Consider the following 57,091-nt stretch of genomic DNA (forward strand, 5'->3'; position numbering starts at 1 on the left):
TGGGGCTCCCCCGGGCCGGGGGGGCCCGCGGGGGGGGGGCCCCCGGGGCGGGGGGGGGTGTGGGGGGGGGGGGGGGGGGCCCGCCCCGGGGGGGGGGGGGGGGGGGGGGGGGGTGCCGGCCCCCCCCCCCGCCGTGGCAGGAGTGTCCGCGGGTGTCAGGCGCCGCGGACCTCCGCGATCGTGACCGGCCGGTGCTCGTGCAGGGACAGCGTGCAGGCGTCGGCGATCCAGCCGGCCTCCAGGGCGTCCTCGATCGTGCACGGGGAGGGCCGGGTGCCGGCCACGACCTCGGTGAACGCGGTGAGCTCGGCGCGGTAGGCCGCCGTGAACCGGTCCATGAAGAAGTCGTGCGGGGTGCCCGCGGGGAAGGTCACGCCCGGCTCCACCGAGCGCAGCGGGAGCTTGTCCTCCAGGCCGACGGCGATGGAGTCGGCGAAGCCGTGCAGCTCCATGCGGACGTCGTAACCCCGGGCGTTGTGCCGCGAGTTGGAGACCACCGCGATGGTGCCGTCGTCCAGGGTGAGGATCGCGCCGGTGGTGTCGGCGTCGCCCGCCTCCTTGATGTACTCGGCGCCCCGGTTGCCGCCGACCGCGTACACCTCGGTGACCTCACGGCCGGTCACCCAGCGGATGATGTCGAAGTCGTGCACGGAACAGTCCCGGAAGATCCCGCCGGACGCGGCGATGTACGCGGCCGGCGGCGGGGCCGGGTCCAGGGTGGTGGAGCGCACGGTGTGCAGCTTGCCGAGCTCGCCCGCCCGGACGGCGGCCCGGGCGGCGACGAAGCCCGCGTCGAAGCGGCGGTTGTAGCCGATCTGGATCGGCACGCCGCTGTCCTGGACGGCCTTGAGGACCTCGACGCCCTCGGCCATCGTCTTCGCGACCGGCTTCTCGCAGAAGACCGGGACACCGGCCTCGACACCGGCCAGGATCAGGGCCGGGTGCGCGTCGGTGGCGGCGGCCACGACGATGCCGTCCACACCGGCGGCCAGCAGCGCCTCGGGCGAGTCCACGACATCGGCACCGAACTTCTCCGCGGCGGCCTTGGCGGCGTCCGCGAACGGGTCGGTGAAGACGAGCGACTCGACGACGTCGAGCCCGGAGAGAGTCTCGGCATGAAAAGCACCGATACGGCCGAGACCGAGGATTCCGATACGCATTGAGGGTTACTCCTTGATGTTGATATGTGCGGCGCCACCAGGTGCCCCCAGGGGCGCGGGGCTGTGTCAATATGCGGCTGCCGCCTAGTGGGCGCGACCAGCCCCGACGAACCCGCAGACGACCACGGCCTGTCGGCCCTCAGCTCTCCCGCCGTACCGCCGCGTGCCGCAACCCGTCCCGCAGCACCCGCGGCGCCCACCCCTCCCGCAGCGCCCGCCGCACGAGGTCCGCCTGCGAGGGCGGGGCGATGCCGTCGACCGGCGGATCGCTGTCGAGGTTGGTCGGGAACGGGTAACCCTCGGCGCTCGCGGCGATGACGTGCTCCAGCCACGCCTCGCCCGCCCCCTCCGACCGGCGCCGGCGCAGCACCGGGTAGACCGCGTTGGCCACCGCCTCCCGGTCCACGGTCTCCATGGCCCGCCCGAACGCGGACGACACCTGGAGCAGGTTGGCCATCCGGCGCACGTCGAGGGTCCGGTTGGCGCCGGCCGCGTGGAACACCGCCGGGTTGAAGAACACCGCGTCGCCCTTCGCGAGCGGCAGCTGTACATGGCGGGCCTTGAAGTACTCCTGGAACTCCGGCCGCCGCCACGCCAGGTAGCCGGGCTCGTAGGTCTGCGAGTACGGCAGGTACATCGTCGGGCCCGACTCCACCGGCATGTCGCAGTGCGCGACCGCGCCCTGCAGGGTGAGCACGGGGGACAGACGGTGCACATGGGCCGGGTAGGCCCCGGCCTGCTCGTCGGAGAGGAAACCCAGGTGGTAGTCGCGGTGCGCGGTCTGCGCCGCGCCGCCCGGGTTCACCACGTTGACCTGCGAGGTGATCTGGTAGCCGGGGCCCAGCCAGGCCCGGGACACCAGGGCCAGGACGTCGTTGGCGTAGTAGTCGGCGAACGCCTCGGGGTCGTACAGGGCCGCTTTCTCCAGGGCGTTCCACACCCGCTCGTTGGCCCCGGGCGTCGCGAAGTGGTCGCCGGCCCCCGCGCCCGACTCGTGCTGCTCCGAGATGAGCGCCTCGAACACCGCGGTCGCCCGGTCGACCACGCTCGGATCGGGGAACGCACCCCTGAAGACGACGACGCCGGGACCGTCGGTCAGGGCGCGGACGAGTTCGGTCCGCACCTCGTGGGCCGCGCCGGCGGTGCGCAGCCGCTCGCTGTCGTAGACGAGGACGCCGTCCTCGACGGCCGAGGCGTGCGGGTAGACGGCAGGGTCCGTGGTCCGCTCGACCAGGGCACGGAAGGTGTCCAGGTCGCAGTCCTGCTGCGAGAGCCAGGGGCGGCCCTGTTCGGCGGCGAGGGACATCGGTGTCCTGCTTTCGGTCACGGCCGCGGTCACGGCCACGGCGGGGCTCTGCCATTCTTGTCAGCACAAACCCCTCGAACAACCAGCAGCGACCCGTCAAAAACCCCTCAAGGAGGCAGCCCGTGGGCCACCCCTTCCCCATCCGTGAGATCGCCCGTCAGGCAGGGCTCAGCGAGGCCACCGTGGACCGGGTGCTGAACGGCAGGGGCGGCGTCCGGGAGAGCACCGCCCGCGAGGTGGAGCGGGCCATCGCCGATCTGGACCGGCAGCGCACCCAGGTTCGGCTGGTCGGCCGTACCTTCATGGTCGACATCGTGATGCAGGCCCCCGAGCGGTTCACCACGGCCGTGCGCGGCGCGCTGGAGGCCGAGCTGCCCGCACTGCACCCGGCGGTGGTGCGCTCCCGGTTCCACTTCCGGGAGACCGGGCCGGTGGAGGAGCTGGTGCGGACGCTGGACCGGATAGCCCGCCGCGGCTCGCAGGGCGTGATCCTCAAGGCGCCGGACGTCCCCGAGATCACCGCCGCCGTCGGGCGCCTCAGGTCGGCGGAGATCCCGGTCGTCACCCTCGTCACCGACCTGCCCGCCAGCGGCCGGCTGGCCTACGTCGGCAGCGACAACCGGGCCGCCGGCGCCACCGCCGCCTACCTGATGGGCCAGTGGCTCGGCGACCGGCCCGGCAACGTCCTCACGAGCCTCAGCAGTGGCTTCTTCCGCAACGAGGAGGAGCGCGAGATGGGCTTCCGCAGCGCCATGCGGGCCCGGCACCCCGAACGCACCCTGGTGGAGATCGCCGAGGGACAGGGGCTCGACGCCACCCAGTACGACCTGGTCCGCGCCGCCCTGCAACGCGACCCGGAGATCCGAGCCGTCTACTCGATCGGCGGCGGCAACATCGCCACCCTGCGTGCCTTCGCCGACCTGGATCGCGAATGCGCCGTGTTCATCGCCCACGACCTCGACCACGACAACACCCGGCTGCTGCGCGAGCACCGCCTGTCCGCCGTCCTCCACCACGACCTGCGCCAGGACATGCGTGAGGCCTGCCACCTGGTGATGCGCGCCCAGGGCGCGCTGCCCCCGGCGGGTCCGACCCTGCCGTCGGCGATCCAGGTGGTCACGCCCTACAACATGCCCGCGGCCACGACCCGCTGAGCGTGCTCGCAGGCCGGACCGGCTGGGCGTGCTCGCAGGCCACGACCCGCTGAGCGGGCTCGCAGGCCGGACCGGCCGGGTGGGCTCGCAAGCCGGACCCGCCGGGTGGGCTCGCAGGCCGACCGGCTGAGCGGGCTCACAGATTGATCGCGTATGCCTTGCGCAGCATCTCGTGCACCGTCCACGTCGTACGGTCGCCCGCGCGTAGTACGGCCATGTCCCCCGGGCCCACGGTGAACGTCGCCCCGCCTTCGACCTTGATCGTCGCCGAGCCGCTGACCACCACGAACAGCTCGTCCGCCTCGGTGTCGGTGACCACGCCCGGGGTGATCTGCCAGATTCCGCGGATCTGCTTCCCGTCGGCCGACTCCCAGAGCACCTTCCCGGCGACCTCGGGCCTGCCGGAGACGATCTGCGCCGGGTCGAGCGGGTCGGGTTCGAGTTCGGCGTCGGGGATGTGCAGGGCGAAGCTGTGCGTCGTCATACGGCGACCCTAGCGAGCCCACCGCCGTCCCGGCCGTGGACAGGGTGTGCGGCATCCGGCCTGGTGGGGGGACACTTCGTCGGGTCGTGCCCGGTGGCGGCCGGGCCCGGCACGGGTGATCGTGGAGGACATGCCCGACTCCCCGGCCGCCGTTGCGGAGCCGCGCGCGCACGACACCCGCGAGGCCGTCCTGTTCGGCGGGGTCTACGGCGCCGTGCTGGCCTGCTCGATGGTGGCCGCGCTCACCCAGTACGGCCACACCTCCGAGGCCAGCCGCCGCTACGACGCCCTCTGGCTCCTGGTCACCGCCTGCGCCTCCGCCCTGGCGCACGGCTACGCCCACTACATCGCAGAGCGGGCCCCGCACCGGCGCTGGGACGCGCTGCACACGCTGGCCGACGAGTGGCCGCTGGTCACGGCCGTGCTGCCCACGGTCTTCCTGCTCGCGGGCGCAGGCTGGGGCTGGTGGCCGCCCAAGGGCGTCGAGTACCCGGCGTTCGTTCTGAACATCGTCATCCTCTTCGGCCTCGGCCTCGTCACCGCCCGCTGGGCGGCGCGGAGCTGGCCCGCCGCCGTGCTGATCGGCGCGGTGGACGCGCTGCTCGGGGTGATCGTGGTGGTGGCCAACGCGCTCATCAAGTAGGCACGGTGAGCAGGTGCGGTGCGTGGCTGCGGTTCATTGAACGGTGAACGGTTTACGATCACCCGAGGGCACTGTTCCTCCGGGCAAGGAGCCGGCATGACCACCGATGACGCAGTCACCAGCAAGGCCGTCGACAGTCTGCGGGGCACCGACGACCCCCGGCTGCGCGAGTTGCTCACCGCGCTGATCCGCCATCTGCACGCCTTCACGCGCGAGACCCGGCTGACCCGGCACGAGTGGGAGGCGGCGATCGCGTTCCTCACCGAGACCGGGCAGACCTGCACGGACACCCGGCAGGAGTTCATCCTGCTCTCCGACGTGCTGGGCCTTTCGATGCTGGTCGAGACGGTCAACGGACACAGCGACCCCGGCAGCACCGAGTCGACCGTCCTCGGCCCCTTCCACATGACCGAGTCCCCGGTCCGGGAACTCGGCGCCGACATCGACCTGGTGGGAGCCGGCGAACCGTGCGTGGTCAGCGGTGTCGTCCGCTCCGCCGACGGCACCCCGCTGCCCGGCGCGGTCCTGGACGTGTGGCAGGCCGACCCGAACGGCTTCTACGACGTGCAGCAGCCCGGCGTCCAGCCGCCCGGCAACGGCCGCGGCCTGTTCACCGCCGACGACGAGGGCCGCTTCCGGTTCCGGACCTGTGTGCCCAGCGCCTACCCGATCCCGACCGACGGCCCGGTGGGCGCCCTGCTGAAGGCCACCGGACGGCACCCCTACCGCCCGGCCCACATCCACTTCATCGTCTCGGCGGCGGGGCACGCGCCGGTCACCACGCACATCTTCGTCGCCGGCGGGGAGTATCTGGACTCCGACGCGGTGTTCGCCGTCAAGGAGAGCCTGGTCGAGGACTTCACCCCGACCGACGACCCCGCCCTGGCCGGCGAGTACGGCGTGCCGAACCCGTTCCGGCACGCCCGCTTCGACCTGGTCCTGGAGCGCTCGTGACCCCCTTGGACTTCGTGCACGAGACCCGTCCCTCCCGGGTGGTCTTCCGCCCCGGCGCCGCGCTCACCGCACCCGCCGGGGAGGCCCGGCACCTCGGGCTGCGGCGACTTCTCGTGCTCAGCGGCGAGCGGGGCGCGGAGACGGCGCGGGCGGTCGCCGACTCGCTCGGGGACGCCTGCGCAGGCCTGCACACCGGGGCCCGGATGCACGTCCCCGTGGAGGTCGCCGACCGGGGTGTCGAGGCGGCCCGGGCCGCGGGCGCCGACGGCTGCGTGGCCGTCGGCGGCGGCTCGGCCATCGGCCTCGGCAAGGCCGTCGCGCTGCGCACCGGACTCCCGCTGATCGCCGTTCCCTCGACCTACGCCGGCTCCGAGATGACCCCGGTCTGGGGTCTGACCGAGCACGGCGTCAAACGCACCGGCCGCGACCCCGTCGTACTGCCCCGCAGCGTCGTCTACGACCCCGAGCTCACCCTCTCCCTGCCCGTCCCGCTCTCGGTGACCAGCGGGATCAACGCCCTCGCCCACGCCGTCGAGGCGCTGTACGCCCCCGACGGCTCGCCGCTGGTCGCGCTGATGGCCGAGGAGGGCGTACGGGCGCTGGCGGGCGCGCTGCCGGAGATCGCCGCGGCCCCGGACGGCGTACCGGCCCGCTCCCGCGCCCTGTACGGCGCCTGGCTGTGCGGATCCTGCCTCGGAGCCACCACCATGGGCCTGCACCACAAGCTGTGCCATGTCCTCGGCGGCACCTTCGGCCTCCCGCACGCCGAGACCCACACCGTCGTCCTGCCGTACGCCCTCGCGTTCAATGCGCCCGCCGCCCCGGAGGCGGCGGCCGCCGTCGCCCGGGCCCTAGGCGCGGACGACGCCCCGACCGCCCTCCAGGAACTCGCGGCCCGCCTGGGCGCACCCCGCTCCCTGGCCGGACTCGGCCTGAAGGAAGCGGACTTGGCGGTCGCCGCCGCCCAGGTCGCCGGGCAGCCGTACGCCAACCCGAGGCCGGTCACGACCGACGACGCCCTGACCGTGCTCCGCGCGGCGTACGAGGGCGGCCCGGCCCGGGCGTGACGGCCGCCTGGCGGCACCACCGCCGCGGCGCCGGCGCGGTGGACCCTTCGGGCCGGACCGCAGGGCGCCGGCCCTGCCGCCCGTGCTGCCGGTCCGGCCGGTTCAGACGAAGTCGGCGAGCCCGCCGAGGAAGCGGTCCACGTCCTCGGCGGAGTTGTAGGGGGCCAGGCCCGCGCGCAGGGCGGGGTCTTGGAGCTTGAGCGCCGTGAAGGGTTCGTAGGCGTAGAACGACCCGGCCGGTGCCACCACGGCCCGCGCGGCCAGATGCGCCTGGGCCTCGCGGGCGTCGCGGCCCTCCACGGACAGCAGGAGCGTCGGGGTGCGGTCGGCCGCCTTCGAGTGCACGGTGATGGCGTCGCCCAGGGACTCCAGGCCTTCCTCCAGCCGTGCGCGCAGGGTCAGTTCGTGCTTGTGCACCGACTCCAGGGAACGAGTGAGGCGCTCCCTTCGCGAGGCCCCGGAGCCCGGGTCCAGGTCGGCGAGGAAGTCGACGGCGGCGGTGACGCCCGCCAGGATCTCGTACGGCAGGGTGCCGAACTCGAAACGCTCCGGCACGGCGTCGGGGGACGGCAGAAGCTTGTCCGGGCGCAGGGTTTCGAGGAATCCGGGTGCCGCGGCGAGCACCCCGCAGTGCGGTCCGAGGAACTTGTACGGCGAGCAGACGAACATGTCGGCGCCGAGGGCGGGCACGTCCACGAGGTGGTGCGCGGCGTAGTGCACGCCGTCCACGTACACCAGGGCGCCGACTTCATGGGCGCGGTCGGCGATCCGGCGCACCGGCGGCTCGGTGCCCAGCACGTTCGACGCCGCCGTGACCGCTACCAGCCGGGTCCGGGACGTCAGGGCCCGCTCGTAGGAGTCGAGGTCGAGCTCCGTGGTCTCCGGGACGATCTCGATCCAGCGGACCGTCACTCCGGCGCGCTCGGCGGCCTGGACCCAGGGCCGGACGTTGGCGTCGTGGTCGAGGCGGCTGAGGACGATCTCGTCACCCGCGCTCCAGGTCCTGGCCAGGTGGCGGGAGAAGTCGTACGTGAGGTGCGTGGCGCTGCGGCCGTGGACGACACCGCTCGCGGGCACGTTCAGCAGATCGGCGCAGGCGGCCCGGAAGTCCGCGACGGCGCGTTCGGCGTTGAGCTCCGACGGGCTGACGGTGCCCCGGTTGGACAGGGGACCGGTCAGTGTCGCGGCGACGGCGTCGGCCACGGGGCGGGGAGTCTGCGTTCCGCCCGGACCGTCGAAGAAGGCGAGCCCGGTGGCGAGGGAGGGGAAGTGGGCCCGCAGGGCGGTGAGGTCGATGGCCATCGTCTCTGCTTTCTGTCGGGCGGAGTGCCTGGCGTCGCGGTGCCTCTACTCTGGCCTCGGCCCCGGGACACGTAAAGCGATGGATCACGAAGAGAAAGTTCATGAACCGTGAAGGCTCAGCCGGATCTGAAGCTCCTGGCCACCTTCCTGGCCGTCGTACGCCGCGGCTCGATGGCCGAGGCCGCGGCCGAGCTCGGCTACGTCCCCTCGGCGGTGTCCCAGCACATCGGCGCGCTCGAACGCGACATGGGCGTCGAACTGATCACCCGCCGCCCCGGCAGCCGGCTGATCCTCACCGCGGCCGGCCGTTCCCTGGCCCGGGCGGCCGAGACGCTCTTCGACGCGACCGCGCGCTTCCAGGACGCCGCCCACGGCATCGCGAACCGTGAGATCGCGGAACTACGCGTCGGGACCTACCCCAGCGCCATGACGTACCTGCTCCCTCAGGTCCTGTCCACGCTCGGGGCGCGCCGGCCCGGCCCCCGGATCCGGCTGGTCGTCGTGGAGACGGACGAGGGGGTGCCGAGGGTGAAGTCGGGGGACCTCGACCTGCTCGTCGCCTACCGCTACCTGCCCGAGGATCCGCCGGCTCCCTCCGAGGCGTTGACGATCACGCTCCTGGGACGCGAACCGCTGCTCCTGGTCACGGGCGCCGAGCAGGGGCGCCGCCGCCCGGTGGAGCTGGCCGAGTGCCTGGAACGGGAATGGGTCTCGGGCCACACCCACAACCCCGACCGGCGTCTGCTGCACCGCTGGGCCGGCGAGCTCGGGATCGCTCCGCACGTGGCGTTGGAGACCGAGGACCTGCACAGCATGCTCGCCATGATCCGGGCGGGCCTCGCGGTCGGCCTGATCCCGGCCACGCTCCTCGGAGCGGGAGACGACGCCGGAGTCGAGAGGGTCGCTCTGCCGTCTGGGGCCGCTCCGCTGCACCGGGAGATCCTCGCCGTCGGCAGACCCGGTGCCCGCTCCCCGCTCATCGACGAGCTGGTCACCCTCCTGGCCGGTGCCGTGGCCGGCGCGCGGCCGGCACCGGCGACCTGATCCGGCCGGACGCGCTCGCCGACCGCCGGTCAGCCGCGGCTGCTCGTGGACATCGGCGGAGCGGACGCGTCGGCCTGCCGCAGTTCGGCGAGGAGCACGTTCTGCCCGTCGAGGAGCTCGGTGAGGATGCGGCGGGCCGCTCGCAGGAGTTCGGCGACGTCCCCGCCGGCCAGTGCGTAGCGGACGGTGGAGCCCTCCCGGGTGGACACCACGATGCCGGAGCGGCGCAGGACGGCCAGTTGCTGGGAGAGGCTGGACGGTTCGATCTCGATGTCGGCGAGCAGATCCCGGACCGGGACGGGCCCGTGCTGGAGCAGTTCCAGGACCCTGATCCGTACGGGGTGCCCGAGCATGCGGAAGAAGTCCGCCTTGGCCTGGTAGAGGGGGACTTGCATGACCGCTCGCTCTCTGCCGGGACGGGTGGGGTGGGCCGCCGAGGTGCGGCGGCGCCTTGCGACACCGCCGCACCGGCCCTGTACGGCCGATCCTTGTCGCCCGGGGCCGTGCGCAGGCATGAATTGGGATCATGCTGATGTGGTCACTTGAAGAAGTTTTCACATCATGGGCGCACGAAGTCCCGGAACCTGGACCGTCGCTAGACCTCGAGTTCCTCCTCGACCCGCTTCAGCTGGTGACGGGCCATGGCGAGGTTCGAGCGCCCCTTGTCGAGCACCAGATACAGGAACAGGCCGTTCCCGCTGCGCCCGGTGATCAGCCGGATGAGGTGATACTGCTTCTCCAGTGTGATCAGGATGTCCTCGATCCGGCTCTTGAGGCCCAGCTCGCCCATCGTGCGCACCTTGGCCCGGATGACATCCGTGTTCCCGGCCGCCGCGACCGTCAGATCGAGGTCCTTGCCCCCGCCCAGGGTCCCCAGGGCCATGCCGCTGGTGTAGTCGACGACCGCGGCTCCCAGCGCCCCCTCCACCCCGGCCATCATTTCCTTCAGCGACACTTCCACGCTCGCCATACTGGCGCCTCCCCTTCGAATGTCGACGGCGGCGGACCGGCGGTCGCCGACCCGCCCGATGTACGGACCGTAGGTGGGCGGAAGTGCCACCGGGACGGCGTCTCCGGGTCTGGCGAATGCTGGCCGATCGGCTGCGCCCCCAGTCCGTTTGGGCGACGGAAACTGGTGGGATGCAGCACGAAGTTGACACCGCGCCCTCCGGGGCCATGGGCGCGAGACGTGCGGCACCGCTGTCGACGAGCTCCGCGAGCAGAGTGGTGAAGATCGGTTCCCCTGTGCCGTCGACCGTCCGCTCCGCCACCGCCGCCCCGTGCTCACCCGACGAGAATGCGCCGAACAGGCCTTGAATGCGGCCTAGTTGGCGAGCCGGGACGCCCCGGGGTGCCGTCGGCGCCGGCAGTCCGGAGAGTTCGCGTCATCGCAGGTCACCAGGCGCGTCCTCCGTCACCGGGCTACCCGGGGTCGGTTGCCTGTCTGTTGCCCCGGCGTCAAATCATGGGCACAAATTCCACACAACCCTCTCTTCAGGCGGGCGCAGATGGTCTAGATTGACCGTGCTTCGCATGGTGGGACACGGGGCCACAAATGATGATCTATGGGTCAGGCGATACGGACGGCCAGTAGCGGCGTCTGTGCCGCCGGGCGTGGGGATGATCAACTCCTGGGGTCCGAGAGGGACTTCGGGTGCGGGGAGCACCCGGGGTTCCGACAGGCTCCCGTGCACCTCGGAGCCTGGCAGGGGCATGCAAGGCCGCTACCGGAAGGGCGGGTCGTACAAGCAGCGCCGAAGTAGCCGGGATGTCGTACGCGGAGGGCGGGGGCCGTCCGCGGAAGGAACAGCGCGGCGCGGGGAGCCGGGGGGCCTCCCGGGGGCGGAAGCGTGCGGGGGGCGGGGGCCTCCGGGGGGAGGAAGCGTGTCAGGGCACCATGTCGAACCACTGGGGACCGGGGGGTTTCTGTGCGACAGGGGGGACTAGTCGGCCCTTTTCCGCCGGCGCGCGGGCGTCTGGCGAACGGGTCGGTCAACAGGCCGGCGATCGAGTGGGAGCAGCGGTACCGGCGTACCGTGATCATCAGCGACACCGTGGCCACCGCCTTCGTGGTGGCGGGGATCGGCGAGTTCTTCGGGGCCCGGGACGCGGCCAACTGGCACGAGAAGTGGGGGATCCTCGCTTTCGGCACCGAGCTGCTGGTGCTGTCGGCGCTCGTGGTGGGCCGGTCGTGGGCTCCGGCCGTGCTCGGTCAGGGCGCCGAGGAATTCCGCCGGCTGGGACGCTCGCTGTTCGCGGCGACCGTCGTCCTGGCGCTCGGCGGGATCGCCCTCACCTCACGCAACATCAAACTCTGGATCTTCGTGGCGATCCCCGCGATCGGGCTCGTCACCATGACCGCGCGGTATCTGCTCCGCCTCGACCTGCACAGACGGCGCAAGGACGGGCGGTGCCTGAGACCGGTGCTCGCCGCCGGCAGCCCGGCCACCGTGGGCGACCTGATCACCCGGACCCGCAAGTACCCGCACATCGGCTGGCGGGTCGAGGCGGTGTGCACGACGGACGGTCGCGGGACCGACGGTGACGAACTGGACGGCGTACCGGTCGTCGGCGGACTGGCGGACGTCGCCAAGCACGTCCGTCACGACGGCTACCGGGTCGTCGCGGTCACACCGGACCCGCACTGGACACCGGACCGGTTGCAGCGGCTGGCCTGGAACCTCGAGGGCAGCGATGCCGAGATGGTCGTGGCCCCGGTGCTGATGGAGGTGGCCGGTCCCCGGCTGCACGTCGACGCGGTGCTCGGGATCCCGCTGCTGCGGGTCAGCCTGCCGACCTTCACCGGGGGCCGCCGGGCGATCAAGGAAGTCGTCGACCGGGTGGGAGCGGCGGTCCTGCTGCTGCTGTTCGCGCCGCTGATGGTGTCCGTCGCGCTGCTCGTGCTGGTGAACAGCCGGGGCGGGGCATTCTACAGCCAGCGCAGGGTCGGCAAGGACGGCCGGGAGTTCACGATTCTCAAGTTCCGCACCATGGTCGCCGGGGCCGACCGGGCACGTGCCGACCTCGCCGACCGCAACGAGGGCGCGGGGCTGCTGTTCAAGCTCCGCCGGGATCCGCGGGTGACCCGGGTGGGAGCGGTGCTGCGCCGGTACTCGATCGACGAACTCCCTCAGCTCTTCAACGTGCTGAGCGGATCGATGTCGCTCGTCGGCCCGCGGCCTCCGTTGCCGGAGGAGTGCGCCGCGTACGACCCGGACATTCGCCGGCGGCTCCTGGTCAAGCCCGGTCTCACCGGCCTGTGGCAGATCAGCGGACGCAGCGATCTGCCGTGGGAGGAGGCGGTCCGCCTCGACCTGCGGTACGTGGAGGACTGGTCGCTCGCCCTCGACACAGTGATCTTGTGGAAGACGATGCGTGCGGTGCTCCACGGGCAGGGGGCCTACTGATGCGCGGGGGGCGCCGTCCGGCCGACGTGCGGACCGCAGGCCACCAGGGCCTGCCTGGGGGGAGGGACGAGTCATGAGAGTCAGCGTTTTCGGGCTCGGCTACGTGGGCTGCGTATCAGCCGCGTGCCTGGCCAGCATGGGCCACGAGGTCATCGGGGTGGACGTGAACCAGGTGAAGGTCGACCTGGTCAACGACGGCAAGGCCCCGGTCGTGGAGGAACGTATCGGCGAGCTCCTCGCCGAGGTCGTGCGGACCGGAGCCCTGCGCGCCACCGGCGACGTCCGCGAGGCGATCACGGGCAGCGAGGTGTCGCTGGTCTGCGTGGGCACGCCGTCGGAGCCCAACGGCAGCCTGTGCACCACGTACCTGGAGCGGGTCACCGAGCAGATCGGCACCGCGCTGGCCGAGGGGGCCGAGAAGGGGGGCCGGCATACCGTCGTCTTCCGCAGCACCATGCTCCCCGGCACCTGTCTGAACCTGCTGGTACCGATCCTGGAGAAGAACGTCGGCGGCACGGCCGGGGTGGACTTCGGGGTCGCGGTCAACCCGGAGTTCCTGCGCGAGGGCACGAGCGTGCGGGACTTCTTCGACCCGCCCAAGACCGTGATCGGCGAGCTCGACCCGGCAAGCGGTGACACGGTGGCGGCGCTGTACGACGGCCTGCCCGGCGAGGTGTTCCGGGTGCCGGTCCCGACGGCCGAGGCGATCAAGTACGCGGACAACGCGTTCCACGGCCTCAAGATCGGCTTCGCGAACGAGCTGGGGGCGGTCTGCCAGGCGCTCGGCGTGGACTCGCACCAGGTGATGGACGTGTTCCTGGCCGACCGCAAGCTGAACATCAGCCCCGCCTACCTGCGGCCCGGCTTCGCCTTCGGCGGCTCCTGCCTGCCCAAGGACCTGCGCAGCCTGGTCCACGCGGCCCAGCGGGCCGACGTCTCGGTACCCATCCTCGCCCACGTGCTGGCCTCCAACTCCGACCATCTGCAGCGCGCGGTGGACCTGGTCGAGCGCACCGGCAGGCGCCGCGTGGGGATGTTCGGGCTGTCCTTCAAACCCGGCACCGACGACCTCCGCGAAAGCCCCCTCGTCGAGCTGGCGGAACGTCTCTTCGGCAAGGGGTACGACATCAAGATCTACGACGCCAACGTGAGCCTCTCCCGGCTCATCGGCGCGAACCGCGAGTACATCGAGACCCGGCTGCCGCACCTCGCGCAGCTCCTCGCGGACTCCGTCGAGGAAGTGCTCGACCACGCCGAGGTGTGTCTGGTCGGGACCAGGGAGCCCGCCGTGCTGGCGGCGCTGCCCCACGGCGAAGGACCCGTGATCGTCGACCTCGTCCGCCTTCCCGACGCCGAGACGCGCCGGGCCGAACCGGGGTACATGGGCCTTGCTTGGTAACCCGACCGGCGCCGCCGGGACCGACCGGCGCGCGCTGATCCTGGTGGAGAACCTGTCGGTGCCGTTCGACCGGCGGGTGTGGCAGGAGTGCACGACACTGCGCGACGCCGGCTGGACGGTGCACGTCATCTGTCCGCAGGGGACCAAGCGCGACACGGAGCCGGAGGCGGTGATCGACGGGGTGCGGATCCACCGCTACCCGTTGCGCGCGGCCACCGGAGGACCGGCCGGCTACCTGAAGGAGTACGGATCGGCGCTCTGGCACACCGCCCGGCTGGCCCGCAAGGTCGGCCCGGTCGACGTGGTCCACGCCTGCAACCCGCCCGACCTGCTGTTCCTGCCGGCCCTGTGGCTCAAGCGGCGCGGCGCACGGTTCGTCTTCGACCAGCACGACCTGGTACCCGAGCTGTACCTCTCCCGGTTCGACCGCGGCAAGGACCTGCTCTACCGCGCCGTGTGCGCACTGGAGCGGCGGACCTACCGGGCCGCGGACATCGTCCTCGCCACGAACGAGAGCTACCGCGACGTCGCGGTGCGCCGTGGCGGCCGGCGGCCCGAGGACGTCTTCGTGGTGCGCAGCGCGCCCGCGATCGAGCGGTTCCAACCGGTGCCGCCCGAGCCGGAGCTGAAGCGCGGCAAACCGCATCTGCTCTGCTACCTCGGTGTCATGGGCCCTCAGGACGGCGTCGACTACGCCCTGCGGGCCCTCGCGAAGCTCCGCGACGACCTCGGCCGGACCGACTGGCACGCGGTGTTCGTCGGCTCCGGCGACGCCTTCGACGCGATGGTGGAGCTGTCCCGGCGGCTCGGGCTCGGTGACCGGGTGCAGTTCACCGGGCGCATTCCGGACGCCGACCTGGTGCGCTACCTGTCCACCGCGGACGTCTGCCTCTCCCCGGACCCGCGCAATCCGCTCAACGACGTGTCGACCATGAACAAGGTCCTCGAGTACATGGCGATGGGCCGGCCGATCGTCTCGTTCGACCTGAAGGAAGCGCGCGTCTCCGCCGGCGAGGCCGCCGTCTACGCGCCCGCCAACGACGAGGCCGAGTTCGCCCGGCTCGTCGCGCAGCTCCTCGACGACCCGGACCGGCGGGCCCGGATGGGCAAGATCGGCCAGGAGCGGGTCGGCGGGCCGCTCTCCTGGCGCAACTCGCAGGCGTCGCTGCTTGCTGCCTACGCCGCCGCCTGCCGTGACCACACCCCGGTGTCGGCGGTCGAACAGGTTCGAACAGGGAAGAGGCAGCGCAGTTGAGCGAGGAATCGATACGTCTGGTCACCATCGGGCGGATATTCCGCCGGCGCTGGCGGTTCCTCGCCGTCCTCGCCGTCGTGGGCGCGCTCGTCGGCTACGGCGCCTCGGTGGTGTTTCCGCCGCGGTACACGACGTCGGCGTCGGTCCTGCTGCCCGGCCAGTGGGAAGAGCGCGCGCTGCTGACCCAGGTGGACATAGCGACCAGCTCGACCGTGGTCGACCGCGCGGCCGCCGCACTGAACTGGCGGGACGTCAGCGCCGCCGAGCTGCGGGACCGGGTGACCGCCTCGGCCGCCGACGGGAACATCATCAAGATCTCGGGTACGGCCGACACTCCCCGGCGCGCGCAGCAGCTCTCCGACCAAGTGGCCGCGCAGTTCGTCAAGTTCGCCGCCCGGGTCGCGGGTGGCGGCACCGACTCCGCGGCGGCCACGGAGGCCGAGGCGCTGCGGAAGCAGGTCGACGAGACCAACCGCCGCATCACCGAGCTGGCCGACGCGGCCGATCCGGGGCAGACCGTCGAAGGCGTGCAGGCCCGGACGGAGCTCGAGAAGCTGAGCACCTCGCTGGAGGAGGCCATGACGAAGCTGGACGAGGCCGACCCGGCGACCAACAAGGCCGGCATGGTCGTCATGGGCCCGGCGGCCCGGCCGACCGGCGAGGCGCCGCCGACGCGGTTGCAGTTCATCGGCGCGGGTGCGCTGCTGTTCTTCCTGCTCGCGGTCGTCGGCCACCTCGCCGCCGCACGGATGAACCGCCGGCTGCGCACCGAACCGGAGATCACCGCGGCGCTGGGCTCGGCGCTGCTGGGCACCGTCGAGGTGCCCGGTGACCGGCGCGTCGCGCACCGGCCGGAGGGCGGTGGCCCACGGGTCTTGATCCGCCGCCTCCTCGGCGTCGACACCCGGTGGGACCTGCCGACCCCGCCGAGGTCCGACGACGAGGCCGCTCGACGGATCCGCTACCGGCGGGTCTGCGCCCGTCTCCGGGACCAACTGCCCGCGCCCCGGCGGCTGCTGGTGGTCGTACCGGACGGCGACGAGATCGCCCGCCGGGCCGCCGGGCAGCTCGTCGCCGAGGCCAAGGGCGATCCGCAGCTGCGGGTGGTGGAGGTCTCGGTGGACCGGCCGGTCGTGCCGGACCGCGACACCGAGGCCGGTGCCCTCGTCGTCCTCAGCGCGGGCAGCTGGACCGCGGAGGAACTCGCCGGGATCGCCGAGGCATGTGCGGACGGCCGGCACGAGGTCCTCGGCATCGTCGTCGCCGACCCGGTCCGCGCCCGTCAGACACGGTCCGCCGGCCACCACCCGCCGGACGACGCCACTCTCGCACTCGCGGTTCGCGGCCCGGCCACAGGAGGTTCAGCGTGACGACCAGCACGACCGCGGAGTCGTCGGCCGCCGCTCCGCTTCTCGATCTCCAGGCCCTGGTGGTGTCGGTGCGCAGGCGCCGCCGCCTCTGGTACGCCACGGCGCTCCTCGGCCTGCTGGGGGGCTCCGGGCTGGCGGTCGCGATGCCGCCGGCGCCGACCGCGGTGACCGAAGTGCTGGTCGCGCACGAAGCGGACCAGCCGAACGACACCGGAACGCTGATCCGCACCGACGTCCAGCTGCTCCAGACCACGCAGATCGCCGACAAGGCCCTGCGGTCCCTCAAGTCCGCGGAGAAACCCGAGGACTTCCTCCAGGACTACAAGGGCGCCGGCCTGACCAACAACCTGCTGCAGATCACCGTGACCGGCGACACCGACGCCCAGGCGGTGGCCCGCGCCAAGGCGCTGGCCGACGCGTTCGTCGCGGACCACGTGCAGCGGATGCAGCGGACCGCGCAGGCCGAGGCCCAGGCCCTGCTCGACCAGCGCGACCGCATGCGGGACGAACTCGCCCAGGTCAACAAGGAGATCGGAAACCAGCAGGCGGACAGCGACCCGAAGGCGTCGGCGACCCTCGAATCGCTCTTCGCCCGCCGCGCCGAACTCAACTCGCGCATCGCCGACTTCGACGAGCGCGCCGCGGACGCGCGGACCGGCGCACCCCAGGTCGTCGCCGGCACACAGATCGTGGACGCCCCGCGCGCGCTGCGGCACTCCCTGCCCAAGGCCGTAGCCACCGACTCGGCGATCGGCCTCGTCCTCGGGCTCTTCCTCGGGCTCGCGGGGGCCGCGGTCGGCACGGTGGTGGCGGACCGCCCCGTGCTGCGCCGGGACATCGCGGCGAACCTGGGCGCCTCGGTCATCGCGGAGCTGCCCCGCCGGCCGGGCAGGCCGTGGCAGCGCCGACGGACCCGGCTGACCCGCGAACGGCTCGCCGCGTCCCTGGCCCGCACCGTGCGCGGCTCCGCGGAACCGGTGTCGCTGCTGGAACTGGGCTGTGCCCGCGGCGCGAGCGTGATCGCCCTGGACCTCGCCAGGGCCCTGACGGCGGAGGGGCCGGTCACCGTCGTCGACGCGCTGCCCCGCCAGCAGCTGGCGGGCCGCCGGCAGCAGAAGCCGGGCGACCCGACCGTGGTCGGTGCCGAGCATGCCGCGACCGTGCCGCCCCAGGAGCGCCGGATCGGCGTCGGCTCGGTGGCGCCCGGCACGGCCTGGACCGACCTCCAGTACCTGGGCACCCAGACCGTGCTCGTGGTGCGGGCCGGGCACGGCAGCGCCGCCTGGCTGCACACCGTGGCCCGGCAGCTCGCGGACCAGCGCATCCCGGTGATCGGGGTGGTCCTGATCGACCCCGATCCACGGGACCGCACCGACGGCACCCTGTGGGACGGGCTGCAGACCGCGCTGCGCGGCCGGAGCGAGCGGCCGGCCACGCAGGCGGGGACGGGCCGACGGCGGACCGAGCGGCAGCCGGTGTGGGCCGTCCGGGGCCCGGACAACGACCAGGAGGCGCGGTAACACATGTGCGGCATCGCAGGCACCTACCGATGGCCGGACGGAAAGATCGTGACCGACCGGCTCACCGACACCCTCGCCCACCGCGGTCCGGACGGATCGGGCCGGTACAGCCACCCCGTGGGCGACGGCGAAGTGCACCTCGGGCACCGCAGGCTGGCCATCATCGACCTGTCCGACACCGGCGCCCAGCCGATGGTCTCGGACGGCCTCGTCCTGACGTACAACGGCGAGCTGTACAACGCGCCCGAGCTGCGTGCCGAACTGGCGGCCACCGGGGTGCGCTTCCGCGGCACCTCCGACACCGAGGTGCTCCTGGAGGCCTGGCGGCGCTGGGGCACCGACTGCCTGCCCCGGCTGCGCGGCATGTTCGCCTTCGGGATCTTCGACGAGCGGACCGGCGACCTGGTGCTCGCCCGCGACCAGCTCGGCATCAAGCCGCTGTTCCTGCTCCGGCGCGGCGGCGGCCTGGTGTTCGCCTCCGAGCTCAAGGCGCTCGCCGTCGCGACCGGCCGGTCGCTGCAGGTGGACCCTGCGGCGCTGGTCGCCTCGCTGCTCTACTACTGGGTGCCGGACTCCCGGTGCGCGTTCCGCGAGGCGGAGAAGCTGGAACCGGGGAGCTGGCTGAGGTGCCGGCCCGACGGCCGGGTGGAGCGGGGCCGGTTCTGGAACCTGAAGGACGTCGCCGCCGAGGGCCGGGAGCGGGCCCTGGCCGGCGAGCAGCCGGACCTGGCCGCCGTCGTCGAGGAGTCGACCCGGCGCCACCTGCTCTCCGACGTACCCGTGGCGACCTTCCTCTCCGGCGGCCTCGACTCCAGCTGGCTGACCGCGCTGGCGGCCCGCCACCGACCCGGGATCTCCGCCTACACGATCGGGTTCCGCGCCGAGGACGCCAGGTTCGAGGCGATGCCGGACGACCTGCGCTACGCCCGTCAGGTGGCCGGGAAGTTCGGCGTCGACCTGCACGAGATCGAGATCGCGCCGAACGTGCTCGACCTGCTGCCGCAGATGACGTACCACCTGGACGAGCCGATCGGCGACCCCGCCGCGATCAACACGTACCTGATCTGCATGGCCGCGCGCGAGGCCGGGGTGAAGGTGATGCTCTCCGGGATGGGCGCGGACGAGCTGTTCGCCGGCTACCGCAAGCACCTGGCCAACCTGATCGCGCTGCGCTACCAGCGCGTCCCGCGGCCTCTGCGGCGCGGGGTGTCCGGGGCCGTGGACCGGCTGCCGGTCGCGACGAGCCGCCGGGGGTACCGGTCGGTGCGCTTCGCCAAGCGGTTCCTCTCCTTCGCCGACCTGCCCGAGGAGACCGCCTTCCGGCGCAGCTACACCATGTACGACCAGGACGAGTTGCTCGCCCTTCTCGATCCCGACCTGGCCGGCACGGTCCAGGACGTGCTGACCGAGCACGCGGACGTCTACCAGGACAACGACCTGGACGACTTCGTCAACCGGATGTGCCTCGCCGACGCCCGGATGTTCCTGCCGGGCCTGAACCTCACGTACACGGACCGCTCCAGCATGGCCGCCTCGACCGAGGTACGCGTGCCGTACGTGGACGTCGAGGTGGTCAAGGCCGCGTTCGCGGTGCCCGGCGACCGCAAGATCGTCGGACGGCAGGGCAAGGCCGTCCTCAAGGAGGCGGCCACCTCGATCCTGCCCCGGGAGATCGTGTACCGGCCCAAGGGCCTGTTCAGCGCCCCGCTGCGGGCCTGGATGAGCCGGGACCTGGCACCGCTGGTGCGTGAGGTGGTCGACGACGGCGAGCTCGTTCGCTCCGGGTTCCTGCGCCGCGAGGCGCTGCAGCGCCTCGTCGCCGAGGACGCCGCCGGACAGCGGGACTACTCCAAGCATCTGTGGCACGTACTGACCCTCGAGTACTGGTATCGCGACGCGACCTCCGGGTCCGGCCAGAGCACTCGGTTGACGGCTTAGGAATCAGGGGACTTCGGTGAAGCAAGTTGTGCAGAACTACAAGAGCGGCGAGCTGGCGGTGCTCGACGTTCCGGTTCCGGGGTGCAAGCCGGGCGGTGTGCTGGTCCGCAGCGCCTACTCGCTGATCTCCACCGGCACCGAGCTCATGAAGGTGTCCGAGGCCGGCATGTCGATGCTGGGCAAGGCCCGCTCCCGGCCGGACCAGGTGGCCAAGGTCATGCAGAGCGTGGCCACCAACGGGGTGCCCGCCACCTACCGCAAGGTGATGGGCAAGCTGGACTCCTACACGCCGCTGGGCTACTCGCTGTGCGGGGTGGTCGAGCAGGTCGGCGACGGCATCGACGACGTGAAGGTCGGCGACCTCGTGGCCTGCGCCGGCAACGAGCACGCGCTGCACGCCGAGTTGAACTGGGTGCCGAAGAACCTCTACACCCCGGTGCCGGACGGCCTCGCACCGCGTCACGCCGCCTTCGGTACCGTCGGGTCGATCGCGATGCAGGGCGTCCGCCAGGGCGAGCCGCAGCTCGGCGAGGTGGCCCTGGTCATCGGCCTCGGCCTGATCGGGCAGCTGGTGGTCCAGCTCCTGGCCGCCGCCGGAGTCCGCGTCGTCGGCGCCGACCCCGACCCGGCGCGCTGCGAACTCGCCGCGCGCCTCGGCGCCGTGGCCTGCGGCGACCCCGCGTCCGCGGCCGTGGAGACCGCCGTCGCCGAACTCACCGGCGGACACGGCGTGGACCAGGTGTTCCTGGCCGCAGGCGGCGGCAGCAACCAGCCCGTCGAGCTGGCCGCCCGGCTCTGCCGGGACCGCGGCCGGGTCGTCGACATCGGCAAGTGCCGCCTGGACCTGCCGTGGAACGCGTACTACGAGAAGGAACTCGACGTCCGGTTCTCGCGTTCGTACGGCCCCGGGCGCTACGACCCGGAGTACGAGCTGGAGGGCCGCGACTACCCGATCGGCTACGTGCGCTGGACCGAGCGCCGCAACCTCGCGTGCTTCCTCGACCTCGTCGCCCGCGGCAGCGTCGACGTGGAGCCTCTGATCTCGCACGTCGCCGACTTCGACGACGCGGTCGAGACGTACCGGCGGCTCAAGGACGGCGAACTGAAGGCCGTGGCCGTGCTGTTCCGGTACCCCGAACAGGCGGAGGCAGGAGAGGCCGAGGCCCCGTCGGTGGCCGTGCCCGCCGTGCGCCGCAGTGGGGGAGCGGCCGCACCCGCCCGGGCCGCCACGTCACCGGTACGCCTCGCGTTCGTCGGCGCGGGGAACTACGCCACGTCGATGCTGCTGCCGCACCTGGCCCAGCGCGACGGCGTCGAGCTGTCGACCGTCGTCACCACGACGGCGCTCTCCGCGGCCAACGCGCAGCGCAAGTTCGGCTTCGCCGAGGCGACCACCGACCTCGACGCCGTGCTCGGCGACAAGTCGATCGACGCGGTGTTCGTGGTCACCCGGCACAGCTCGCACGCCGAACTGACCCGGCAGGCGCTCCTCGCGGGCAAGACGGTGTTCGTGGAGAAGCCCCTGGCCCTCACCGAGGACGAACTGGCCGGCGTGCTCGCGGCGGTGGAGGAGTCCGGCAACGACCGGCTGCAGGTGGGCTTCAACCGCCGGTTCGCGCCGCTGCTGACCGAGGCCAAGCAGCGGTTCGGCGCCCGGACCGGACCGGCGAGCCTGCGCTATCTGGTCAACGCGGGCCAGTTGCAGCACGGCAGCTGGTACCTCCGCCAGGGCACCGAGGGCTCGCGGTTCGAGGGCGAGGGCGGGCACTTCGTGGACACGGCGAGCTGGCTGCTCGACGCCGACCCGGTCTCGGTGTACGCGGTCGCTCCCTCCGGCAACGAGGACCTGCAGGTCGTACTGCGCTACCCGGACGGATCCACCGCCACCATCAGCTACGTCACCACCGGAGCGCCCGGCTTCCCCAAGGAGACGGTGGACCTCCTCGCCGACGGCAAGGTGCTCAAGCTCGACGACTTCGTCCGTGCCTCGGTGTACGGCCGCAAGCGCTGGGTGAGTTCCCGGCTTCCGAAGGCCCGCGACAAGGGCCAGAACGCCGAACTGGCCGCGTTCGTCAAGGCCGTTCGGACCGGCGGGCCGATGCCGGTGCCGCTGGAGTCGCTGGTCGCCACCACGGCGGCCACCCTCGCCGTGCGGAGCGCCCTGGCCTCCGGCGCGCCGGTGACGTTGGAGCGGGCACGATGACTGTGATCTCGGGGAGTGCGGGCTGGTACCTGCGGCGCCTCTCCCGGATGGGGCCGCGGGAGGTCGCGGGCCGGGTGGGCGACACGGTGCGCAGACGGCGGTGGCGGTCCGCCCGGCCGGACTGCCCGACCGTGACCGGTGCCCGGTTCACCGCCGTCCTGCCCGCCGGGACGCTCGCCGCGGTGCCACCGGACGCCGCGAAGCGTCTCGTCGCCGAGGCGGACCGGCTGATGTACGGGCACGTCGAGTACTTCGGGGTGGTCCGCGACGACCTCACCGACCCGGACTGGTGGTGCGACCCGAAGACCGGGCGCCGGGCCCCCTGGGGCTACGCCTTCGACGTGCCGTACCGCAACGAGGACGCGGTCGGGGACATCAAGCAGATCTGGGAGCTGTCCCGGCACCAGTACCTCACCGTGCTCGCCGCCGCCTACGCGATCACCGGGAACGAGCGGTACGCCGAGCGCGTGGCCGAGCACCTGCGGTCGTGGTGGACGGCCAACCCCCCGCTGCGGGGCGTGCACTGGATCAGCGGCATCGAGCTGGGCATCCGCCTGCTGTCCTGGGTGTGGATCCGCCGGCTGCTCCACGACTGGCCGGGTGCGGCCGGGCTGTTCGAGGACAACCCGGTGGCGCTGAACCAGATCTGGCACCACCAGCGCTGGCTGGCCGCCTTCCCCAGCCGGGGGTCCTCGGCGAACAACCACGTCATCGCCGAGGCCGCCGGGCAGTTCGCCGCGGCCTGCGCGTTCGGCTGGTTCCCCGCCTCGGGGCGCTGGCGGGCCGACGCGCTGCGGTCGCTGGAGCGGCACCTGCGCGGCAACACCTTCCCCTCCGGCCTCAACCGCGAGCTGGCCACCGAGTACCACGGACTCGTGCTGGAACTCGGCCTGGCCGCGGTGGCCGAGGCGGATGCCGCGGGCGTGCCGGTCCCCGCGTCCGTCCGCCTGGTGCTGCTGCGGATGACCGACGCGCTCGCGGCCGTCGTGGACAACCGGCTGCGGCCGCCGCGGCAGGGGGACGCGGACGACGGGCACGGTCTGGTCGTGGACGGCGCGGGCACCGACCGCTGGGCCTCGCTCCTGGCCACCGGCGACGCCGTGTTCGGCCGGCTCGACTGGTGGCCGGAGGCGACCGGCACCGATGTGCGCACCCCGCTGCTGGCCGCGCTCATCCGGCGGTACCCGCAAGACGGAACCGGGACCGGGACCGGAACCGCACCCGTGTCCCGCCCGGCGCACCGCCCGGCCCACTTCGCCGACGCGGGGCTCACCGTCCTGCGCGGTCCGGGAGAGATCTGGTGCCGCTGCGACGGTGGCCCGCACGGCTTCCTGTCCATCGCCGCGCACGCCCACGCGGACGCGCTGTCCGTGGAGGTCCGGCACGACGGGGTCGACGTGCTCGCCGACCCGGGGACGTACTGCTACCACGGGCAGCCCCAGTGGCGGCAGTACTTCCGGTCCACCCTCGGCCACAACACGCTCCGACTGGACGGCGCCGACCAGTCCGTCTCCGGCGGCCCGTTCCTGTGGACCCGGCAGGCCCGCACCCGCGTGCTGTCCGTGGACACGTCCGGCGAGGACGTGGCCCGCTGGTGTGCCGAGCACGACGGGTACCAGGGCTCCGTGCACCGCCGCCGGGTGGAGCTGACGGCCGCGAGCCAGGAGCTGAAGGTGGTCGACGAGGTGCGTGGCCCGCACCGGACCGTGCAGCTGGCCTTCCACCTCGGCCCGGAGATCGCCGCGGACCTGGTGGGGAACCGGGCGGTGCTCACCTGGATCCGGGACGGCGAGGGGCGTTCCGCCGTGCTCGACCTGCCCGGGCAGCTGTCCTGGCGGGCGCACCGCGGTGAGACCGATCCGCCGCTCGGCTGGTACTCCGCGGGATTCGGGCGCAAGGAACCCAGCACGACGCTGGTCGGCACCGGCTCGACCGACGGCGCGGGCGGGTTCACCACCGTGCTCAGGTTCGGCGGCTAGGGGGCACGTGGTGATCAAGAGGCGGCACTGGGCGTTGACGGCGGCACCGTTGGCGCTGGCCCTGCTGACGGCGACCGGCTGCGACAGCACCTCGGGCGCCCAGGCAGCGAAGCCGACCGCCGCGTCGTCCACGTCCATGGCCACGTCCGCGGCCCGAGCTGTCGCCCGGGTGTGCGCCAACCCCGCGACCGGACCGGCGAAGGCGCCGGCGGGCGCGGTGACGGTCGACCCCGCGGTCGTCGGCGACCTGGCGGCGAAGACCAAGAACAGCCCCCCGAACACCACGTTCTGGCTCCGGCCGGGCAAGCACCGGCTCACCCCGGACCGCTACGCCCAGGTCATCCCCAAGAAGGGGGACCGCTACCTCGGCGCGCCGGGCGCGGTGCTCGACGGCGGGAAGAAGAACCAGTACGCGTTCGCGGGCACCGCCCGCGACGTCACCATCCGCTACCTGACCGTGCAGCATTTCGTCGCACCGCAGAACGAGGGCGTGGTCAACCACGACTCGGCCGACGGTTGGGTGATCGAGCACGCCACGATCCAGGACAACTCCGGGGCGGGGCTGATGGCAGGTGCCCACCAGCAGGTCCGCGCCAACTGCCTGCGCGACAACGGGCAGTACGGAATGAACGCCTACAAGAACGGCGGCGGTATCCGCGGCCTGGTGGTCGAGGGCAACGAGATCGTGGGCAACAACACCGACGACTGGGAGCGGCGGCAGCAGGGCTGCGGCTGCACCGGCGGCATCAAGTTCTGGGCTGTCAGCGGCGCCGACATACGCGGCAACTGGGTGCACGGCAACCATGGAGCGGGGTTGTGGGCGGACACCGACAACAACGACTTCCTCATCGAGAACAACGTGCTCGAGGCCAACGACGGTGCCGCGCTGATCTACGAGACCAGCTATAACGCGGTCGTCCGGGACAACACGATCCGGCGGAACAACTGGGTCGAGGGCCGCAAGTACGCCGACCGCGGCGACAACTTCCCGTATGCGGCCGTCTACCTGTCCGAGTCCGGCGGCGAACCACGGATCCGGGCCCGCACCGACAAGATCGAGATCTACCGGAACGTGCTGGAGAACAACTGGTCCGGGATCACCCTGTGGGAGAACGCCGACCGGTTCTGCAACAGCCCGGCCAACACCTCGTCCGGTGACTGCACCCTCCTGGTGAAGAAGACCGACCGCTGCGCGAAGCCGGCGATCGACAAGGCCCCGCTGTACGCCGACTGCCGGTGGAAGACCCAGCGGGTGGACATCCACGACAACCGGTTCGTGCTCGACGAGTCCGTGGTCAAGTGCACGGAGATGTGCGACCGCATGGCGGTGCTGTCCAACTACGGGACCTATCCGGACTGGTCGCCGTACAAGGGCGAGAAGGTGGCCGAGGCGATCACCCACAGACAGGACAACCGCTGGCACCACAACGTCTACCTCGGGCCCTGGCAGTTCGTCGCCTACGACCCGAGCCGGGTGCTCGACTTCGACGAGTGGCAGGGCACGGACTACCGGCAGGACGCGGGCAGCACCCTCGACCCAGGGACCGGTGGTTGAGATGGACACGCAGATGAACGGGCAGACGAACGGGCAGACGGACCCGCGGTCCGGCGCCCAACCGGGCTCCGCCGGCACCCCGAGGATCGTCGGGATCGTCTGGGGGCTGCTGGTCCTCAACACGCTCGGCTCCGCCGGGGCGAAGACCATCGTCCCGCTGCCCCGCTCCCTCATCCAGATGGTCACCATGGGCGCCCTGGTCGCCGCCTTCACGCTGGCGCTCGCGGTCAACCTCCGGCTGCGCATCCGCCCCAGCGCCTACCTGCTCCTGCTCACCCTGCTGCTGGTGACGAGCGTGATCTCCAGCGCCAACCTGGAGTCCGGGTTCGGCGCGCTGTTCCGCTGCTTCCGGCTGACGCTCTTCATCGGCACACTGTGGCTGCTCAGCCGCTGGTGGGACGGCAGCCTGACGTTCGTCCGGTACCACATCCGGGCGTACTTCGCGGTGCTCGGATCGGTGGCCGCCGGCCTGGCCGTCTCACCGGGCGCGGCCCTGCCCGACCTCTACGGCGGACGCCTGGTCGGCGCGCTGTGGCCGCTCACCCCGCCGCAGATCGGGCAGTACGCGGCGGTGATCATCGGGCTCACCGCGCTGCTCCTGCTGGGCCGCCGGACCGACCGGACGAGCGCCGCGGTGGTCATCGTGCCGTCCTTCGTGCTGCTCGCGCTGACCCATACCCGGACGGCCACGCTCGGCCTGCTCCTCGGGCTGGCGCTGGCGATCGGCTCGCTCATCCTGACCAGCGCGGCCGCCCGCCGGTTCTTCACCTGGGCGGTGCTGGTCGGCGTGGTGGCCGCGGTGGGGTTCGCCTCCGCCCTGCAGACGTGGTTCCTGCGCGGACAGAGCAAGGAGAACTTCTCCAGCCTCACCGGCCGGGCCAAGGTCTGGGACGCCCTCCTCGCCGCGCCCCGGACGACCTCGGAGAAGCTGCTCGGCGTGGGCCTCGGCGACAAGTCGTTCGGCGGGCTGCCGATCGACAACAGCTGGCTGGCGGTCTACAACGAGCAGGGTCTGTTCGGCGTCACTCTAGTTGCGATCATCATCGTCGTCCTTGGCGGCGTCGCGCTGCTGCGGCCACCGTCGCTGCAGCGGGCCTGCGCGATCTTCCTGATCAGCTACTGCGCGATCGCCTCGTACACCGAGGCCGGGCTCGGCGACGCCTCGCCGTACCTGCTGCATCTGGCCCTGGCCGCCTCGCTGCTGGCGGCACCCGCCGCGGCGACACCCGTCCCGACGCCCGGACTCCCCAGACGATCGGAGGTGACCTGAGCATGCACGTCCTCGTGGTGCACAACCGCTACGGCTCCGCACAGCCGAGCGGGGAGAACAAGGTCGTCGACCAGGAGGTGGAGCTGCTGCGCGCGGCCGGCCACCGGGTCGAGGTGTTCGAGCGGCGCAGCGACGACATCGCCGCCCGGTCGCTTCTCGGCAAGGTCGCGGTGCCGCTCCTGGTGCCGTGGAACCCGGCGGTCCGCACGGAACTCGCCGCCCGGCTGCGCGCCGAGCGGCCCGACGTGGTGCACGTCCACAACGTCTTCCCGCTCCTGTCGCCCGCGGTCCTCGCCGCCTGCGCCGACGCCGGTGTGCCCGCCGTCGCCACGCTGCACAACTACACCCAGGTCTGCCCGCCCGGCACGCTCCAGCGGGACGGCCGGCCGTGCACCGAGTGCGTCGGCTCCACACCACTGCCCGCCGTCCGGCACGGCTGCTACCGGGGCTCCCGCCTCGCGACGGTGCCGCTCGCGGTCAGCCTGTCGGCCAACCGGCGGCGGTGGTGGTCCGGCGTGGAGCGGTTCCTCTGCATCTCCGCGGCCCAGCGCGACGTCCTGGTCCGGTCCGGCATGCCGGCCGAGCGCTTGGCGGTGAAGCACAACTTCGTGCCCGACCCGGGCGCGCGCCGGGAAGGCGAGGGGGAGCAGGTGCTCTACCTCGGCCGGCTCGCGGAGGCCAAGGGCGTACGGCTGCTCATGGCCGCGTGGGACGACATCGCGGCGAGCGGCGGGGTGGGCGTGCCGCTCGTGATCGCCGGCACGGGTCCGCTGGAGCGAGAGGTGACCGCCTGGGCCGCGGGCCGGGACGACGTGCGCTACGCCGGCCTGCTGGACACGGCGGCGTGCCGCAAGGCCGTCGCCCGGTCGGTCGCCGTGGTGGCTCCCTCGACGTGGCTGGAGGCGTTCGGCCTGGTGGTCGTGGAGGCGATGGCGGCCGGGGTCCCGACCGTCGCCGCCGGCCACGGCGCCTTCGTCGAACTCGTCGAGGACGGCGTCACCGGACTGCTGCACCGCCCGGGCGAGTCCGCCTCGCTCGCGTCCTGCATACGCCGGATCGCGGCCGACCCGGACCGCAACCGGGAGATGGGCCGGGCCGCCCGCCGCCGCTACGAGCAGGGCTTCAGCCCGGCCGTCGGACTGGCGCGCCTGGAGGAGGAGTACCGCACCGCGATCGCGGGGCGGTCGGCACAGGCCCGTGGCGGGGACATCCGCGCGGGCAGGGGGGATGGGGACAGCAGATGACACGATGCCGACTCTGCGGCTCGGAAGCGATGGCGAGCGTCGTCGACCTCGGGGCGACGCCACCATGTGAGAGCTTTCTCGCCGCGGACCAACTGGACGATCCGGAGCCGGCGTACCCGCTGCACCTGCGGGTCTGCACCGACTGCTGGCTCGCGCAGATCCCGCCGCTGATCACGCCGGAGGAGACGTTCAAGGAGTACGCCTACTTCTCCTCCTTCTCGACCTCCTGGGTGGAGCACGCGCGCACCTTCGTCGCCGACGCCGTGCAGCGGCTTCCACTCGGTCCCGACGCCTTCGTGGTCGAGGTGGCGAGCAACGACGGGTACCTGCTGAGGCACGTGGTGGACCAGGGGATCCGCTGCCTCGGCATCGAGCCCTCGGTGAACGTCGGCGCCGCGGCACGGGAGGCGGGCGTGCCCACGCTCACGGAGTTCCTCTCCCCGGACACCGGCGCGGCCGTCCGCGCCGAGCACGGCCCGGCGGACCTGGTCGTGGCCAACAACGTGTACGCGCACATCCCCGACGTGGTCGGGTTCACCCAGGGGCTGCGCGCCCTGGTCGCCGACGACGGCTGGGTCTCCATCGAGGTGCAGCACCTGCTGACCCTCATCGAGGAGAACCAGTACGACACGATCTACCACGAGCACTTCCAGTACTACACGGTGGCTTCGGCGATCCGGGCCCTTGCGAGCGGCGGACTCGCCCTCGTGGACGTCGAGTTGCTGCCCACGCACGGTGGCTCCATCCGGCTGTGGGCCCGGCCCGCCGAGGCGGCCGGCGAGCCGACGCGACGGGTGGCCGACGTCCTGGAGCGGGAGAAGGCCGCCGGGCTCCAGGAGCTCTCCGGGTACGCCGAGTTCTCCGCCCGGGTGGCCAAGGTGCGCCGGGACCTGCTGCGGTTCCTCATCGACGCGGCCGAGCGCGGCGAGACGGTCGTCGGCTACGGCGCCCCGGGCAAGGGCAACACCCTGCTCAACCACTGCGGCATCCGCCCCGACCTGCTCGCCTACACCGTCGACCGCAACCCCTACAAGCACGGCAGGTTCACCCCGGGCACCCGCATCCCCATCCTGGCGCCCGAGCAGATAGCCGCCGACAGGCCGGACTTCGTCCTCGTCCTCCCGTGGAACCTGCGGGCCGAACTCGTCGACCAGCTGTCCTTCGTCCACGAGTGGGGCGGCCGGCTCGTCTTCCCCATCCCGGAACTGAGCATCGTCGAGGCCGCGAAAGAGGTCACATCATGAAGGTCGTCCTGTTCTGCGGCGGTTACGGGATGCGGATGCGCAACGGCACCTCCGACGACGTGCCCAAACCGATGGCGATGGTCGGCCCGAGACCGCTGATCTGGCACGTCATGCGCTACTACGCGTACTTCGGGCACACCGATTTCATCCTGTGCCTCGGGTACGGGGCCCACCACATCAAGGACTTCTTCCTCAACTACGAGGAGACCACCTCCAACGACTTCGTCCTGCGCGGCGGGAAGACCGAACTGCTCTCCACCGACATCGCCGACTGGACCATCACCTTCGCCCAGACCGGCATCGAGTCACCCATCGGGGAGCGGCTGCGCCGGGTACGGCACCACCTGGACGGCGACGAGATGTTCCTCGCCAACTACGCCGACGTGCTCACCGACGCCCCGCTGCCCGAGATGATCGACAAGTTCGCCGCGCGCGACGCCGGGGCGTCGATGATGGTCGTGCCGCCGCAGTCGTCGTTCCACTGCGTGGAGCTGGGCGAGGACGGCCTGGTGGGCGGTATCACCGCGGTGAGCGAACTGCCGCTGTGGGAGAACGGCGGCTACTTCGTGCTCCGCCAGGAGGTCTTCGACCACATACCGGAGAACGGCGACCTGGTCGCCGACGGATGCGCCCAACTGGCCAAGCGGGGACGGCTGGTGGCGCACCAGCACCGCGGCTTCTGGAAGCCGACCGACACCGTGAAGGAACGGGCCGCGCTCGACGAGGCCTACACCCGGGGCGACCGCCCGTGGGCCGTGTGGGAGCGGGACCGAGCCGGAGCCAGAGCGTGATCCGGCTCGGGGCCGGGCCCCTGCACCGGATCGTCGCGGTGGGCGCGCACTGCGACGACATCGCGATCGGCGCCGGCGGCACGCTGCTGACGCTGTGTCAGGCGTGGCCGGGTATCCGGGTCGACGCGCTGGTGCTCACCGGCGGCGGCAGCGAGCGCGAGCAGGAGGAGCGGGCCGCGCTCACCGCCTTCTGCCCGGGTGCCGACCTGCGGCTGACCGTGCACAAGCTGCCGGACGGCCGCTTCCCGGCCCACTGGGAGGAGGCCAAGTCCGCGGTGGAGGAGCTGCGCGCGCAGACCGACCCGGACCTGGTCCTCGCACCGCGCACCGACGACGCCCACCAGGACCACCGCGGCCTGGCCAAGCTGATGACGACCGCGTTCCGGGACCACCTCGTGCTCGGCTACGAGATCGTCAAGTGGGACGGCGACCTCGGCCGGCCGGCCGCCTACCAGCCGCTGGCGCCGGAGACCGCCGAAGAGAAGGTGCGGCTGCTGCAGGAGCACTACCCCTCGCAGCGGCACCGGCCCTGGTACGACCGGGAGGCCTTCCTGGGCCTCGCCCGGATCCGCGGCATCGAATGCCACGCGCGCTACGCCGAGGCGTTCGCCGTCACCAAACTCACGCTCAACCTGGGGGGTTGAACCACCTTGCGCGTACTACTGACCGGACACCAGGGCTACCTGGGCACCGTGATGGCCCCGGTCCTCAAGGCCGCCGGACACGACGTCGTCGGCCTCGACGCCGGACTGTTCGCCGACTGCGTCCTCGGCCCGCGGCCCGACGACCCGCCCGGGCACCGGGTGGACCTGCGCGACGTCACCGCCGAGCACGTGGGCGGGGTGGACGCCGTGATCCACCTGGCCGCGCTCTCCAACGACCCGCTCGGCTCCCTGGCACCGGAACTCACCTACGACATCAACCACCACGCGTCCGTGCACCTGGCCCGGCTGGCCCGCGAGGCCGGAGTACGGCGCTTCCTGTACGCGTCGACCTGCTCGGTGTACGGCGCCGCCGGCGGTGACGACCTGGTGACCGAGGACGCCCCGCTGCGCCCGGTGACCCCGTACGCGGAGTCGAAGGTCCGGGTGGAGGACGACCTGCACGCGCTGGCCGACGACGACTTCACCCCGGTGTTCATGCGCAACGCCACCGCGTTCGGCTACTCGCCCCGGCTGCGCGCCGACATCGTGCTCAACAACCTGGTGGGGCACGCCCTTTTGTCCGGCGAGGTCCTTGTGCTCTCCGACGGCACCCCCTGGCGCCCCCTGGTGCACGCCGCCGACATCGCGCGCGCCTTCACGGCCGCGCTGACCGCGCCGCGCGAGGCGGTGCACGACCGGGCGTTCAACATCGGCAGCGAGGTCAACAACGTCACCGTCGCCGAGATCGCCGAGCAGGTCGCCGAGGCGGTCACCGGCTCCAAGGTGGTGATCACCGGGGAGACCGGCGCCGACCCGCGGTCCTACCGGGTGGACTTCTCCCGGTTCCGCGCCGCGATACCCGGCTTCGACTGCGAGTGGACCGTGAAGCAGGGCGCGCTCGAACTCGCCGACGCCTACCGGAAGTTCGACCTGACCCGGGAGGACTTCGAGCAGCGCTACACCCGGCTCGCCGTGCTGCGCTCGGCGTCCGACGCCGGCACCGTCGACGACACCCTCAGGTGGCGCCGGTGACCGACGTGAGCGAGGAGATGTACGCGCTGGTGGAGCGGATGTACCCGCTCTGCCGGAGCATCACCGGCGACGGTGTGCGCGCCACCCTGGACATCGTCGGGGAGTACATCCCGCTGCAGGTGCACGAGGTGCCGACCGGGACGCAGGTGCTCGACTGGACGGTCCCGCAGGAGTGGAACATCCGGGACGCGTACATCGCGGACGGCACCGGCCGGCGGGTCGTCGACTTCGCCGCGTCCAGCCTGCACGTGCTCGGCTACAGCGTGCCGGTGTCGGCGACCATGCCCCTCGCCGAGTTGCGCGGCCACCTGCACACCCTGCCCGACCACCCGTCCTGGGTGCCCTACCGCACCAGCTACTACAAGCCGGACTGGGGTTTCTGCCTGGCCCAGGAGACCCTGGACGCGCTGCCGGACGGCGACTACGAGGTGCGCATCGACTCCACCCTCGCCGACGGCCACCTCACCTACGCCGAGTACGTGGTCCCCGGACAGGTCGCCGACGAGGTCATCGTCTCCTGCCATGTCTGCCACCCGTCACTGGCAAACGACAACCTGGCCGGCATCGCGGTGGCGACGTACCTGGCCAGAGCCCTTGCGGAGCAGCCGACCTACTACACCTACCGGTTCCTGTTCGCACCCGGCACCATCGGGGCGATCACCTGGCTGGCCCGCAACGCGGAGCGGGTCGACCGGGTCAAACACGGGCTGGTACTGGCCTGCGCCGGGGACCCCGGCCGGCTGACGTACAAGCAGAGCAGGCGGGGCGACGCGGAGATCGACCGGGTGCTCCAGCATGTGCTGACCGCGTCCGAACGCCCGCACCGGGTCGCCGAGTTCACCCCGTACGGCTACGACGAGCGACAGTTCTGCTCGCCCGGGTTCAACCTGGGCGTGGGCTCGCTCACCAGGACCCCGTACGCCGGCTACCCCGAGTACCACACCTCCGCGGACAACCTGGACTTCGTCTCCCCGGCGGCGATGGCGGACACCCTCGCCGTCTGCCGCGAGGCGTTCGCCGTCCTCGACCGCAACCGGCGGTACGTGAACCTCAGTCCCTACGGCGAACCGCAGCTGGGCCGGCGCGGGCTGTACGACGCGCTGGGCGGCCGCAGCGACACCAAGCAGGCCCAGATGGCCATGCTCTGGGTGCTCAGCCTCTCCGACGGCGAGCACAGTCTGCTGGACGTCGCCGAGCGGTCCGGGCTGCCGTTCGACACCGTCGCCGCCGCGGCCGATGCCCTGCGCGGCGCCGACCTGGTCAAGGAATGACGCCCATGACCACCCAGGGGGAGAAGACGACGGCACCGGCCGGGTCCGCCAGGCGGGCCCTCGTCGGCCGGCTGTCCTGGGGACTGGCCGACCAGGCGGCCTCCAGCATCAGCAACTTCGCGGTGGGGCTCTACGTGGCCCGCTCGCTCGGGGTGACCGCGTTCGGCGTGTTCAGCCTGGCCTGGGTGACCTACGGCGTGGTGCTCAACGTCTCCCGGGGCCTGGCCACCGACCCGCTCGTGGTGCGCTTCAGCGGCGTGCCGGAGGCGTCCTGGCGAGGGGCGGTGGCCCGGTCGACGGGGACCGCGCTCGGCGTCGGCGGGGCCCTCGGCGTCGTGTGCCTGGCGGCCGGGCTCGGCCTCGGCGGCCGCGTGGGGCCCGCGTTCACCGCCCTCGCGGTCGTGCTGCCGGGGCTGCTGCTCCAGGACGCCTGGCGGTTCTCGTTCTTCGCCGCCGGCGCCGGACGGAAGGCGTTCGTCAACGACGTGGTGTGGGGCATCGCGCTCGTCCCGGCCATGGTGGCGGCGGCCCACGTGGACACCGTGGCCGCCTTCGTGCTCGCCTGGGGCGCGTCCGCCACGGTCGCGGCGGGGTACGGCTACCTCCAGTCCGGCATCTACCCCCGGATGGCCGAGGCCCGCGGCTGGCTGCGCGAGCAGCGCGATCTCGGCTACCGGTACCTGGTCGAGAACGTCAGCCTCAGCGGCGCCAGCCAGGTGCGCGCGTACGGGCTCGGCGTGATCGTCGGGGTCGGCGCGGTGGGCGCGGTGCGGGGCGCCGAGCTCCTGATGGGCCCGTTCCTCGCCGTGCTGATGGGGCTCTCGCTGGTCACCGTCCCGGAGGCGGCACGGGTGCTGCGGCGGGCCCCGCACCAACTGGGCAGGTTCTGCCTCCTCCTCGGCGGCGGGCAGGCCGCCGGAGCGCTGCTCTGGGGTTCGGCGCTGCTGCTGATGCCGGACCGGCTCGGCGACCTGGCGCTCGGCGACGTCTGGCACTCCTCCTCGCACCTCATCGTGCAGATCACCCTCAGCGTCGCGGGAGCGGGCCTCGGCACCGGCGCGGCGGCCGGGCTGCGCGCCCTCGGTGCGGCCCGGCGCAGCCTGCGCTGCCAGCTGTTCGCCTCCGCCTGCTACGTCGGCGGCGGGCTCGGCGGTGCGGCCGCCGCCGGCACGGCCGGCTCGGCCTGGGGCGTCGCCGCCGCGACCCTCAGCGGCTCGGCCGTGTGGTGGCTGCAACTGCGGTCCGCCCTGCGCGAGCACCACCACAACCCCGTTCCCGAAGTGAGGACCTCATGACCGCCCGACCCAGGCTGAGCATCGGCCTGCCCGTGTACAACGGCGAGGAGTACCTGGCCGAGTCGTTCGACGCCCTGCTCGGCCAGACCTACGAGGACTTCGAACTGGTCGTCTCCGACAACGCCTCGACCGACGGGACCGAGAACATCTGCCGCAAGTACGCGGCGCAGGACTCCCGCATCCGGTACCACCGGCTGCCCCGGAACATCGGCGCCACCCCGAACCACAACCACGTGTTCGCCGAGTCCCGCGGCGAGCTCTTCAAGTGGGCCTCGCACGACGACCTCTACGGCCGCGACCTGATCCGGCGCTGCGTGGAGGCCCTGGACGAGCGGCCCGACGTCATCCTCGCCCACACCGACCAGGCGGTCATCGACGGCGACGGGCAGGTGACGGTCCCCTACGAGTACACGCTCGCCACCGGCTCGCCGCACGCCCCGGAGCGCTTCCGCAGCCTGCTGTTCGAGCCGGGCGGCGACGACTTCTACGGGGTGATGCGCGCCGACGTGCTGCGCCGGGTGAAGCCGATGGACAGCTACCACCACGCGGACCGCACGTTCGTCGCCGAGATCACCCTGCACGGGCGCTTCCACCAGGTGCCGGAGCTGCTGTACTTCCGCCGCGACCACCCCACCCGCGCCGAGCGCGCGAACCCGTCCAAGCGCTCCCGGTGCGTCAACCTGGACCCGCGCCGGGCGGGGCTCCTGCACCCGACGCCCCGGCTGCTCGCCGAGTACGTCTGGGGCTTCGCCTCGGCGATCCGGCGGGCGCCCCTGTCCCCGGCCGACCGGCGCGCGTGCTACGGCCACCTGGCCGCCTGGATGACCAGCCGGGTCCGGCCGGGCGCCGGCGAGCGGGTCGAGGACCGCGCCCCGGTCGACCCGGCCCTGCTCACGGTCTCCGTCGACGCCCTCGTCGCCGGCCGCGAGGGAAGGCAGTCATGACGCCGACGCACGAAGCTCCGGTGCGCGTCGGGGTGTTCGGCCTGCTCGGCTCCGGCAACCTCGGCAACGACGGATCGCTCGAGGCCGTCCTCGGGTACCTGCGCGCCGACCACCCGGAGGCCGTCGTGGACGCGCTGTGCGGCGGACCCGAGGCGGTGACGGCCCGGTTCGGGATCCCGGCCACGCGGCTGCACTGGAACCGCGCGGAGTACCGGACCGCGTCCCGTGCGGGCGCGATCGCGGCGAAGGGGCTCGGCAAACTCGTCGACGTCTTCCGCACCGCCTCCTGGGTGCGCCGGCACGACGTGGTGATCGTGCCAGGCATGGGCGTCCTGGAGGCCACACTGCCGCTGCGGCCCTGGGGCTTCCCGTACGCGCTGTTCCTGCTCTGCGCGAGCGGCCGGCTGCTGGGCACCCGGGTCGCGCTGGTCAGCGTCGGTGCCGCCGAGATCCGCAACCGGCCCACCCGGGCCCTGGTGCGCTGGTCGGCACGGCTCGCCGCGTACCGGTCCTACCGGGACGGCCAGTCCCGGGACGCGATGCGCGCGATGGGCGTGCACACCGCACACGACGAGGTCTACCCCGACCTCGCGTTCTCCCTCCCGACACCACGGGCGAGCGCGCCCACCGGCACGCCGGGTCGCGTCTGCCTCGGCGTCATGGACTTCCACGGCGGCAACGACGACCGCGCCCAAGCCGAGGAGATCTACCGGCGCTACCTCGACGGGACGATCAAGTTCGTCCGCACGCTGGTCGAGGAGGGCAGGCCCGTGCGGCTCCTCACCGGCGACCAGTGCGATCTGTCGGTGGTCGACGCCGTCCTCGACGCGGTCGACTCACCGCTGGTCACCGCGGCCGAACCGGCCTCACTGGCCGACCTGATGAACGAGATGGCGGCCGCCGACACCGTGGTGGCCGTCCGCTACCACAACCTGATCTGCGCGCTGAAGACCGGAACGCCCGTGCTCGCCCTCTGCTACGCGGCGAAGAGCGAAGCGCTCATGGAGCGGATGGGCCTGGGCGCGTACTGTCACCCGGCCCGCGAGGTCGACGCCGACCGGCTCCTCGAACAGTTCCGGGACCTGGAGAAGCACGCGGCGGAGCTACGGCAGACCCTCGCCGAGCGGAACCGGGTCGCCGCACAGCAACTCGCCCAGCAGTTCGCCGCCTTGACCACGACCCTGTTCCCGGCGAACGACCACGCCCACGCCCCACGGAAGGCTTCATGAAAGCGACCGAAGTCCCGGAGATCGCCGGCGCGTTCCTGTTCGAGCCGACGCCGTACGCCGACGAACGCGGCTTCTTCTGCCGCACCTTCGACGCCGACGTGGTCCGCTCGGTGGGCCTGGACCCGGACGCCTTCGTCCAGGACAGCGTGTCCCGCTCGGTCCGCGGCGTACTGCGCGGCCTGCACCTGCGCTCCGGCGCCGGCGAGGCCAAGCTGGTGCGGTGCTCGTACGGGCAGATCTTCGACGTCGTCGTGGACCTGCGGCCGGACTCGCCGACGTACCTGGGCCGGGCCTTCTTCGAGCTGTCCGGCGAGACGCAGAAGACCGTGTACATCCCGGCGGGGTGCGCGCACGGTTTCCAGGCTCTTACCGAAATCGCGGACACCTCTTACCGTATTGACCGTCAGCACGATCCGTCCGAGGACGTGACGATCGCCTTCGACGACCCGGAACTCGCCCTTCCCTGGCCACTTCCGGTCACCTCGATGTCCCAACGGGACCGGGAGGCGCCGAGCCTCGCCGAGGTCCTGAAGCACCAAGAAAGATGAGGTCTGCGTGCACACCCAAGACACCGAGGGGTTGCTCCTGCCCCGCTCGCGGCAGGCCAACGAGCGGCTGCACGCTCTGATCCCGGGAGGCGCGCACACCTACGCCAAGGGCGACGACCAGTACCCCGAGAACCTGGCCCCGGTCATCAGCCACGGCAGCGGTGCCCACGTGTGGGACGTCGACGGCAACCGCTACATCGAGTACGGCTCCGGCCTGCGGTCGGTCAGCCTCGGCCACGCCCACCCGCGCGTGGTCGAGGCGGTACGGCGGGAACTCGACCGCGGCAGCAACTTCGTCCGGCCGTCCATCGTCGAGGTCGAGGCCGCCGAACGCTTCCTGGCCACGGTGCCGACCGCCGACATGGTGAAGTTCGCGAAGAACGGCTCCGACGCCACCACCGCCGCGGTGCGCCTCGCCCGCGCCGTCACCGGGCGCTCGCGGGTGGCCCTCTGCGCCGACCACCCGTTCTTCTCCGTCGACGACTGGTTCATCGGCACCACGCCGATGAGCGCCGGCATCCCGGCGTCGACCACCGAGCTCACCGTGTCCTTCCCCTACGGGGACCTGGCCGCCACGGAGGAACTGCTCACCCGGTACCAGGGCGAGATCGCCTGCCTGATCCTGGAACCCGCCACCCACACCGAGCCGCCGCCGGGGTACCTCGCCGGCCTGCGCGAGCTGGCCGACCGGCACGGCTGCGTGCTGGTCTTCGACGAGATGATCACCGGCTTCCGCTGGTCCGAGGCCGGCGCCCAGGGCCTGTACGGCGTCGTCCCCGACCTCTCCACGTTCGGCAAGGCGCTGGGCAACGGGTTCGCCGTCTCCGCGCTGGCCGGGCGACGCGACCTCATGGAACGGGGCGGACTGCGCGATTCCGCCGACCGGGTGTTCCTGCTGTCCACCACCCACGGTGCGGAGACGCACTCCCTGGCAGCCGCGATGGCCGTGCAGACCACCTACGTCGAGGAGGGCGTCACCGCGCGCCTGCACACCCTCGGCGAGCGGCTGGCCGCCGGTGTCCGCGACGCCGCGGCCACCATGGGCGTCGGCGACCACGTCGTCGTCCGGGGCCGGGCCAGCAACCTGGTCTTCGCCACCCTCGACGAGAACCTGCAGCCGTCGCAGCCGTACCGCACGCTGTTCCTCCGGCGGCTCCTCGCGGGCGGGGTGCTCGCCCCGTCGTTCGTGGTGAGCAGCGCCCTCGACGAGGCGGACATCGACCGCACCGTCGACGTGGTGGCCGAGGCGTGTGCGGTGTACCGGCAGGCGCTGGAAGCCGCCGACCCCACCGCCTGGCTGGCCGGGCGAGCGGTGAAGCCCGTGTTCCGCCGCCTGGCGTGAGGTGACCTGACGTGACGTCAGCGGCGCTCCCGCGGGCCCGCGCCGGTCATCCGCTCGACCCTCTGGCCGGCCGTCCGGTCGGCCAGCCGGTCGATCAGCCACGCGGTCGGCGGTATCACCGCCAGCGCGGTGCACCAGCCCCCGAGGGCGTCGGTCGGGTAGTGAGCGCCCAGCCGGACCTCGGCCCAGCCCATGGCGGCGCCGGCGGCCAGCGCCGCGCCGAGCACGAGTGACGTGCCGGCCGCCCTGCCGAGGCCGAGCCGACCGGTCGCGAGCAGCGCAGCCATGAGGGCGAGCGCGGTGAAGAAGGCGGTGTGCCCGCTCGGGTAGGACAGGTTGCCCGGGCCGTGGATGGTGCGCCCCACCACATGCTTGAGCAGCGTGGTCGTCCCCACGGTCAGGCCGGTGCCGGCGGCGACGAGCGCCGCCGCGCGGGGCCGCCGCAGCAGCAGGCAGCCCGCCACGCAGGCCACGATCACCATCGCCGATCCCGCGGGTTCCCCCAGGAAGTCCAGGGCCAGGGCGACGTGCCGCCACGGCGGCCGCACACTGTCCGCCGTCGGCGGGACGATCCACCGGTCCACCCTGCCGGGCTCGCCGTGGCCGGCGTACCGGACCCCGAGTACGGCCACCACCAGCGCGGCGAACGCCGCGATCCGCCCGAGCCACGCGCGCAGCGACGGGGGCAGCACCGCACGTGCCGCGCACTGCGCCGGGCCGACCTCCAGGTCCGCTCCCGCCAGGCGATCCAACGCGAGCCCCCCGTCGTCTCCGACCCACCCAGCCTCCGCTCGTCACCCTAACCAACAATCCGCGGAGACGTGCGAGCAGTGCCGGGACAACTCTTCGAGGACGCGCGGCCGACTGGGAGGATCCACCTCCCAGCAGGGAGCAATCCGGTCGTGGTCCCGGTTCTGGTCGCAGGCGCACAACGAACGCACGGAAACCCTGCGCACGGGGAGGTACGGCGCCGGCGCCGATCCGCTTCCTGATCCGCCCCGGAACACTCGCCGCCCGTACAGGTCGCCCGACTCCGCACCGCGCCCGTCCCGGGCCTGCGCCGCCCGGGGCAGGACCTCGATGAGCAGGCGGCGGGCCCCCCGCCGGCCGGACAGGTCGACGCACTCCCAGACCGCCAGCCCTTCGACGAAGGCCAGGAACCCGCCGGCGTACTCCTCGTAGCGACCGAGCAGGGCCGCCGCGACCGCCTCGGACGAGGTGTGCGGGGCAGGACTCGGCAAGTCCGCCGCGACGAGATCCGAGACCCGCGGTGCGGGTACCGGAGCCGTCGAATCCGCCCGGGCCAGAGCGAGGTGCTCGGCACGCGTCAGGTCGACCTCGTCGAGACCGAACGGCAGGTCCAGCTCCTGCATGGCCTCGAAGAACGCCACCACCACGACCACCGGGTGCGCGGCGCGCAACACGTCCGTCCGCTCGGCCCGGCTGTGCGCCCTGCCGAGACGCGCGCCGATGCCCTGCACCGCGTCCCGGCCGAGTCCGAGCACGCGGCCCCTGGCGTCGGCCATCCCGATCACCGTGCCGCTGATCCCGCCGGTCGCCGGGTTGAGCGCGCCGCCGAGGACCCGGTCGAGCGCCGCCGGCCGTGCCGTTCGGCACCTAGCAGTTCCAGTGCGTCGCCGAACCTCAGCAGTCTGCGCGCCCCCATGCCCCCCACTCCCCGTGATCGGCCTCCACTGTGGCACGTGCGGGCTTCCGGAGGAACGCAGACCGATTGCCTTATGCCCAGCAGCCGTTGACCGTGGCCGCCAGGCCGTCGAGGGCGTCCTTGGTGGCGGCCGGGTCGGCGGTGGAGTTGTTCTCGATGAAGGAGAAGACCTTCCAGCGCCCGTCCGCGGCCTTGGTCAGCCCGCTCAGCGCGATCGCACCGGTGAGCGTGCCGGTCTTCGCCCGCACCTTGCCGACGGCGCACTGCGAGTCCGCGGTGTCGAAGCGCCCCCACTCGGGACCCAGGGTGGAGCCGGCCTCTCCCGCGACGGGCAGGCCGTCGATGATGTACTTGAGGGTCCGGGCGTTGCGCGCGTCGTCCGCGACGTCGAGGATGTCGGCGATGGTCTGTGCCGGGATGCGGTTGGCGCGGGACAGACCGCTGCCGTCGTGGATCTCGTAGTGGGCCAGCGAGACGCCGTACCCGCGGAGCACCTCGCGTACGACCGCCGTGCCGTCCTCGAAGGTCGGCCGCCGGTCGGCACCGATCGCGGTCATCCGCAGCAGGGTCTCGGCGATGTCGTTGTCACTCACCTTGAGCATGTGCTCCACGATGGTGGAGAGTCTGTCGGACTTGTGCTGGGCGACCGGCACGTCGCCCGCCTCGGCCGTGCCGTGGGTGACGCTGCCCGTGACGGTGACGCCCTGCTGGGCGAGGAACCCGGCGAAGACCTGGCCCGCGTCCAGGGACGTGTCCGTGACCTGGTGGCCGTCGACCACGAGCGCCCGTACCGGTGCGACGGAGTCCGGGTAGTAGCCGTCGTTCCAGCCGGTCGCGAGCGTGGGCTCGGGGAAGAGGCTGTCGTCGACCTGGACCTTGACCGAGGTGAGACCCGCGCTCTTGAGCCCCGCGACGGCGGTTTGGGCCATCGCGTCGAGGGCGGCGCTGGTCAGGGTGCGGTCGCCGCCGCCGACGAGGGTCAGCGTGCCGTTGCCGTAGACCGCCTTGGTGGTGAACCGGTGGTGGGGGCCGAGCACCGTCAACGCGGCGGTGGCGGTGCCGAGTTTGGTGTTGGACGCGGGCATCAGCGCGGTGGTCGCGTCGTGGCCCCAGACGGCCTTGTCGGACGCGGCGTCGATGACGACGCCGCTGAGCGTGGTGCCGAGTCGGGTGTCCTGGACGCGCGTGTCTAGATTGTCCGCGATCTTCTGCTCGGCGGGGTCGAGTGCCGTGGCCGCGGTCCTGGAGACGGCCTTGTCGGCGGCGAAGGCGCTCGTGCCGAAGAGGACCGTCCCGGCGATGGGGGCGGTCACGGCGACGACGGCGACCCGGCGGAGTGCGGGGTGGACGGCTCTCGCCCTGCGGTGACCGGCGCTCGTACGGACGGAGGATGGGGGGTTGGACATGCAAGCCTCGTCGAAGTGCTGGTGGGACAACGGGAGTTGGGAGGGAGATCTTGAATTCCCAGGGTGAAAGCTACAGGCGTGATCCTGTTCTCCCCGCACGGTTTCCTGCATCCGGCTCCACGGATCCCGCCCCCGGGGGAATACCCTGGGCGAATGACGACCGGCATGCCGTCGGGGCCCGTGCGCTTCAGCACGATCGGACTGCCCGAGGCCCAGCGGGTCGCGCTGTGGGAGAACCACAACGCGACCGCGCTGATCGGCCTGCGCTGCCGGTCGCTCGAGGACCAGGCCCTCGAGGCGACCGAGATCAACCTCCAGCTCCCCAGGGTTCATGTGGCCCGGGTGACGGGGAACCCCCACGTCGTCGAACGCACCCGTGCGGTCGTCCGGCGTCTGCCGTCCGAGGCCATCGCCTGCTATCTGACGCTGGTCGGCGAGGCGTTCTTCTACCACGACGACGGCGTGCAGGTGGTCCGGCCCGGGCAGCTGATCGTGTGCGACGCGGACCGGCCCTTCATGCGGGGCTTCTCCCAGGGCCTCGAGGAGCTGGCCGTCAAGGTGCCGCGTCAGGTGTGGCGGGAGGTCGCCGGGCCGGAGCCGCTGGAGCTCCCCAGAGTGCTCGACTTCGGCACCGGCGACGTCCAGGCCAGGGCGCTGGCGCGGCTGGCGGGCCGGGCCGTGCACCCCGAGACGTCCCGGCCGGTCGACGAGGACACCCTGCTGGACCTGCTCGCCGGTGTGGTGACCGGCCGCCCGGCCGCGCTCTCGACCGTCCATCTGGCGATGGCCAAGGCCTACGCCGAGGACCGCCTGGCCGACAGCGGCCTCAACGCGGCCCGGATCGCCAAGGGCATCGGGATCAGCGAGCGCCATCTGTCCCGGGTGTTCGCGGCGGGCGGTACGACTGTTCCGCAGTACCTGCTCGCACGCCGGCTGGAGGGGGCGCGGGCCCTGCTGGCCGGGGGCGGGAACCCGACCGTCGCCGAGGTGGCCGCGCGCTGCGGCTTCGCTTCGGCCGCGCACTTCTCGCACCGGTTCAAGGAGCGGTACGGGGTGCGCGCCACCGACGTGCTGCGGGAGGCCCGGGCGGGCGGCTGACGGCCGGCGGCCCGCGAGGAGCCGAACCCGCCGCCCGGCCGGGGCGGGTCAGGCACCGTCGGGCGCAAGCACGATCTCAACCGGACCCGGGACCAGGCGCGCCCCGCCAGGCGGGGGCGGCGGCCCGGGTCTCGCCGGTCATGGCCGTGCTCCTTCCCGGGCCGCACGCACCAGCCGGAGGACCGGCCCGAGCGTGACGGCCCGCGGGTTGTCGGGCGGGGCGGCGGCGACCTCGGCGCTCGCGCCGGCGGCCGCCGCACCGGCCGCGCACCGGACACGCCGCGGCCGGGTCTCCTGGTCGAGGCGTACCGGCTCAGGCCCTTCCCAGTACGGCGGTCAGGGCGTCGCGCAGCCGGACCTCCGGGTCGTCCGGCAGGGTCGTGGCACGCCAGGCGATGTGCTTGTCGGGGCGGACCAGCAGCGCTCCGCTCTCCTCGACCTCGCGCAGCTTGGCCCAGTCGTAGTAGAGGTCGGTGACCTCCCGCCCCGGACCGATGACGACCGTGGCCAGCGGCACCCCGAGTTCCTGGCCGACCTTCTCGGCCGCGCTCTCCCAGGCCTCGCCCGCGATGCCGGTGACGAGCGTCCAGCGGTCGTACGGCGCCACGTCCATCAGCGCCTTGCGGTGCGTGCTGTCCCCGACCCAGGCGTGCGGCAGATGCGCGCCCGGCACCGTGGACATCTCGTAGTAGAGGTCGGGATCGCGCGGTGAGACGGGTGGCGCGCTGCCGTCGGAGAGGATCGCCGACGAGGTGTAGAACTGGCCGAGTTCGACGCCGTGCGCGTTGAACTCGTAGTTCTTCAGGTCCATCGCCCGCACCAGCGCGGCCCGTTTGGCGGCGCCCGCGGGGGTGTTGGCCTTGCGCTCCTCGATCGCGGCCGTCATCTCGGCCTCCGTCGTGGCGTCGAGGACACCGAGCGCCTTGAAGATGTCGACGAACTCCCGGCTCGACCTGTTGGCCCGCTTCACGATCCGCTCGGCCACCGGCGCCCGCTCGGCGGAGTAGGTGTCGAGCAGTGCGGGACCCGCCTGGCCCTTGAGGACGGCCGCCAGCTTCCAGACGAGGTTGTAGGCGTCCTGCACCGAGGTGTTGGAGCCGAGGCCGTTGCTCGGCGGGTGCCGGTGGACCGCGTCGCCCGCGCAGAACACCCGGCCGCTGTGCAGGCGCGTGGCGTACATCTCGTTGTTGCCCCACAGGCTGGTGCCGGTGATCTCGACATCGAGGTCGGGCATGCCGAGGAGGTTGCGGACGATCTGGACCGCCGCCGCCTCGTCGACCTGTGGGGGCTCCTCGTCGATGTCGTAGCCCCACACGATCAGCCACTCGTTCCAGGGGCGGACCATCCGGACCAGCCCCGCGCCGATCCCGCCGACGTTCGAGCCGGGCTGGATCACCCAGTACAGGACGGAGGGCCGGTGGGAGACGTAGCGGCTGATGTCGGCCTTGAAGGTGATGTTCATCGAGCCGGCGATGTCCATCGCCCCCTCGAAGGGCAGGCCGATGTCGGCGGCGACCATGGAGCGGGCGCCGTCTGCGCCGATCAGGTACTTGGCGCGGATCAGGTACGTCTTCCCGGTCAGCCGGTCCAGGACGTCGACGGTGACGCCCTCCGCGTCCTGCGTGTGGGAGAGGTACTCGGTGGAGAACCGCACCTGGGTGCCGCGCCTGGCGGCGTTGCGGACCAGGATCGGTTCCAGGTAGGTCTGCGGGATGTCGACGGTGAGACAGGGCGAGGCGAGCCGGTAGTCCGCCTCGCGGTCCGGGCGGGTGCCCCAGGTGTGGATCCGGCCGATCTCCTCCCCGGCGATGCTGGTGCAGAACACCGTGTCGCCGACGAGGGTGTGTTCCGTGGCGTCGGCGAGTACCTGGTCCTCGATGCCGACGTCGCGGAAGACCTCCATGGCCCGCTGGTTGGTGATGTGGGCGCGCGGGGTGTTCGCCGTCCAGCGGTACTTGGTGATCATGATGTTGTCCACGCCGAGCGTGGCGAGCAGCAGGGCCGCGGCGGCGCCCGCCGGTCCGGATCCCACGACCAGGACGTCCGTGGTCATCACCGGACCGGAGGGCAGTTCCGTCTCGGCGGTCCCGTCGTCGAATTCCGGCATCCTGGGCACCTTTCGTCCGTCCGGCGTCGTCGCCGGGGCTTCACTGTGCAGCCGGCGGCGCCTGATCGCAGCGGTGACGGACGTTCTCGGCGGAAACCGCAAGAGACGGCGGATCCGGGAAGACCGGCCCGCCCCGTGCCGCGCCGCCGCGCGCGGGCCCCGGCGCGGACGGGCGCCCCGGGCTCAGGGCAGGACGACGATCTTGCGCCCCTGGCCGGCCGCGAACCGGTCAAGGGCCTGCGGGTACTCCGCCAGCGGCAGCCGGTGGCTGATGAAGACCTGCGGATCGAGGACTCCGGAGGCGAAGAGCTCCGCCGCGCGTTCGTAGCTGTGCAGTACCGCCATGGAACCGGTGATCGTGATCTCCTGGTTGTAGATGCGGTACGGCGAGATGGTCGCCGTCGTCGCGTAGTCGGCGACCCCGAACTGCAGGAACGTACCGGCCTTGGCGACCCGGTCCAGGCCGTCCTGGATGGCGGCCGCGTTGCCGGTCGCGTCGACCACCACGTCCCAGCCGCCCGGCCGTGCCAGCTCGTCGGCCGACGGCGCCGTCCGGGACGAACCCAGCTTCTCGGCCGTGGCGAGCCGCTCCGCGTTGAGGTCGACGACGTCCACCGAGGCGGCGCCGGTGCGCTTGGCCAGCTCCAGCATCATCAGGCCCATCGTGCCGCTGCCGTAGATCAGCACATGGGAGCCGAGCCGGCTGTTGAGCACGTCGTAGCCGCGTACCGCGCAGGACAGCGGTTCGATCAGGGCGGCGTCCTGGACGTCCACGTGGTCCGGCAGCCGTACGCAGTTGGCGACGGGCGCCACGGCGTACTCGGCGGCGCCGCCCGCCACGGTCACCCCGATCGCCTGCCAGCGGTCGCACAGGTTGTTGTGGCCGGTCCGGCAGTAGCGGCACTCGTTGCAGTACAGCGAGGGGTCCACGGCCACCCGGTCGCCGATGGCGAGTTCGGTCACCTCGCGGCCGATGCCCACGACAAGACCGGCGAACTCGTGGCCCGGCACGACCGGCAGGGTCGGTGCGAACTCGCCCTGCAGGATGTGCAGATCGGTTCCGCACAGCCCGCAGGCCGCCACCTCGACCACGACCTCGCGCGGTCCGGGAGTGGGATCGGGCACCGTGGTGACGGTGACCTTGCCGGGTGCTTCGATGACGGCGGCTTTCACTTGACTGCTCCTAGGGACAGGCCACGGACCAGTTTGTCCTGGGCGGCGAAACCGGCGACGAGGACCGGCAGGGAGACCAGGGTCGCGGCGGCGCAGAGCCGGGCGAGGAAGAGGCCCTCGCTGGTGATGAAGCCGACGAGGAAGACCGGCGCCGTCGACGCGTTGGTCGCGGTGAGGTTCACGGCGAACATGAACTCGTTCCAGCTGAAGATGAAGCAGATCAGCGAGGTGGCCGCCAGGCCGGGCGCCGCGACCGGAGCGACGATCCGCCACAGCACGGTGAGCAGGCCCGCGCCGTCGACCTCGGCGGCCTCCAGGATCTCCCGGGGCACCTCGGCGAGGAACGAGCGCATCATCCACACCGCGATCGGCAGGTTCATGGCGGTGTAGAGAACGATCAGCGTCCACACGTTGTCCAGCATCCCGGCGTCCTTGACGATCAGGTACACCGGCAGCAGGGCCGCGATGGCGGGCAGGAACTTGGTGGACAGGAAGAAGAACATCACGTCGGTCCACTTCTTGACCGGCTTGATGGACAGCGCGTAGGCCGTCGGCACCGCGAGGGCCAGCACCAGAAGCGTCGAAATGACGCTGGCCATGGCCGAGTTGAGGAGGAACGGCGTGATGTCCCGGCTGAACAGCAGCCGGTACTGGCCGAAGGTGAGCGGGGCGAGCAAACTCGGCGGGTTGGTCGCCGCGTCCGCCTCCTGGTGGAAGGAGGTGAGCACCATCCACGCCACCGGCGCGAAGAACGCCAGCGTGGCCAGCCAGGCGACGAAGGTCCACAGCGGCGACAGCCGCGGCGCACCCCCCTGCTCGTCCTGGCGCCGGCGGAGCAGTTTCCTGACTCCCACGCCGGGCGCGGCGACGGCTGCCTGTGTCATCGGGACACCTCCTCGCGGAACAGTGACGCGATGGTGCGCAGCGCGAAGGTCGCGATCACGATCGAGCCGAGCACGACGACCACGCCGGCGGCGGCCGCCTGGCCGTACTCGTACTTGCGGAACATGGTCAGGTAGATCTCGTAGGGCAGGTTGGTCGTCTGCGACCCGGGGCCGCCCTGGGTGATCGTGTAGACCGCGTCGAAGGTCTGGACGACGTAGATCGTGCCGAGCAGGATGCCCAGCTCGATGTACTGGCGCAGGTGCGGCAGGGTGATGAAGCGGAAGGTCGCCGACGCCGACGCCCCGTCCACGCGGGCCGCCTCCAGGACGTCACCGGGCTGCGCCTGCAGACCCGCCAGCAGGATCAGCATCATGAACGGCGTCCACTGCCACACCAGCGACACGACGACGGCGGGCATCGGATACGACGAAACCCAGTCGATCGTGGGCCCGTTGGCGGCGCCGAAGAGCCGGTACACGGCGTTGAGGGTGCCGTTGAGCAGACCGTAGTCGGGGTTGTAGATGGCGTGCTTCCACAGCAGCGCGGCCGCCACCGGCATCACGAGGAACGGCGCGATCAGCAGCGTCCGCGCCAGACCGCGGCCCGCGAACCGGCGGTCCAGCAGCAACGCCAGACCGAGGCCGAGCACCACGCTGATGAGCACCACCGACGCGGTGAGCACGATGGTGTTGAGCACCGCGGTGCGCAGCCGCTCGTCGGTGAAGACGAACGTGAAGTTGGACAGGCCGACGAAGTGCCGGTCGCCCGGCTTGAGGATGTTCCACTGGAGCGTGGAGATCACGATGGTGGCGACGAAGGGCAACTGCGTGACGACGATGGTGAAGACGAGCGCCGGGAGCAGCGGGAGGCGGCGCTTCCACTTGGCGAGGGCCGGGGACCGTCGCGTCCGGGCCGGCGGTGGTGCGGTCGTGGGTGGAGCGGTGAGCGTGGTCATGGAGAGTTCCTCTGCCGGTGACAGCGGGGGTGGGGGAGCGGTGCCCGGCCGGCGCGGAGGCCGGCCGGGCGGTGACGGTCACCGGTAGTTCTTGGCGACGTCCTCGGCGAGCTTCTGGCCGTCGTCGAGCGCCTTGTCCACGCTGGTCTTGCCGGCGATGGCGGCGGAGATCTCCTGGGTGACCTTGGTGCCCAGGTCCTGGAACTCGGGGATGGCCACGTACTGGACGCCCACGGTCGGCCGGGGCTGAGTACCCGGGTCGGCCGGGTCCGCCTGCTCGATGGACTTCAGGGTGATGTCACCGAACGCCCCGGCGGCCTTCTGGTACTGAGGGATCGCGTACGTGCTGGCCCGCTTGCCGGCCGGGACACGCGACCAGCCGAGCTTCTCGCCGACCAGGTTCTCGTACTTCTTGCTGGACGCCCACAGCATGAACTTCGAGGCCGCGTCGGCGTTCTTCGTGGTCTTGGGCATGGCCCACGCCCAACTCCACAGCCAGCCGCTGCTCTTGGTCTCGGCGGTCGGCGCGTAGGCGTAGCCGACATGGCCGGCGATCTTGCTGGTGCTGGGGTCCTCCAGCGAACCGGCCGCGCTGGTCGCGTCGTACCACATCGCGACCTTCTTCTGGCTCATGGCGTTCAGGCACTCGGTGAAGCCGGACTGCGCCGCTCCCGCCTCGCCGTGCTTCCTGACCAGGTCGACGTAGAAGTTCGTCGCCTTCTTGAAGGCCGGGCTGTTGACCTGGGCCTGCCAGTCCTTGGTGAACCAGGTGCCGCCGTAGGTGTTGACCACGGTCGTCAGCGTCGCCCCGAGCTCACCCCAGCCGGCCAGGCCGCGCAGGCAGATGCCCCGCATCCCGGGCTCCGCGCCGTCGACCTTGGCCGCGATGTCGGCTATCTGCTGCCAGGTCGGGTGCTCGGGCACCGTGACGCCCTTCGCCTTCATGACGTCCTTGTTGTACATGAGGAAGGACGACTCGCCGTAGAACGGCAGGGCGTAGAGCTTGCCGTCGGAGCCGGACAGCGAGGTGACCATCGGCTTGAGCAGGTCGGCCGAGTCGAAGGCGGCGTCCTTGTCGGCGTAGGAGCTGAGCTCGTGCAGCCAGCCGTTCTTCTGCCAGATCGGCACCTCGTAGGCGCCGATGGTGGCGACGTCGTACTGGCCGGCCTGGGTGGCGATGTCCTGGGTGACCTTGTCGCGCAGCTCGTTCTCGGGCAGGACCGTGAAGTTGACCTTGATGCCGGTGTCCTTCGTGAACGTGCTCTTCGTCAGCTTCTGGATGTCCTCCATCTGCGGGTTGCCGACCATCAGCACGTTGATGCTCTTGCCGTCGCCGCCGGAGGCGGAGGTGCCGCCCGCTCCGCTGCAGGCGGCCAGCAGCGAACCCGCGGCCGTGGCGGTGAGGAGGACATGGATCATTCTTCGTGTGCGCATGACTGACTCCAACGAGGGGTTTCTAGGGCGTGCGGAACCAGGGCCCCGGCCTTACGGGGTGGGATGGGGAGTTGAACGTGCGTTGCGGCTCAGGCCTGGATGACCTGGGGACCCAGCAGGGCGTACCGGCGGGCCTCGGACGAGTGCAGCCCCGTGTCGGTCACGATGGCTTCGAAGTCCGTGACGTTCGCGAACCGGCAGAAGCTCACGGCGCCGAACTTGGTGTGGACGCCGGAGAACACCCGGCGTTTGGCGATACGCATGACCTCGGCCTTCACCTCGCTGACCGAGGGATCGGGAGTGGTCAGGCCCCACTGGCGTGAGATGCCGTTCGCGCCGACGTACGCCAGGTCGATGACGAAGTCGCTGAGCATGCGGCGCGCCCAGTGGTCGACCGTGGCCAGCGTCCCGCCACGCACCCGGCCGCCGAGCAGCAGGACGGTGATGTTCTCGGCCGAGGCCAGGTCACCTGCGGTGGCCAGCGAGGAGGTGACCACGGTCAGCGGCCGGTCGCGGGGGAGGGCGGCCGCGATGAGCTGCGGCGTGTAGCCCTCGTCGAGGTAGATGGTCTCGGCGTCCCCGAGCAGCGCGACCGCGGCGGCCGCGATCCGGGATTTCTCGGGAATGTGTTCGGTGGTGCGGAAGGCGAGTGTGGTCTCGAAGCCCGCGCTCTCGACAGGGTGGGCACCGCCGTGGGTACGGCGGACCAGCCCGTGTGTCTCCAGGAGGTTCAGATCCCGTCGCACCGTTTCCTTGGACACCCCGAGGTCGGCGGCGAGCCTGCCGACATCGACGGATCCCGAACGGCGTGCGGTTGCCAGGATCCCGCGTCTTCGTTCCTCGGCGTCCACGGCGGCACCTCCGTTTCACGGCTCTGTTCCATGCCTCTGCGCGTCGTGCCCGCGCCGGCTGATTGCGCGGAGTCCGGCCCGATCGGGCTCCGGTGGCCAAATTTGTACAAGGCGATGGCGCGTACTGACCAGCTTCGACGAGGCGCAGTTCATGACCGAATGTGCCCGCTTCCCGGAGGGCGAAGTGCCTGGACGGCGCGGTGGAGCGCCCCATGGCAGGGAACCGCGTTGCCCGCTCCCTGACCGGCGATCGCCCGTTCGCCGCCCGTATGTCACCGCGGCCCCGGGGAAACCGGCCGGTGCCGAGCGGTGCCGCCCATTGATCGCGGCCCGGCTCCGGCGGGGCAGCCGCCGTCCTCGGCCACGGGCACGGACGCAGGACCGGCGGTGGCCTCCGGCCCCCGTACGATCTTCAGGTCTTCCTCATGCGTAAGACGCGGCCACCCATGGCTCGTTGGAGCCTTCGGCCCACGCGGTGCTACGGCGAGGTGGGCAGGTGGGGGGAGCGGAGTACGAGCAGGGTGATCTCGCTGGGGGCGAAGACGCGGAACGGCGGGCCCCAGAAGCCGGTGCCGCGGCTGGTGTAGAGGCGGGTACGGGTGCCGTGGTGGCTGAGGCCGGCGAGGGCGGGCTGGTCGAGGCGGACCAGGTGGTGGAAGGGCCAGATCTGGCCGCCGTGGGTGTGGCCGGAGAGCTGGAGGTCGACGCCGTGGGCCGCCGCCCGGTCGACGAACTTGGGCTGGTGTGCCAGGAGCAGGACGGGCAGGTCGGGGTCGGCGCCGTCCAGGGCCCCGGCGAGATGGGCGCGGTGGCCCGCCAGGCCGGAGGACTCGGCGGTGACGTCGTCCACGCCGGCGACCACGAGGGTGTCGCCCCCGCGTTCGAGCAGCAGATGGCGGTTGCGCAGCGGCTCCCAGCCCAGCTCGTCCATCAGGTCGACCCAGCCCTGGGCCTCGCTGTAGTACTCGTGGTTGCCGGTGACGTAGACACGGGCCCGGGTCGCCCGCACGGTACCGAGCGGGACGGCCTGGGCGCGGCGGCGTTCGGCCGTGCCGTCCGCGATGTCGCCGGTGTGGCAGACCAGGTCGGCCTCCAGGGTGTTCACCGTCTCGCACACCCGTGCCGACCAGCGGGTGCGATCGAGCGGGCCGTAGTGGGTGTCGGTGATGAGGACGACGCGGAGGCCGTCCAACCCGGCGCCCAGACGCGGGAGTCGCACGTCCAGCCGGCGCACGCGAGGCACGCGGCGGGCCTCGGCGTATCCCCAGACGAGCAGCACGGCGGCGGTGCCGAGGACGGCCCACGTGACGATACGGGCCCGGTCCTGACTCTCGCCGACGCCGGCCACGGTCAGAGCGAGCCGCAGGAGGACGCCGAGCAGAACGGACCAGGTGAACAGGGTCCAGCTGGCGCCGAGCAGGGTGTCACCGACGATCGCAGCCCGGTCCTGCTGGCGCCGGCCGTGGCCGCGCACCATCGCGAGCGGCATGCCGACGAGGCCGAGGGCGAACAGGGCGGTGCCGACCAGCGAGACGGGCAGCGGCCAGTGCTGGCCGGCGTACAGGAGCACCCCGCAGGGCACGGCCCACAGCAGGACGGGGGCGATCAGGGGGATGTAGCGCATCAGGCGGTGCAGCCGGCTCTCCCGCGGAGCTCGCGCATCGCTGTCGGCGGGTCGGGTGTCACTGGTGTCGGTCACACTTCCCCATCTCTGACCAGGCTGACCTCTCACGCACTGTATCCGGACCGACGGGCCTCACGGCACGCGGGCGACGCCGACGGGGAAGCCGCTCGGTTCCCGGGCGGGAGCCGGTCAATCCTTGTACCACCTGGTCGCGGTGACCGGCCCCGGATCTGTCGCGCCTCGGACTCGGGTGCCGTACCCGGGCCCGCTGCCGTTGGGACCCCGACGGCAGACTGGTGTCACAGGGCCGTCCCCCCGGAGGCGTCGATGCACTGCCCCGTCACCCAGCGGGAGTCCGAGGAGGCGAGGAAGGCCACGATGTCCGCGATGTCCGCGGGTTGCCCCATCCTGCCGAACACGGAGAGCGCGGCATGCTGCGCCTCGGCCTCGGGCGTCGCCCAGCGCTTCCGGTTCAGATCCGTCTTGACGAAGCCCGGTGCCACGCAGTTCACCGTGATCTGCCTGCCCCCCAGTTCCTTGGCGAGCGTGTGAGTGAGAGCCTCCAGGGCCGCCTTGGCCATGGAGTAGGCGAGGGAGGACGGGAGGGCGACACGGGTGGCCGCCGAACTGATGTTGATGATGCGGCCGCCCTCGCGCAGTAGCGGAAGTCCTTCCTGCACGAGAAACAGCGGTGCCCTGGCGTGTACGGCCATGAGCCGGTCGAAGTCCTGCGGGGTCACCTCGAGGACACCGCCCCCGATGTTGAAGCCGGCGTTGTTGACCAGGACGTCCAGCGCGGTCGGCTCGCCCAGTGCGCGCAGGCCGGCATCGAGCCGCTCGTACACCGCCCGGATGCCGTCGGGCTCGTCGAGCGGACCGAGCACGGGGAAGGCGCGCCCGCCGGCATCGGTGATCAGCGCGACGGTCTCACGGGCCGAGGACTCGTCACTGCCGTAGTGCACGGCGACGAGCGCGCCGTCCGCCGCGAGTCGGCGGGCGATGGCCCGGCCGATCCCCCGCCCGGCACCAGTGACCAGAGCCGTTCTGCCGTTCAGCGTTCCCATAGGGCCCCCATGTCATCACCGGTACACGTCTCGCCCGACCAGGCGACCTTGCGATCTCCGGCCAGCAGTGATCCCATTCTCTTTCGCCACTGCACCAAAAGGCGCCTGACGGATGAAAACCCAGGTCAGGCGCCTTCTCCCAGGCGTCCAGAAGAAGCCCGGCCTCTTCGGCGAGTACGTCTTGGTCCGCCGTACTCGGGTGCACCGCGGTGCGGGGCGGTTCGGTGTGAGCGACCCTCGCGGAGCGGACGCCTACCTCTCTGCCGCCCTCAGACGCTGGGCCGCCGTGTCGCCGCGCCGGCCGACCGGTACGACGCCTGTCGCGGCGCCGAGGCCGTACGCGGGCATGTCGACGTACACCGATTCGTAGGAGCCTGCCGGGACGATGAACGTCTCGTGCCAGATACCCACATGACCCTTCCCGGCACGTGCTCGTCGGTTGAACGCCGTCCATGCGGGCCGGTGTTCCTTGTCCTGCTGGTGGGCGTAGGCGAGGAGCCGTTCCTCGTCGGCGCCGACGGTGTGGCCTTGCGACTGGTCGAGGTCAAGGGCGCCTCCCGGTCTGCGCAGGAGCATCTCGTCGGGCATCTCCTGCGGCATCTGGAGACCTGGCCGCAGCCGCGGCCCGACGAACCGGTCTCCGACGGTGTGCCGATCGTCAACCATCAGCACAAGCTGCACCCGGCGCAGCGGACGGCGGCGGTGTACGCGCGACCAGAGTTCGTCGCCTCGCTCGACTCGCTGCCTGTGACGGTCATCAGCACAGTGGAGCTTTCAACTCGTGGCGGCCGGGGGCTGGACGGCGATGCGCACGGCCGCGCTGGGAGGCGCGGCCGCGACCGCACAGCCGGCGACGCCAGTGAATCCGCCGCAATCGCCACCCGCTCAGCGGCGCCGATGGTGGAGCGGCGGACGGCACCAGCAGCGGCAGGTGGTGGGGCCACCGGCTGAAAGGCGCGACCGGGGGTCCTTTTCGTGCTGTGCCCGCCCAACCGGCCCCTGCGGTCCGCGCCGTAGCCCGGGGGTCCCTGCGCGCCTTCCACTCCGGCCATGGACCGCGCCTCGGCCCACTCGGCGCTCAGCGCGGCCGGTCGCGGTTACGCGCTGGGGGGCGGCGAGCACGCGATGTCGGAGACCGGCGTGACCGCCGAGGAGACCTGACCGGATGCGGAGGCGGTGCGCTCGTCCTGCCCGCGGGCGGTGTGGATCCGCAGCAGTCCTTCGATGCCGCGCAGCAAGGTCTCGCCGGCCAGGACGGGGTCGCCCAGGTAGCCGGCGCTCATCGCGCCGTCGCGGAGCATGACGAAGTGGCGCCCGGCGTGCTCGGCCTGCGCGGCCGTGATCTCGGCGAACAGGCCGGTGATCGTCTGAAGGAACCATTCGCGGTGTTGCACGACGGCACGGTGGACCGGGTGGCCGGGATCGGGGAATTCCGCTGCCGCGTTGAGGAAGGCGCATCCGCGGTAGCCGGGCGAGCGGATCTGCTCGACCAGGGACGCACCGATGCCCCGCAGGACGCCGTCGGCCGGCACGTCGGCGGCCGTCAGCGAGCCGATCTGGGCGCGGATCGCCTGGTCGACGCTTCCGATGTAGGCCACGGCCAGGTCTTCTTTGCTGCGGAAGTGGCGGTAGAAGGTGGCGTTGGTGACCTTCGACTCGGCGACCAGACGGTCGACGCCCACCGTGTGGATGCCCTCCGCGTAGAAGAGCTGCCCGGCGGTCCTCAGGAGCCGTTCCCGGGCCTCGGAGACTCGCCTGCCGGTGCCTGCGCCGGCTTCCGTCTTTGCCATGCGTCCATTGTAGAGGGTAGAACGCTCTCTCTTGTTTTCACGGAGGGGCTGTGCCAGGCTGCCGCCAAGAGAGAACGTTCTCTCTGCTTCGCAGACACTGGAGAACCCCATGGCATCCACCACTGCCTCCGCCGAGCCCATCGGTGCCCTGCCCGCCCTGCGCCGGCTGTACGTCGTCCGCTTCGTCTTCGCCGCCGTGTGGGCCGCGCTCCTGCTGGTGTCCGGCTCCGAGCTCACCGTCGGCGCCAAGCTGCTGCTCTTCCTCTATCCCGCCTTCGACGTGGCCGCGGCCGTCGTCGACGCCAGGTCGGCGCGCGCTGCCGGGCCGGTCAAGGGCCTGTACGCCAACATGGCCGCCAGTGCGCTCGCCGCCGCCGGTGTCGTGTTCGCCAGCACCTCGGGCGTCGCCGACGTGCTGCGCGTCTGGGGCGCGTGGGCGGTCGTCTCCGGCCTCATCCAGCTCCTCGTGGGCGTCGCGCGACGCCCGATGGGCGGCCAGTGGGCCATGATCCTCAGCGGCGGCATCTCCGTCCTCGCCGGTGCGAACTTCATCCGAAGCGCCACGCAGGACACCCCCTCGCTGGCCGCCCTCGCCGGTTACGCCACGCTCGGCGGGATCTTCTTCCTCGCCTCGGCGATCCGCCTGTCCCGCTCGATCCGCAGGAGCTGAGGGCCCTGGCGGACCGGGAACGCCGTGCTCGGGCCGAACGGATCCGTCAGGGTCGGCTTCGTGTACGTGCCTCGCCGGGCGTGAGGGAGCTGTCCGCCGGCCCCGGTTGCGGTCCTCGGCCGTCCGGCTCCGCGGGGGCCGCCGCACGTACGTCACGCGGGCTCGCGCCGAGTTCGCGGCGGCAGGCCTTGTTGAAGGCCTGGAGATCGGCGATGCCCACGGCCGCCGCTATGGCGGTGATGGACAGGGTGGAGGACAACAGGAGGTGGCGGGCGCGTCGCAGGCGCCGGTGCCGGATGTACGACACGACCGTGAGGCCGGTTTCCGCACGGAACACTCGCGTCAGGTACGTGTGGGAGATTCCGACCGCACGTGCGACGTCCGGTACGGACAACGGGCCGGCCAGGTGTTCCTCGATGTAGGCCTGTGCGGCGGCCACGAAGGGGTGGCGGTGCCCGGCTGCCTCGCCCCTCGGCAATTCGGCGATGCGCCACAGAGCGGTCCAGACCTCGGCCGTGGCTCGCCGGGGACAGGTCGGCATGGCCGTCACGGCGTGCCGGAGCAGATCGGCCAGGCGTGTGCTCTCGGCGGCGGCGTCCTGCATCACCGGCAGCACCCGCGCCGTTCCGCCGTCGTGCAGGCGTAGATGGACGTAGAGATGCTCCGACCTGCCCCGGTAGTCGAAGCGCACCTCGGTGTTCGGCGGCACCAGGCTGACGTGGCCGGGGCGTATGGGGTGGACCGACTGCCCGAGGGACAGGGCACCCTCGTAGTTGTAGAGGTGCAGCTGCCACAGGTCGGGCAGCCGGAAGACGTCGTGGGCGGTGGAGACGCCGTGCACCCCGATGCCTGCGTTGACCACGGTGGGCGACTCGTCGAGCCGTAGTGTCACGTGTTTCACGAGGGTGGAAAATTACCAGCACTGGAGGATTTCAGCCCACGACCTATCCGCCCGGGGCACGTACGTTTCATCGCATGTCAACCAGCAAACAACTCCTGACATCGGCTCAGGTGGCGCGCTTCGTCGCGCAGGGATTTCTGCGCCTGGACGGGGTGGTGCCGCAGGAGATCAACGAACGGGCCGTCGCGGCCTTGACCGAGGGGCTGCCGGAAGTGTCCTACGGCACTCCGCTGGGCGCGGCGTTCACGCCGGACACCTTCGTCCACGAGCTGCTCGCCCTGCCGGTCGTGGCAGGCGCCGTCGAGAGCCTGGTCGGCCCCGAGCCGACCGTCGACCACCACGCGGTTCATGTGCGCGAGCCGCACGAGGGACAGGCGCAGCCGCTCCACGGGGACGCGATCATCGATGTGCGGCCGGATGCGTTCGACATCCAGCTCATGTACTACCCGCACGAGGTGACCGCCGAGATGGGTGGCACCCTCAGTGTGCCCGGAAGCCATCTGCGCAGGATCAACGAGACGGACGTCGGCCGGGTCCAGAACCTCAGGGGGCAGACCCGTCTGACCTGCCCGGCGGGGACGGTTGTTCTCGTGCACCACGGCATCTGGCACAGTGGCCGCCGCAACGACACCGCGGGCCGTCGCTACATGTACAAACTCCGCCTCAACCCGACCGTGCCGCAGGTGCGTCTGTGGGACCTCTCCGACCTGCACGATCCTGCGGTGACCGCGGAACTCGACACGTACTTCCCCTGGTACGAGCAGGCCACGGCCCGACTGGAGATCTACAACCGGGTACTGCTGTGGCGGGCCCTGACCGGTGACGACTCGTTCGATGTCGAGTACTGGGTCACACGCGTCAGCAACCGGCCGG

Annotated in this window: 49 protein-coding genes and 1 pseudogene (1 of these 50 cut by a window edge); 30 read left to right on the top strand and 20 right to left on the bottom strand. The window is 71.9% G+C overall.

Annotation, left to right across the window (positions count from 1 at the left end; translation table 11 throughout):
* Nucleotides 1–155 precede the first annotated feature (155 nt).
* Both ACFY0P_RS48745 and ACFY0P_RS48750 read right to left on the bottom strand, forming a co-directional pair.
* Nucleotides 156–1,160, bottom strand: coding sequence for a Gfo/Idh/MocA family oxidoreductase (locus ACFY0P_RS48745; RefSeq protein ID WP_388928951.1), 1,005 nt, complete (start codon nucleotides 1,158–1,160; stop codon nucleotides 156–158).
* 139 nt (nucleotides 1,161–1,299) lie between these two features.
* Nucleotides 1,300–2,466 (bottom strand): phytanoyl-CoA dioxygenase family protein, encoded by a 1,167-nt coding sequence (locus tag ACFY0P_RS48750; RefSeq protein WP_388929001.1) that lies wholly within the window; start codon nucleotides 2,464–2,466, stop codon nucleotides 1,300–1,302.
* Between the two features lie 122 nt (nucleotides 2,467–2,588).
* Between ACFY0P_RS48750 and ACFY0P_RS48755 the strand changes: the two genes are divergently transcribed.
* Entirely contained in the window at nucleotides 2,589–3,620 is a 1,032-nt protein-coding gene (locus ACFY0P_RS48755; RefSeq protein ID WP_388928952.1) for a LacI family DNA-binding transcriptional regulator, read from the top strand.
* 136 nt (nucleotides 3,621–3,756) lie between these two features.
* On the opposite strand, the gene ACFY0P_RS48760 is transcribed toward ACFY0P_RS48755, so the two are convergent.
* Nucleotides 3,757–4,104, bottom strand: coding sequence for a cupin domain-containing protein (locus ACFY0P_RS48760; protein ID WP_388928953.1), 348 nt, complete (start codon nucleotides 4,102–4,104; stop codon nucleotides 3,757–3,759).
* Between the two features lie 130 nt (nucleotides 4,105–4,234).
* On the opposite strand from ACFY0P_RS48760, the gene ACFY0P_RS48765 reads away from it, so the two are divergent.
* The 3 genes from ACFY0P_RS48765 to ACFY0P_RS48775 all read left to right on the top strand — a co-directional run bounded on the left by ACFY0P_RS48765 (nucleotide 4,235) and on the right by ACFY0P_RS48775 (nucleotide 6,768).
* Nucleotides 4,235–4,747 carry a hypothetical protein gene (locus ACFY0P_RS48765; protein ID WP_388928954.1) on the top strand — a complete coding sequence of 171 codons (513 nt, stop codon included), beginning with the start codon at nucleotides 4,235–4,237 and terminating at the stop codon, nucleotides 4,745–4,747.
* Nucleotides 4,748–4,843: 96 nt separating this feature from the next.
* On the top strand, nucleotides 4,844–5,701 hold the full coding sequence (locus ACFY0P_RS48770) for an intradiol ring-cleavage dioxygenase (protein ID WP_388928955.1): 858 nt from the start codon (nucleotides 4,844–4,846) through the stop codon (nucleotides 5,699–5,701).
* A 5-nt stretch (nucleotides 5,702–5,706) separates the two neighbouring features.
* Nucleotides 5,707–6,768, top strand: coding sequence for a maleylacetate reductase (locus tag ACFY0P_RS48775; RefSeq protein ID WP_388929002.1), 1,062 nt, complete (start codon nucleotides 5,707–5,709; stop codon nucleotides 6,766–6,768).
* Nucleotides 6,769–6,870: 102 nt separating this feature from the next.
* Here the strand turns inward: ACFY0P_RS48775 and ACFY0P_RS48780 are convergent, their stop codons facing one another.
* Nucleotides 6,871–8,070, bottom strand: coding sequence for a cysteine desulfurase-like protein (locus tag ACFY0P_RS48780; RefSeq protein WP_388928956.1), 1,200 nt, complete (start codon nucleotides 8,068–8,070; stop codon nucleotides 6,871–6,873).
* 108 nt (nucleotides 8,071–8,178) lie between these two features.
* Here ACFY0P_RS48780 and ACFY0P_RS48785 point away from each other — a divergent pair, with 108 nt between their 5' ends.
* On the top strand, nucleotides 8,179–9,114 hold the full coding sequence (locus tag ACFY0P_RS48785; protein ID WP_388928957.1) for a LysR family transcriptional regulator: 936 nt from the start codon (nucleotides 8,179–8,181) through the stop codon (nucleotides 9,112–9,114).
* A 29-nt stretch (nucleotides 9,115–9,143) separates the two neighbouring features.
* Here ACFY0P_RS48785 and ACFY0P_RS48790 read toward each other — a convergent pair whose 3' ends face one another.
* A complete protein-coding gene (locus ACFY0P_RS48790) occupies nucleotides 9,144–9,509 on the bottom strand; it encodes a helix-turn-helix transcriptional regulator (RefSeq protein ID WP_093497714.1) in 366 nt (121 codons plus the stop codon).
* Between the two features lie 200 nt (nucleotides 9,510–9,709).
* Nucleotides 9,710–10,084, bottom strand: coding sequence for a hypothetical protein (locus tag ACFY0P_RS48795; RefSeq protein ID WP_351485866.1), 375 nt, complete (start codon nucleotides 10,082–10,084; stop codon nucleotides 9,710–9,712).
* 958 nt (nucleotides 10,085–11,042) lie between these two features.
* Between ACFY0P_RS48795 and ACFY0P_RS48800 the strand changes: the two genes are divergently transcribed.
* From ACFY0P_RS48800 to ACFY0P_RS48900, 21 genes are all read left to right on the top strand, one after another.
* Entirely contained in the window at nucleotides 11,043–12,521 is a 1,479-nt protein-coding gene (locus tag ACFY0P_RS48800; RefSeq protein ID WP_388928958.1) for a sugar transferase, read from the top strand.
* Nucleotides 12,522–12,594: 73 nt separating this feature from the next.
* Nucleotides 12,595–13,920, top strand: a complete 1,326-nt coding sequence (locus ACFY0P_RS48805; RefSeq protein WP_388928959.1) for a nucleotide sugar dehydrogenase — start codon at nucleotides 12,595–12,597, stop codon at nucleotides 13,918–13,920.
* Complete coding sequence (locus ACFY0P_RS48810; protein ID WP_388928960.1) at nucleotides 13,910–15,175, top strand: glycosyltransferase family 4 protein; 1,266 nt, start codon at nucleotides 13,910–13,912, stop codon at nucleotides 15,173–15,175. Before ACFY0P_RS48805 ends, ACFY0P_RS48810 begins: the two co-directional genes overlap by 11 nt.
* Nucleotides 15,172–16,545, top strand: a complete 1,374-nt coding sequence (locus tag ACFY0P_RS48815; RefSeq protein ID WP_388928961.1) for a YveK family protein — start codon at nucleotides 15,172–15,174, stop codon at nucleotides 16,543–16,545. The genes ACFY0P_RS48810 and ACFY0P_RS48815 overlap by 4 nt, the downstream gene beginning before the upstream one ends.
* Entirely contained in the window at nucleotides 16,542–18,065 is a 1,524-nt protein-coding gene (locus ACFY0P_RS48820) for a Wzz/FepE/Etk N-terminal domain-containing protein (RefSeq protein WP_388928962.1), read from the top strand. The genes ACFY0P_RS48815 and ACFY0P_RS48820 overlap by 4 nt, the downstream gene beginning before the upstream one ends.
* A 3-nt stretch (nucleotides 18,066–18,068) precedes the next feature.
* Nucleotides 18,069–20,003 carry an asparagine synthase (glutamine-hydrolyzing) gene (gene asnB / locus ACFY0P_RS48825; protein ID WP_388928963.1) on the top strand — a complete coding sequence of 645 codons (1,935 nt, stop codon included), beginning with the start codon at nucleotides 18,069–18,071 and terminating at the stop codon, nucleotides 20,001–20,003.
* Between the two features lie 16 nt (nucleotides 20,004–20,019).
* Entirely contained in the window at nucleotides 20,020–22,206 is a 2,187-nt protein-coding gene (locus ACFY0P_RS48830) for a bi-domain-containing oxidoreductase (RefSeq protein ID WP_388928964.1), read from the top strand.
* Nucleotides 22,203–24,185 (top strand): alginate lyase family protein, encoded by a 1,983-nt coding sequence (locus ACFY0P_RS48835; RefSeq protein ID WP_388928965.1) that lies wholly within the window; start codon nucleotides 22,203–22,205, stop codon nucleotides 24,183–24,185. Before ACFY0P_RS48830 ends, ACFY0P_RS48835 begins: the two co-directional genes overlap by 4 nt.
* Nucleotides 24,186–24,192: 7 nt before the next feature.
* Nucleotides 24,193–25,740, top strand: a complete 1,548-nt coding sequence (locus ACFY0P_RS48840) for a right-handed parallel beta-helix repeat-containing protein (RefSeq protein WP_388928966.1) — start codon at nucleotides 24,193–24,195, stop codon at nucleotides 25,738–25,740.
* A 1-nt stretch (nucleotide 25,741) separates the two neighbouring features.
* Nucleotides 25,742–27,010: an O-antigen ligase domain-containing protein gene (locus tag ACFY0P_RS48845; RefSeq protein WP_388928967.1), complete on the top strand. Its 1,269-nt coding sequence runs from the start codon at nucleotides 25,742–25,744 to the stop codon at nucleotides 27,008–27,010.
* A gap of 2 nt (nucleotides 27,011–27,012) precedes the next feature.
* Nucleotides 27,013–28,254, top strand: a complete 1,242-nt coding sequence (locus ACFY0P_RS48850; RefSeq protein ID WP_388928968.1) for a glycosyltransferase — start codon at nucleotides 27,013–27,015, stop codon at nucleotides 28,252–28,254.
* Entirely contained in the window at nucleotides 28,251–29,498 is a 1,248-nt protein-coding gene (locus tag ACFY0P_RS48855; RefSeq protein WP_388928969.1) for a class I SAM-dependent methyltransferase, read from the top strand. The genes ACFY0P_RS48850 and ACFY0P_RS48855 overlap by 4 nt, the downstream gene beginning before the upstream one ends.
* On the top strand, nucleotides 29,495–30,289 hold the full coding sequence (locus ACFY0P_RS48860) for a sugar phosphate nucleotidyltransferase (RefSeq protein WP_388928970.1): 795 nt from the start codon (nucleotides 29,495–29,497) through the stop codon (nucleotides 30,287–30,289). Before ACFY0P_RS48855 ends, ACFY0P_RS48860 begins: the two co-directional genes overlap by 4 nt.
* Nucleotides 30,286–30,933 carry a PIG-L deacetylase family protein gene (locus ACFY0P_RS48865; protein WP_388928971.1) on the top strand — a complete coding sequence of 216 codons (648 nt, stop codon included), beginning with the start codon at nucleotides 30,286–30,288 and terminating at the stop codon, nucleotides 30,931–30,933. The genes ACFY0P_RS48860 and ACFY0P_RS48865 overlap by 4 nt, the downstream gene beginning before the upstream one ends.
* Nucleotides 30,934–30,939: 6 nt before the next feature.
* Nucleotides 30,940–31,965, top strand: a complete 1,026-nt coding sequence (locus ACFY0P_RS48870) for an NAD-dependent epimerase/dehydratase family protein (RefSeq protein ID WP_388928972.1) — start codon at nucleotides 30,940–30,942, stop codon at nucleotides 31,963–31,965.
* Nucleotides 31,953–33,236 (top strand): DUF4910 domain-containing protein, encoded by a 1,284-nt coding sequence (locus ACFY0P_RS48875; RefSeq protein WP_388928973.1) that lies wholly within the window; start codon nucleotides 31,953–31,955, stop codon nucleotides 33,234–33,236. The genes ACFY0P_RS48870 and ACFY0P_RS48875 overlap by 13 nt, the downstream gene beginning before the upstream one ends.
* The gene (locus tag ACFY0P_RS48880; RefSeq protein ID WP_388928974.1) at nucleotides 33,233–34,531 is read left to right on the top strand and encodes a hypothetical protein; all 1,299 of its coding nucleotides are present in this window, start codon (nucleotides 33,233–33,235) and stop codon (nucleotides 34,529–34,531) included. The genes ACFY0P_RS48875 and ACFY0P_RS48880 overlap by 4 nt, the downstream gene beginning before the upstream one ends.
* Nucleotides 34,528–35,475: a glycosyltransferase family 2 protein gene (locus tag ACFY0P_RS48885; RefSeq protein ID WP_388928975.1), complete on the top strand. Its 948-nt coding sequence runs from the start codon at nucleotides 34,528–34,530 to the stop codon at nucleotides 35,473–35,475. The genes ACFY0P_RS48880 and ACFY0P_RS48885 overlap by 4 nt, the downstream gene beginning before the upstream one ends.
* Nucleotides 35,472–36,704 (top strand): polysaccharide pyruvyl transferase family protein, encoded by a 1,233-nt coding sequence (locus ACFY0P_RS48890; protein WP_388928976.1) that lies wholly within the window; start codon nucleotides 35,472–35,474, stop codon nucleotides 36,702–36,704. The genes ACFY0P_RS48885 and ACFY0P_RS48890 overlap by 4 nt, the downstream gene beginning before the upstream one ends.
* Entirely contained in the window at nucleotides 36,701–37,252 is a 552-nt protein-coding gene (locus ACFY0P_RS48895; protein ID WP_388928977.1) for a dTDP-4-dehydrorhamnose 3,5-epimerase family protein, read from the top strand. The genes ACFY0P_RS48890 and ACFY0P_RS48895 overlap by 4 nt, the downstream gene beginning before the upstream one ends.
* A gap of 7 nt (nucleotides 37,253–37,259) precedes the next feature.
* Complete coding sequence (locus ACFY0P_RS48900; protein ID WP_388928978.1) at nucleotides 37,260–38,594, top strand: glutamate-1-semialdehyde 2,1-aminomutase; 1,335 nt, start codon at nucleotides 37,260–37,262, stop codon at nucleotides 38,592–38,594.
* A gap of 17 nt (nucleotides 38,595–38,611) precedes the next feature.
* Here ACFY0P_RS48900 and ACFY0P_RS48905 read toward each other — a convergent pair whose 3' ends face one another.
* From ACFY0P_RS48905 to dacB, 3 genes are read right to left on the bottom strand one after another with little or no spacing between them, the layout of a single operon-like run.
* Nucleotides 38,612–39,346, bottom strand: a complete 735-nt coding sequence (locus tag ACFY0P_RS48905; protein ID WP_388928979.1) for a phosphatase PAP2 family protein — start codon at nucleotides 39,344–39,346, stop codon at nucleotides 38,612–38,614.
* A 42-nt stretch (nucleotides 39,347–39,388) separates the two neighbouring features.
* Complete coding sequence (locus tag ACFY0P_RS48910) at nucleotides 39,389–40,297, bottom strand: hypothetical protein (RefSeq protein ID WP_388928980.1); 909 nt, start codon at nucleotides 40,295–40,297, stop codon at nucleotides 39,389–39,391.
* Between the two features lie 34 nt (nucleotides 40,298–40,331).
* Nucleotides 40,332–41,666, bottom strand: coding sequence for a D-alanyl-D-alanine carboxypeptidase/D-alanyl-D-alanine-endopeptidase (gene dacB, locus ACFY0P_RS48915; RefSeq protein WP_388928981.1), 1,335 nt, complete (start codon nucleotides 41,664–41,666; stop codon nucleotides 40,332–40,334).
* A 153-nt stretch (nucleotides 41,667–41,819) separates the two neighbouring features.
* Here dacB and ACFY0P_RS48920 point away from each other — a divergent pair, with 153 nt between their 5' ends.
* Nucleotides 41,820–42,764: an AraC family transcriptional regulator gene (locus ACFY0P_RS48920; RefSeq protein WP_388928982.1), complete on the top strand. Its 945-nt coding sequence runs from the start codon at nucleotides 41,820–41,822 to the stop codon at nucleotides 42,762–42,764.
* A gap of 313 nt (nucleotides 42,765–43,077) precedes the next feature.
* On the opposite strand, the gene ACFY0P_RS48925 is transcribed toward ACFY0P_RS48920, so the two are convergent.
* The 9 genes and pseudogenes from ACFY0P_RS48925 to ACFY0P_RS48965 form a co-directional block, all read right to left on the bottom strand.
* Nucleotides 43,078–44,871, bottom strand: a complete 1,794-nt coding sequence (locus ACFY0P_RS48925; RefSeq protein ID WP_388928983.1) for an FAD-dependent oxidoreductase — start codon at nucleotides 44,869–44,871, stop codon at nucleotides 43,078–43,080.
* Between the two features lie 183 nt (nucleotides 44,872–45,054).
* Nucleotides 45,055–46,044 carry a zinc-dependent alcohol dehydrogenase family protein gene (locus ACFY0P_RS48930; protein WP_388928984.1) on the bottom strand — a complete coding sequence of 330 codons (990 nt, stop codon included), beginning with the start codon at nucleotides 46,042–46,044 and terminating at the stop codon, nucleotides 45,055–45,057.
* On the bottom strand, nucleotides 46,041–46,928 hold the full coding sequence (locus ACFY0P_RS48935) for a carbohydrate ABC transporter permease (protein ID WP_388928985.1): 888 nt from the start codon (nucleotides 46,926–46,928) through the stop codon (nucleotides 46,041–46,043). The genes ACFY0P_RS48930 and ACFY0P_RS48935 overlap by 4 nt, the downstream gene beginning before the upstream one ends.
* Nucleotides 46,925–47,884, bottom strand: a complete 960-nt coding sequence (locus tag ACFY0P_RS48940; protein ID WP_388928986.1) for a carbohydrate ABC transporter permease — start codon at nucleotides 47,882–47,884, stop codon at nucleotides 46,925–46,927. The genes ACFY0P_RS48935 and ACFY0P_RS48940 overlap by 4 nt, the downstream gene beginning before the upstream one ends.
* Before the next feature lie 78 nt (nucleotides 47,885–47,962).
* Nucleotides 47,963–49,318, bottom strand: coding sequence for an ABC transporter substrate-binding protein (locus ACFY0P_RS48945; RefSeq protein ID WP_388928987.1), 1,356 nt, complete (start codon nucleotides 49,316–49,318; stop codon nucleotides 47,963–47,965).
* 89 nt (nucleotides 49,319–49,407) lie between these two features.
* On the bottom strand, nucleotides 49,408–50,169 hold the full coding sequence (locus tag ACFY0P_RS48950) for a DeoR/GlpR family DNA-binding transcription regulator (RefSeq protein ID WP_388928988.1): 762 nt from the start codon (nucleotides 50,167–50,169) through the stop codon (nucleotides 49,408–49,410).
* Between the two features lie 478 nt (nucleotides 50,170–50,647).
* A complete protein-coding gene (locus ACFY0P_RS48955; protein WP_388928989.1) occupies nucleotides 50,648–51,868 on the bottom strand; it encodes a metallophosphoesterase in 1,221 nt (406 codons plus the stop codon).
* Nucleotides 51,869–52,092: 224 nt separating this feature from the next.
* Nucleotides 52,093–52,857 (bottom strand): SDR family oxidoreductase, encoded by a 765-nt coding sequence (locus tag ACFY0P_RS48960; protein WP_388928990.1) that lies wholly within the window; start codon nucleotides 52,855–52,857, stop codon nucleotides 52,093–52,095.
* Nucleotides 52,858–53,109: 252 nt separating this feature from the next.
* Nucleotides 53,110–53,361, bottom strand: a pseudogene (locus ACFY0P_RS48965) (monooxygenase family protein); the annotation flags it as partial.
* On the opposite strand from ACFY0P_RS48965, the gene ACFY0P_RS48970 reads away from it, so the two are divergent.
* Nucleotides 53,269–53,808, top strand: coding sequence for a hypothetical protein (locus ACFY0P_RS48970; RefSeq protein WP_388929004.1), 540 nt, complete (start codon nucleotides 53,269–53,271; stop codon nucleotides 53,806–53,808). The pseudogene ACFY0P_RS48965 and the gene ACFY0P_RS48970 sit on opposite strands and share 93 nt — an antisense overlap.
* Before the next feature lie 146 nt (nucleotides 53,809–53,954).
* On the opposite strand, the gene ACFY0P_RS48975 is transcribed toward ACFY0P_RS48970, so the two are convergent.
* Nucleotides 53,955–54,647, bottom strand: coding sequence for a TetR/AcrR family transcriptional regulator (locus ACFY0P_RS48975; protein ID WP_388928991.1), 693 nt, complete (start codon nucleotides 54,645–54,647; stop codon nucleotides 53,955–53,957).
* A gap of 109 nt (nucleotides 54,648–54,756) precedes the next feature.
* On the opposite strand from ACFY0P_RS48975, the gene ACFY0P_RS48980 reads away from it, so the two are divergent.
* Complete coding sequence (locus ACFY0P_RS48980) at nucleotides 54,757–55,317, top strand: hypothetical protein (protein WP_388928992.1); 561 nt, start codon at nucleotides 54,757–54,759, stop codon at nucleotides 55,315–55,317.
* Between the two features lie 46 nt (nucleotides 55,318–55,363).
* On the opposite strand, the gene ACFY0P_RS48985 is transcribed toward ACFY0P_RS48980, so the two are convergent.
* Nucleotides 55,364–56,209, bottom strand: a complete 846-nt coding sequence (locus tag ACFY0P_RS48985) for a helix-turn-helix domain-containing protein (protein ID WP_388929003.1) — start codon at nucleotides 56,207–56,209, stop codon at nucleotides 55,364–55,366.
* Nucleotides 56,210–56,292: 83 nt separating this feature from the next.
* Here ACFY0P_RS48985 and ACFY0P_RS48990 point away from each other — a divergent pair, with 83 nt between their 5' ends.
* Nucleotides 56,293–57,091 carry the 5' portion of a phytanoyl-CoA dioxygenase family protein gene (locus ACFY0P_RS48990; RefSeq protein WP_388928993.1) on the top strand. 20 nt of this gene lie beyond the right edge of the window, so only the first 799 of its 819 coding nucleotides appear in the window; the start codon lies at nucleotides 56,293–56,295; the stop codon falls past the right edge of the window.

The organism is Streptomyces sp. NPDC001714 (assembly GCF_042892755.1).
Classification (GTDB): Bacteria; Actinomycetota; Actinomycetes; order Streptomycetales; family Streptomycetaceae; genus Streptomyces.

What these genes read in the sequence shown, in the direction of transcription:
- ACFY0P_RS48745 (WP_388928951.1), bottom strand. Translation starts at nt 1,160, where the DNA reads ATGCGTATCGGAATCCTCGGTCTCGGCCGTATCGGTGCTTTTCATGCC.
- ACFY0P_RS48750 (WP_388929001.1), bottom strand. Translation starts at nt 2,466, where the DNA reads ATGTCCCTCGCCGCCGAACAGGGCCGCCCCTGGCTCTCGCAGCAGGAC.
- ACFY0P_RS48760 (WP_388928953.1), bottom strand. Translation starts at nt 4,104, where the DNA reads ATGACGACGCACAGCTTCGCCCTGCACATCCCCGACGCCGAACTCGAA.
- ACFY0P_RS48765 (WP_388928954.1), top strand. Translation starts at nt 4,235, where the DNA reads ATGCCCGACTCCCCGGCCGCCGTTGCGGAGCCGCGCGCGCACGACACC.
- ACFY0P_RS48770 (WP_388928955.1), top strand. Translation starts at nt 4,844, where the DNA reads ATGACCACCGATGACGCAGTCACCAGCAAGGCCGTCGACAGTCTGCGG.
- ACFY0P_RS48780 (WP_388928956.1), bottom strand. Translation starts at nt 8,070, where the DNA reads ATGGCCATCGACCTCACCGCCCTGCGGGCCCACTTCCCCTCCCTCGCC.
- ACFY0P_RS48790 (WP_093497714.1), bottom strand. Translation starts at nt 9,509, where the DNA reads ATGCAAGTCCCCCTCTACCAGGCCAAGGCGGACTTCTTCCGCATGCTC.
- ACFY0P_RS48795 (WP_351485866.1), bottom strand. Translation starts at nt 10,084, where the DNA reads ATGGCGAGCGTGGAAGTGTCGCTGAAGGAAATGATGGCCGGGGTGGAG.
- ACFY0P_RS48805 (WP_388928959.1), top strand. Translation starts at nt 12,595, where the DNA reads ATGAGAGTCAGCGTTTTCGGGCTCGGCTACGTGGGCTGCGTATCAGCC.
- asnB (WP_388928963.1), top strand. Translation starts at nt 18,069, where the DNA reads ATGTGCGGCATCGCAGGCACCTACCGATGGCCGGACGGAAAGATCGTG.
- ACFY0P_RS48835 (WP_388928965.1), top strand. Translation starts at nt 22,203, where the DNA reads ATGACTGTGATCTCGGGGAGTGCGGGCTGGTACCTGCGGCGCCTCTCC.
- ACFY0P_RS48845 (WP_388928967.1), top strand. Translation starts at nt 25,742, where the DNA reads ATGGACACGCAGATGAACGGGCAGACGAACGGGCAGACGGACCCGCGG.
- ACFY0P_RS48850 (WP_388928968.1), top strand. Translation starts at nt 27,013, where the DNA reads ATGCACGTCCTCGTGGTGCACAACCGCTACGGCTCCGCACAGCCGAGC.
- ACFY0P_RS48855 (WP_388928969.1), top strand. Translation starts at nt 28,251, where the DNA reads ATGACACGATGCCGACTCTGCGGCTCGGAAGCGATGGCGAGCGTCGTC.
- ACFY0P_RS48860 (WP_388928970.1), top strand. Translation starts at nt 29,495, where the DNA reads ATGAAGGTCGTCCTGTTCTGCGGCGGTTACGGGATGCGGATGCGCAAC.
- ACFY0P_RS48880 (WP_388928974.1), top strand. Translation starts at nt 33,233, where the DNA reads ATGACGCCCATGACCACCCAGGGGGAGAAGACGACGGCACCGGCCGGG.
- ACFY0P_RS48885 (WP_388928975.1), top strand. Translation starts at nt 34,528, where the DNA reads ATGACCGCCCGACCCAGGCTGAGCATCGGCCTGCCCGTGTACAACGGC.
- ACFY0P_RS48890 (WP_388928976.1), top strand. Translation starts at nt 35,472, where the DNA reads ATGACGCCGACGCACGAAGCTCCGGTGCGCGTCGGGGTGTTCGGCCTG.
- ACFY0P_RS48895 (WP_388928977.1), top strand. Translation starts at nt 36,701, where the DNA reads ATGAAAGCGACCGAAGTCCCGGAGATCGCCGGCGCGTTCCTGTTCGAG.
- dacB (WP_388928981.1), bottom strand. Translation starts at nt 41,666, where the DNA reads ATGTCCAACCCCCCATCCTCCGTCCGTACGAGCGCCGGTCACCGCAGG.
- ACFY0P_RS48920 (WP_388928982.1), top strand. Translation starts at nt 41,820, where the DNA reads ATGACGACCGGCATGCCGTCGGGGCCCGTGCGCTTCAGCACGATCGGA.
- ACFY0P_RS48925 (WP_388928983.1), bottom strand. Translation starts at nt 44,871, where the DNA reads ATGCCGGAATTCGACGACGGGACCGCCGAGACGGAACTGCCCTCCGGT.
- ACFY0P_RS48935 (WP_388928985.1), bottom strand. Translation starts at nt 46,928, where the DNA reads ATGACACAGGCAGCCGTCGCCGCGCCCGGCGTGGGAGTCAGGAAACTG.
- ACFY0P_RS48940 (WP_388928986.1), bottom strand. Translation starts at nt 47,884, where the DNA reads ATGACCACGCTCACCGCTCCACCCACGACCGCACCACCGCCGGCCCGG.
- ACFY0P_RS48945 (WP_388928987.1), bottom strand. Translation starts at nt 49,318, where the DNA reads ATGCGCACACGAAGAATGATCCATGTCCTCCTCACCGCCACGGCCGCG.
- ACFY0P_RS48960 (WP_388928990.1), bottom strand. Translation starts at nt 52,857, where the DNA reads ATGGGAACGCTGAACGGCAGAACGGCTCTGGTCACTGGTGCCGGGCGG.
- ACFY0P_RS48970 (WP_388929004.1), top strand. Translation starts at nt 53,269, where the DNA reads ATGACCCTTCCCGGCACGTGCTCGTCGGTTGAACGCCGTCCATGCGGG.
- ACFY0P_RS48975 (WP_388928991.1), bottom strand. Translation starts at nt 54,647, where the DNA reads ATGGCAAAGACGGAAGCCGGCGCAGGCACCGGCAGGCGAGTCTCCGAG.
- ACFY0P_RS48980 (WP_388928992.1), top strand. Translation starts at nt 54,757, where the DNA reads ATGGCATCCACCACTGCCTCCGCCGAGCCCATCGGTGCCCTGCCCGCC.